We start from the raw sequence: 57,433 nt of genomic DNA on the forward strand, positions 1-57,433 counted from the left end.
GGCCGGTGCGGGCGGCAGTCAGTGCAGCCCGCACCGGTGGTGCGTCAGCCGATCGCCTTGTCGATCGTCTCCGTCGCAGCCTTCCACGCGTCAGCGGGCTTGGTGCCCCGCTGCTCCATGTTGTTGATCTGGTTCGAGATCGAGTCCTTGATCACGCCGTCCTTCGGGCCGAGCACGGCCTCGGGGATGCTCTGGGCCTCCTCGGCGTAGATCTGGCCGACCGGCGCGTTGTTGAAGTACTCGAGCTTCGCGTTCTTCACGTCGGGGAGCTCGTAGGCGCCCTTGTTGGACGGGAAGAGACCGGCAGCCTTGAAGAGCGCGGCCTGCTGCTCCGGGGCGGTCAGCCACTTGACGAGCTCGGTGGCCTCCTTGACGTGCTTGCCGGCCTTGGGGACCGCCAGGAAGGAGCCACCCCAGTTGGCCGCGGTCGAACCGGGCGCGCGGGAGATGTCCCACTTGCCCTTGTACGCGTCACCGGAGTTGTTGGAGATCTGGTTGGCCATCCACGCGGGGCACGCCACGCTGGCGACGGAGCCCTTGCGCAGCGCGGCCGTCCAGGCGTCGGTGAACTGCGGCAGGCCCTGGGACAGCTTCTTCTGCGCCGCCTCGGCGGCCAGGTCCCAGCCCTTCTTCACGGCGGGGCTGTCCTTGTAGACCGCCTTGCCGTCGGCGTCGTAGTACTGCTGGGCGTCCGAGCTGACGACCGCGTTGTACATGGCGCTCGCGGAGTCCATGAAGAAGGTGCCCTTGGGCGCCTTCGCCTTGTACTGCTCACCGAGCTTGAGGTAGTCCTGCCAGCCGCCCGCGACGGCCTTGGCGACGTCCTCGCGATCGCTCGGCAGGCCGGCCTGCTCGAAGAGGTCCTTGCGGTAGCACAGCGACATCGGACCGATGTCCGTGCCGGCGCCGATGACCGCACCGTCCTTCGTGGTGGCCTGCTTCTCCTTCCAGGACACCCAGTCGTTGACGTCGATCGACTTGCTCAGGTCGACGAACTTGTCGGCCTGGGTGTCGACGACCTCCTTGATGCGGCCGACCTCGAGGCCGGTCACGTCCCCCAGCCCGCTGCCCGTGTTCAGCTGCTGCAGAAGCTTCGGGTAGTAGTCCTGCTCGTTGGCAGTGACCTCTTCCTTCACCGTGATGTTCGGGTGGAGCTTGTGGTACTGCTCGAACAGGCCGGCCTCCTTGTAGCCGAACTGCCCGTAGTCCTGCACGGTGAGGGTGATGTTGCCGTCGGAGCCGGAAGCGTCCGAGTCGCCGCCGTCACTGCCGCATCCCGTGAGCAGTACTGCCGAGGCCGCCAGGACCGACGTGGTCAGGGCCGCCACTCTGCGGCCGCGACCGCCGCCGGTGCCAGTTATGCGCATTTCCACTACTCCTTGTTCCATTGGGGGAACGGACCTCAGGACTCGGGCCGCCAGCGGTCGACGGTCCCGACCTGCCCCTCCCGGGTCGAGCAGTGGCCAGCACGACAGCGTGGTGCGCGGTGCGTCAGCGCTGGTCACGCGGGTTCGATGCGCGATCGGAGGGAAAGGCCTTCGGTTCTTCGGGGTCGCGTGAGACGCCCCCGGCGAACCGTGGGACCGCTCCCACGCGGCATGCCGGAAGACTCCTTCGTGGCAGGCCAGATGTCAAGACTTGAAGGCGCGGTCGTTGCGTAAGCGTGTCCCACATGTCACGTCGATGTGTCCGACCTGTAGGTTGTCGGCCTAGGAAACCTGCAGGTCATCGGCAGGATGCCGGATCGGATCGGCCCCTTTGCCCACACCGGGGACAAGCCGCCGGATGCCTGGGGTCACAATGAAGCGGTCCATGCACCACGCCGGAAGGTGAAAGATGAGTCCTGCCTCCCAGCCGCCCGAGACCAGCCGCGCCCGGCGGCCGACCCTCGAGGCGGTGGCCGCTCGCGCCGGTGTGGGCCGTGGCACGGTCTCTCGGGTGATCAACGGTTCTCCCCAGGTGAGCGAACACGCGCGCGCGGCCGTCCAGCAGGCGATCGCGGAGCTCGGCTACATCCCCAACCGCACCGCGCGCTCCCTGGTGACCCGGCGCACCGACTCGGTCGCCCTGGTCGTTCCCGAGACGGAGACGCGGCTCTTTTCCGAGCCGTACTTCTCCGCCATCATCCGCGGCGTGACCTCGGGTCTCGCGGGCAGCGAGATGCAGTTGCTCCTGGTGCTCGTCCGCGACGAGAGCGAGCGGGCCCGGCTCGCGACGTATCTGACCGAACAGCGTGTGGACGGCGTGCTGATGGTGGCCGTCCACCGCGACGACACGCTCCCCGACCTGCTCGCGGAACTGGCCATCCCCACCGTGCTGGCCGGACGCCGCGGCCCCGCGGAGAGCTTGGGGCACGTGCAGGCCGACAACCAGGGCGGAGCCTGCGGGGCGGTCCGGCATCTGCTGGACGGCGGGAGGCGCACGATCGCCACCATCACCGGACCCCTGGACATGGACGTCGCCCAGGCCCGACTCGACGGCTACCGCGAGGCCCTGCGGACCGCCGGCATCGCGGTGGACGAGGAACTGATCGCCACCGGTGACTTCACCGAGGAGGGCGGACGGAAGGCCATGAGCGCGCTCCTGGCCCGACGACCCGGTCTCGACGCCGTCTTCGCTGCCTCCGATGTGACCGCCTCCGGCGCCGTGCTCGAACTGCGGGCCGCGGGACGGCGGATACCCGACGACGTCGCCGTCATCGGGTTCGACGATTCCATCGTGGCCCGGCACACCGATCCGCCTCTGACCAGCGTGCGCCAGCCGATCGAGGAGATGGGCCACACCATGGCGAGGCTGCTGCTGGACGAGATCGCCGAACGTGGCAAGGGCCGGCGGGAAGTCGTCCTGCCGACGCGTCTGGTGGTGCGGCAGTCGACCTGACCGGTGCCGGCTTCCCGCCCACGCGTCGCGCATGAGTGGGCGGTTGGGGCACAATCAGCGTTCGTGGCTCCGCAACGTGACCCAGCCGAGCTCTTTCCGGACATCGCGGAGCGGGGCGGCCTCGCCGCCGCCCTCCGGGCCGAGGCGGAGCAGGCCGGCCCCTCCCTGCCCGTGACGGCCTTGCCCGGTGACCCCGACCCCATGACCGGTGCCGCCGTCGCAAGCAGGCTGCCGCACCGGGCGCCGCTGCGGGTCACCGCGTCCACCTGGGAGCGGGAGTGGTGGATCCGCGGTACGGACACGGCGCAGGGGACGCCCCTCGTCGAAGGCTGTGCACGGGAGTTCGACCAGCTCATGAGGGCCGCACGGGCGTGGCACGAGGGGGCGTCGTTGAGCGACATCCGCCGGGCCGCGCCGTTCGTGCGCCTGACCGACCGGTTCGAGGTGCCGGACGGGGACCCCGTGCTGCTGGCCGAGTCCGAGTGGCGGGGTCTGCGCAACGAGGCGCGGACGGTGGTCGTGCCCGGGTACCGGCCGCTGGTCGAGGAGGCGTACGTCCAACCGGCCCTGCGGGCTCTCTATCCCTTCAGGATGGGCTGGACGCTGTGCTTCTCGACCACCACGCGCCCGGGCCTGAACCCGACCGGGCCACGGCTCTCATCGTATGACGGCGACGAGTACACGGTCAGCGCCGAGCTCGCCGGCGGCGGCGTCCTCGCCGTGACCGCCACCGCGCGGGAGGCGGTGGCGGCCGCCGTCCGTCATCTGCCGAGCGGACTCGGCCCGGTCACCTCCGGGGCGTCCGGCTCGTACTTCTGACGCACCGGCCACGGGCTCGGCCGGGACGGCGCCGACTGCGCCCGGCGGCCCGTCAGACCGCTGAGCTGACGTCGTCGTGGTCGGTGGACAGCGCGAGGGCCCGCCATGCGTCGGCCTCCTTCCGGAGCTGGGCGATCTTGCCGTCCATCGCGGCGGCGCAGTCGCTGCCGAGTTGCGCGCGCATCGGAGGGTGGGCGGAGTCGGCGAGCTCGATCATGGCTCGGGCGCCCTTGACCGGGTCGCCGGGCTGGTCGTGGTTGAGGCCGGGGACGGCGTCGCGCACCGCGCCGGCGGTGGCGGCGTAGTCGTCGATCACCCGGCCCTCGGTGTGCAGGCTGGAGGCGTCGAGGAAGTCGGTGCGGAAGTAGCCGGGTTCGACGATGACGACGTGGATGCCCAGCGGGGCCAGTTCGTCGTGCAGGGCTTCGGAGAGCCCCTCCACCGCGAACTTCGTCGAGCAGTAGACGCCGAAGCCGGGCGCGCCCCGGAAACCCCCGATGGAACTGAGATTGAGGATGCGGCCCGACCTCTGCCGGCGCATGACCGGCAGGACGGCACGGGTGACGTTGACCAGGCCGAAGACGTTCGTCTCGTAGACCGACCGGAACGCCTCGTCGGAAATCTCCTCCACCGCGCCGAGCACACCGCGCCCCGCGTTGTTGACCAGGACGTCGATCCCGCCGAAGGCGTCCACGGCCGCGTCGACCGCCGCACGGGCCCGCGCCTGGTCGGTGACGTCCAGCGCGACGGCGAGCACCCGGTCGCCGTACCCGGCGAGCGCCTTCTCCACGCCACGGGGATCGCGTGCCGTCGCCACGACGCGGTCACCGCGTTCCAGCGCCTGGCGCGCGATCTCCAGACCGAATCCGCGGGCCGTTCCCGTGATGAACCATGTGATCATGACAGCCTCACTCCCGGGAGTCAGTGCGCGATGAGGTTCTGGCCGCCGTCGATGTCGTATGTCGCGCCGGTGAGCGCGTCGTTGACCATGATGTGGGTGGCGAGCGCGGCGACGTCGGCGGGGCCGACGAGCCGCCGGACGGGCAGGGCGGCGCGCAGCTCCTCGCGCCGGGCTTCGATCCGGTCGCCCAGGAGCGACGCCGACAGCGGGGTGTCGACGAAGCCGGCGGCGATGAGGTTGACGCGGATCGGAGCCAGCTCCAGGGCCAGGTTCGCGGTGAGCGCGGGAAGTGCGGCGGTGAGGGCGGACGCCACGGCCATGCCGATGCCGGGGCGCCGGCCGCCCGTGCCGCCGAGGAACAGCACCGTGCCGCCGGGGCGGACCCTGCCGGCACTGTGGAGCGCCACCCCCAGGGTCATGGCCAGGCGTTCGCCGAAGTGACGGCGGGCAGCCGCGAGGTCCATCCCGTCCAGCGGCATGTAGAAGGGGCTGCCGGCGGTGAGGAGCACATGGTCGACCGTGCCGGGCAGGCCCTCGAAGAACGCGCCGAGACGGTCGGTGTCCGTCGCGTCGAACGCCGCCGTGATCGATGGCCGCAGCTCGGCAGCCGCCTGCCGCAGCCGCTCGGGGTCGCGGCCGGCCAGCACGACCTCGCCACCGGCGGCCCGTACGCGGCGCGCTGTCTCGAATCCGATGCCCGCGCTGCCGCCGATCACCACGACGGTCTGGCCGCCGAGGTCATGGAGGTCAGGAGCGCCCTGCGCGTCGCCGCCCGTCATGGAATCTCCCGTCCCGGTCCGCCGCGGCGAGTCAGACCAACGCCTCACCGCCGTGCAACTGCGGGTACAGCGTTTCCAGATCACCGGACAGGGCACCGCGGACCTGCCGGGTGACGTCGTCGGCGAGCACCTCGTGGGCTCCGGCCGCCACCGCGTCGAGCGTGGCGCGCGCCACGGTGGCGGGATCCGACTTCGGGCCGGTCACGGCCGCGGCCATCTCCGTGGCGAGGTAGCTGACGTGCAGCGCCGTGACCTGCGTCCCCTGCTCGGCGAGGGCCACCCGCAGGGCATTGGTGATCGACCACTCGGCGGACTTCGCGGCGGCGTACCCGGCGCTGCGCGGAATGGCCAGCCAGGACAGCACGGAGAGCACATTGACGATCGCGCCGCCCCCGTTGCTCCCAAGGACGGGGGCGAAGGCCCTGCTCATGGCGAGGGTGCCGAGCACATGGGTCTCGAACTCCGTGCGGAACGCGTCCAGTTCGGCTGTCAGGATGTTCGCCCGGGTGGTGGAACCCGCGTTGTTGACGAGGAGGTTCACGTCCCCGGCCTGCTCGGCCGCGGCGAGGACCGACGCGTGGTCGGTGATGTCCACCGGGATCGGGACGGCATCGGGGACGGAGACCTTCGCGGGGTCGCGGGCTCCGGCGTAGACCTTGGCGGCCCCGGCGTCGAAGAGCGCCCGCACGAACTGCTCGCCGAGCCCGCGGTTGGCTCCGGTGACGAGGGCAACGGCCCCTTGGACCTTCATGGAGGCACCCTTCCGGCTGCGGTGTCGGGCCCCGGCACGCGCATCCGTCGCGGCGCCGCCGCAGGCCCGTCGTCGTCCTCCCTTCCCCGAACGTATATCGGCGGTGTGGCCGCCACCACCCGAGCCGACCCAGGGCCGACCCCTCCCCGCCGCTCAGCGGGGAGGGTGCCGTGTGCCGGGGGACCGGAAGGGGCCGGGCGGGTGGCGGGGCACTCATTCGGCGGCGCTCACGATGCCGCGGCCGCCGCGCCGCGGAGACTGGTCATCGGCAACGGAATGTCGTCGAGGAGGTCGGCGTGACGGGCGAGTCTCCCGGCGGGGCGGATCGGCAGGAGTCGACGGGGGCGACGCCCGAGTCGAACGAGGCGGACGGCGCGGGGGAGCCCGTAGCCCTCGCCGGGGGTCGCCGGACGCTGCTGGACGAGCTGACGAATCCTCCTCCGCCCCCGCCACCCCCGCCGCCCGCGGAGACGGCCGAGCGCACCCCCGGCATCCCGGTGTGGAGCTGGTTCCCGGTGCTCGTCCTGCTGCTGCTCGCCTTCTGCGGGGTCCAGGCTGTGCGCCCGCTGCCGGCGCCCACGCTGCGGCTGACGGCGGCGTCCTCCCACACCTTCGCCGGCGAGTGGCCGTCACTGCCGTGGCCCACCGAGGGCCAGGCGGTGCTGGAGGCCGAGGGCCTCGGCCGGATCGGGGCGTCCGGCGCGCAGCGGCCGGTGCCGATCGCGAGCGTCGCGAAGGTGATGACGGCGTACGTCATCCTGCGCGACCATCCGATCGAGGAGGGCGGCACGGGCGAGACGGTGGAGGTCGACCGCAAGGCCGAGGAGCAGTACGGCAGCGGACTCGCCGCGGGGGAGTCGGTCGTCAAGGTGACCGCGGGGCAGGAACTCAGCGAGTACGAGGCGCTGGCGGCCGTCATGCTGCCCTCGGCCAACAACGTCGCCCGCCTGCTGGCGCGCTGGGACGCGGGTTCCGAGGCCGCGTTCGTGGAGAAGATGAACGCCGCCGCCCGCGAACTCGGGATGGACGACACGACGTACACCGACCCGAGCGGTCTGGAGGCGACCACCGTCAGCACCGCGAGCGACCAGGTCAGGCTGGGGCACGCGGCGATGAGGATCCCGGTCTTCGCCGAACTCGCGGCCAAGACCCGCTACACGGATGTCAACGGCGACGTCCAGCGCAACGTCAACGGGCTGCTCGGCTCCGGCGAGGTCGTCGGCATCAAGACCGGCAGCAGCACCAAGGCGGGCGGCAACCTCCTGTTCGCGGCGGTCCGCGAGGTCGGCGGCACGGAGCAGCTCGTCGTCGGCGCGGTGCTCGGACAGCACAAGGCGCCCATCCTCGACACGGTGCTGAACCGCAGCGGCATCCTGCTCGAGTCCGGTCTCGGGGCGCTCCTCTCCCAGCCCGTCGTCAGGAAGGGCGAGGCCGTCGGCTATGTCGACGACGGTCTCGGCGGCCACACCGAGGTCGTGGCGACGCAGGACGTCCGGGCGATCGGCTGGAGCGGGCTGAAGGTCAGCGTCTCCTTGGACGCCCCCCGAGGCGGCCTCCCGCACGCGGCGCCGGCCGGCTCACCGGTCGGTGTCCTCACCGTCGGCGGCGACGGCAGCGCCGTCAGGGTCCCCGTCGCCCTGGGCGGCCACCTGTCGTCGCCGTCGTTCGGCGCGAAGCTGACGCGCCTGGGATGACGTTCCGCGTGGGCCGGTTTGCTCCTCTTCGCGGTGTCGACGCTCAGGGCCCCTGTGCGCTTGTCGCGCACAGGGGCCCCGGTTCATGGTGCGGCGCGGCGCCTACGTGAGGCCGAACGCCCTGACCAGCGTCTGGCTCACGCTGTTGCCCTTGGCGTCCCGCACAGTGGTGCGCAGGCTCACGTAGCGGGCCTTGGACGGCGCCCCGAGCTTCGCACTCCAGGCGCTGCCCTTGTGGCTGAGCGGCGTGCGGTGCCAGGTGGCACCGTCGTCGTAGGAGACGTCGACGGTGGTCGTGCGGATCGCCCCGGCGCCTGTGGCGCTGGGAAGATGTGAGGGAGTGACGGTGAGAGTCGCCTGCCGCGGTGCCTTGCCGGACAGGTCGGTGGGCACCGAGTAGCCGACCTGGATGAGCGGCAGGGTGGCGTAGTCGTCGTTCTCGTAGCCGGAGCGGAAACCCCACTCGGTACGGGTGCGGGTGGAGTAGGCCAGTTGCGGCATGTCCTGACGGCCTTCCACCACGAGCCGGTAAGGCGTCGGCTCCGGCGACACGTCCGGGACGTTGATGATGTGCTCGTTGTCCACTTCGTCCAGGAGCTGGTCACCCTGGTACAGCGAGGTCTTCGACGTACCACCGTCGCTGAAGAGCAGGCCGGCGTGGCCGCCGGCGTCCCCCCAGGGCGTGAGGATGGACGAGCTGAGGATGTTGCCGCTCCGGTAGGGCGCGGGGATTCCGCCGGTGTGGTCCAGCAGCCGCGGGTGGAGGACGGGCGAGAACCAGGTCTCCTTGAAGACGCTGCCCGGCTTGTAGGAGCGCGCGTCACCCCACAGGGCGAGTGAACCGGGATTGCCGAGTTGATTCGTGCTCGCGTTGTTGGTCCATTCGACGTTCGGACCTGCCGTGACCCACGAGGTCAGGGTGCCCTGGGCACGCACCCTGCTGTCGGCGCCGGTCAGAGTCCTGTGATCGAGGGACATGTCCTGCCGCATCTCCAGGGCCTGGACCTGCTGGGTGTGGCGGAACGATTCGTCGATGCGCGCGAGGGCGTTCGCACGCGGGTGGTAGGAGGGGTCCTGGGCGACGGCACCCTTGTGGTACCGGATCAGGTCGTACAGATACCGCGCATACGGGTGCGACACGAACTTGAGCGGTGCCTCGTGGAGGCGGATGCGGCTGAGCAGCCGCACGCTGTCGTCGGTGCCGAGCGACGCGACCGGCAGCGGCGGGGCGTCGCCCCGCTCGGCCCAGGCGTCCAGGGGCCCATAGCCGTCGTTGAGGATGAGCAGCGTACTGGCGCCGGCCTTCTTGGCGGCGGCGGCCTGGTCGGGCGCGGGCACCGAATCGCTGCGGCGGACCACTGCCGCCTTGCCGCGGAGCCGCTGCTTGCCGAAGTCCGCGGCCGAGCCGTCACCGGCGTAGACAGCCGGGTAGGTGAGCGTGCCCTCGGGCAGTATCGGCGACTGGCTCTGGATGACGAGACTGTCGTAGGACTGCGAACCGGACGACAGCGTCAGCGGAGGCTGGACCTGGCGCCAGCGGGTGGCAGCGGTGTAATGGCCCAGTGTCACCTTCGGGGTGGGTGCCAGCCAGAGGCTGTCGTAGAGCCACCACACGGGCTGGTAGGAGTCGGCATACGGCGCCAGGTCACCGTAGGAGCGGTACTGGTCCACGCGCAGGAAGCTGTTGGCGGTCCGCTGGGGGGTGGTGGCCTCCGCCTTGCGCAGGGTGGCGGCGTCGAAGACCACCGTGCGGTCGCGGTCGACGGTGATCTGGGGCGCGCTGAACACGGCCATGCCCCGGCTGTGGGTGCCGTCGACACCGGGCACATCGGCGTAGAGCCACGCCGCGTAGGTGCCGGGCAGAACGCCGTCGCTGACGCCGGCGGCCCCGTCGAGCGTGTGGATCCTGGGCACGACGTTCCGCGTGATGTCCTGGAGGATGAGGGTGCCCGACAGCGGCTTGCCTCGCCGGTCCTTGGCGCTGAAGGACAGCGTGTGCCGCGGGCCTTCCTTGTTCAGGCCGATCGGCGTGTGCGTGTACGCGGTGCCGTCCTGGCCCGTCGCGGTGAGCAGGGAGCTGTAGCCCGTCTCGTTCTCGGCCTTGTCGAGGTGACTGATCACCCCGACGGTGGCGGTGCCGTGCGCCGGGACGGTCAGCCGGGATGCCGTCAGCGTGAACAGGTCCTCCGGGAGCTGCTGGCCTTCCGACGAGGTTCCGCCGGTGATGGTCAGGTCCACGGTCACGGGAGCCGCGCCGGTGTTGGTGTAGGTGACGTCCTTGCGGACCGTCTGGCCCGCCGTGTACGGGTAGCGGGCATCGGCGAACACCGACGCGGGGGTGATGAGGGTGGCCTTCGCGGTGGCGGCGATGTCGAGCCGGCCGCTGCCCGCCTCATACGGGCTGTATCTCGAGGCCCCCTTGGCGGTGCTCACCAGCGCGTCCTTGAGCTGTTGCCCCGTCCAGTCCGGATGCTCGGCCGCGAGCAGAGCGGCGGCGCCCGCGACGTGCGGGGTGGCCATCGACGTACCGCTCATGGAGAGGTACGGGCCCTCGCCGCCTGCCATGTACTGCGAACGGGCGGCGAGCACGGCCACGCCGGGGGCGGACAGATCGGGCTTGAGGCCGTGGTCGCCCTGGCGCGGACCACGGCTGGAGAAGCCGGCCAGTTGGTCGGCCTGCTTGCCGGAACTCGCGACCGCCGCGACCGTCAGCGCCGCGTCCGCCACGCCCGGAGAGCCGAGGGTGTAGGCATCGGGGCCGGAGTTGCCCGCCGCGACGACGAAGAGCGCTCCGGTCTCCGCGCTCAGCCTGTTCACGGCCTGGCTCAGCGGGTCGGTGCCGTCACCGCCGTTGTCCACACCAAGGCTCATGTTGATGATCCTGGCGTGCTGGTCGCGGGCGGCCCACTCCATACCGGCCAGGATCCAGGAGTCCTGCCCCTTGCCGTCATTGCCCAGGACCTTGCCGATGTGCAGCGACGCCCCCGAGGCCACGCCCTTCTCGGTGCCGCCTGACGCGGCGCCGGTACCGGCGATGGTCGAGGCGACGTGGGTCCCGTGCCCGGCATGATCGGAAGTGTCCTCGCCGGGCACGAAGCTCTGCGTCACCGCGATCCGGTCCGCGAAGTCCGGGTGCGCGGCGTCGATTCCGGTGTCGAGTACGGCGACGTCCACGCCGCGCCCGGTGTTGCCGTTCCCCCAGACTTCGGGGGCGCCGATGTACGAGGTGGTGTCGGACAGGGAGACCTCGGCCTTGCCGTCCAGCCACACCTTGGCGATGCCGCCCGCCAGTGCCCCGTCGCGGCCGTCGGCCTGCGTCGACCTCCGGGCTCCCGGCGAGGTGCCGGTGAGGGAGGACCAGAAGCCGGCGGCGTCCGCGTGCCCCGCGGAGATCGCCGCTCCCTGGATGCTGTCGAGCGTCAGGGTCTTCCTCGCGCCGTCCGGGACCGTGGCGGTCCGGAAGCGGGCGGCGTCGTTGTACGTGACGAGCAGCGGAAGGCGGTCGCTGTGCGCGGCGTCGTAGCCGTCCTCGACCAGCTCGGTGACGTTGAACAGCTGCTCGTCCAGCGCCCCGGACGAGATGTAGGGCAACGCCTGGTCGGGGTACACATAGGTGTCGTCGCCGACCGACATGACGTGCACGCCACTGGCCCGGCCCTGCGGATCGACCACTGCCGTCGCCGTGCGGCCGTCCTCGGCCACCGTCACTTTGTCGCCCGTGATCAGCGTGACGGTACGTGAGGCGGCGGAGCGTCCGGAGGCGGACGCAGTGGAAGAGATCGTGGTGCCGGGCGACGAGGCAGGAGCGACGTCCGCCGCCGCCGGGCCGACGGCCGTCATCACCACCACGGCGGCCAGAGCGGCTGTCAGCCCGCGTCCGCGGGGCAAAGGCAACGACAAGGGAATCCTCCGGGTTCGGGGCGCTGAATAGTCGCCAAATTCAGGCACACCCGTGAATGGATGGCAACGAAGTTGCCGTAAAGTTACCGATCTTGGAGATTCCCAGAAAATGCGGGATGTCGTTTCACACAAATACCGGGCTTTTGGTCTTGACTTCGCCGGACGCGACCAGGACTGACGGGCCGTGAGGTCAGCCGCGTGCAGCGGGGCTACTTCCGCTGGGCGACTTCAGCGGTGACGAGGGCTGTGCTGTGCCGCGGCCGCCTCCCGCCCGCCGCTCGAGAACCCGGTGTACGGGAGTCACGTGCCCGCAGCCGAAGCGCGGAGCGCGACGAGGGGATACCTGCGGGTATCGTGCGCCGGCGAACCGCGCAGACTCGGACGTCCACTCCGGCGACGTGAATTGGAGGCGCGTTCGTGGCTGTTGGCGGCAGCGAGCGACCGGGCGGGCCGCACGCCATCTGTCGCCGTCGGCGCGGGAGTCTGCGACAGCGGGCACCGGACGCGGTGCGCGGGGCCGTCAGGCGGATTCCTTGCCGATGCCGCCGCATGCCGTGCCCAGGAGCAGAGCGGCCCCGTCGGCGAGTTCGCGGACCACGTCCAGGGCCGATTCGATCCGGGAGACCGCCCCGACGGCCTCGCCCGCGTACAGGGCCATCGCGTCCAGGTGCCCGGTCGTCGCCCGCAGCGGGCAGACCGGGCTGGATGCCGGAACGGGCACGGGCACGCCGCCCAGCACCGTCTCGCCCGCGACGCCGGTCGCCAGGGCGCGGGCACGCTCCACGCAGGACGACAGGACGCGATGCGGGGCGTCCGGCCATCCGGCCGAGAACTGCGTCGTCAGTTCCGTGTCGCCGGCGCCCGCCCTGACCAGGGCCTGCTTGTACTGCGGGTGTGCGTCGGACTCGTACGTGGCGACGAAGCGCGTGCCGACGCGGGCCGCGTGCGCCCCGGCTGCCAGCACCGCTGCCAGGGACCTCGCGGTGCCGATGCCGCCCGCCGCCACGACGGGCACGTCGACCGCGTCGAGCACGTCGCCGAGGAGGGGGAGCAGCGGCCGCACCCCGCGTACGTGACCGCCCGCCTCCCTTCCCTGGACGACGACGAAGTCGCACCCCGCGTCGGCGGCGGCCCGGGCCTCGTCGTCCGAGCCCACCTGCCACGCCGCCAGTGCCCCACCGCGTCGGGCACGCGCGACCAGGCGGGGGACCGGAGCGGCGTAGGAGAACTCGACGACCGGCATCCGCTCCGCGGCGACGTCGACGCATGCCTCGTCCTCGAGCAGCGGGAGGACGAAGTTGACCCCCACCGGGCGGGAGGTGCGCCGTCGGACGGCGTCGAGCAGACCGGCGAGCACGGGCGGGGAAGCCGTCGGGTAGCCGACCATCCCGAGCGCCCCCGCGGCGGACACCGCGTCGGCGAGGTCGAGCCCGCTGACCCAGCCCATGCCGGCCAGCTGGATCGGGACGTCGCAGCCGACGAGATCGGTGAACCGGGTGCGCAGGGGGATGGGTACGGTTGCCATGGGCTGATGCAAGCGCCCCCCTCGCGGTGCCGCCACCGCGACGCGTCGAGGTGGCGGAGCGTCACCCGGGCGGCCTCATGCGAGCCGTCACGCGGGCCGGTCAGTGGACGTGCGGTCCCTCGCGGTGGACGGGGCCGTGGGCGTCACCGCAGTGCCCCGTCATGCGGCTGCCCCGGCCGTCGCCCACGCTGAGGAGTTCGGCGGGCGCGTGGTCCACCTGCAAGGTGGTGTGCGTCAGGCCGTAGCCGGTGTCGAGGAGTCTTTCCAGGTCGAGGCGGACGGCGTGGCAGTCCCCGCCCTGCCGGACCAGGATGTGCGCGGACAGCGCGGGTTGTCCGGAGGTGATGGTCCAGATGTGCAGGTCGTGGACCTCGGTGACGGCTTCGTGCGCGGCGAGCCGGTCGCCGACCTCGTCCGGGTCGAGGCCGGCGGGCGCGGCCTCCAGGAAGATGCGGCCCGATTCCCGGACGAGTCCGTAGCCCGCCCTGACCATGAGGCCGACCACGACGAGCGTCGCGATGGCGTCGATGCGCGCGAAGCCGGTGAGCAGCACCACCAGGCCGGCGACGGCGGTGCCGATGAAGGCGTACAGGTCGTTCAGGACGTGCTGGAAGGCCCCTTCGACGTTGAGGGACGTGCGGTTGGCCCGTGAAAGGCACCAGGCCGCGGCCACATTGACGACGATTCCGGCCAGGGCGGTGACCAGGACCAGGCCGCCCTCGACGGCCGGGGGCGAGATGAGCCGCCGTACGGCCTCGTAGGCCAGCCACCCGCCCAGCAGCAGGAGGGTGATGCCGTTCGCCTGGGCGGAGAGGATCTCGGCGCGCTTGAGGCCGTAGGTGAAGCCGCCCCGCGCCGGGCGGGCGGCCAGGCGCATGGCGACGAGGGCCAGCACGATGGACGCGGCGTCGGTGAGCATGTGAGCGGCGTCGGAGAGCAGCGCCAGCGACCGGGCGATCACGCCGACGACGACCTCGATGGTCATGAACCCGGCTATCAGGCCCAGCGCGATGCCGAGCCAACGGCGGTCGGCGTCCTCGGACACACCGTGCTCGTGGCCGTCGGCACCGTGCTGATGAGTGTGGTCGTGGCCGTGGGCGCGCATGTGAAATTCCTCCACTTTCGCGGGTGCCGGAACGGAAGGAAAACACATCGGTGCGTTGCTCCGCAAAGGCTGTACCGGTGACCGTTGTCAACACCGATAACGCGCCGGTGAGCTGCGGAAACGCCATCGGCCGCAGTGAAGGGCGGAGCTCGCGGCGCCCGGGGGGCCGTGCCGCGCGGCAGGCATGCGGCTCAAGGCGCCGCACCGAGGGGCAGGGCTCGCCGCGGCCCATCGGGGAGCTGACGAGGCGGGCCCGCGCCACGGAGCGGGCCGTACGAGGCACCCGCGGTGTGCGCCGCGGAGCACACCCTCCAGCCGCTTCGTCCGCCGCGGGCCTCCGTTCGAGTGGCCGCCCGGCCGGCCGCCGACGCGGCACGCGCATCCGTGCCCGGATCCGGGCTTCACTCGAAGGTGCCGAAGCACGTATGTCCATGACCGAAACGGTGTGCCCGTGAGGATGACCGGTATCAGCGCAGGCCGCAGCGGGGCCGCGGCCCCGCTGGAGGGCAGGGTGGCCGTCGTCACCGGCGCGGCCCGCGGAGTGGGCGAGGCACTGGCCCGGCGCCTGTCGGTCCTCGGTATGCGAGTCGCCCTGCTGGGCCGGGAGGAGGCGACCCTGCGGAAGGCGGCGTCCTCGCTGCCCCGCCGGAACATCTGCGTCGAGGCGGACGTCACCGACCGCTCCGCGCTCGATGCCGCCGCCCGCCGGGTGGAGGCCGAACTCGGACCCGCCAGCGTGGTGGTGGCCAACGCGGGCATCGCCGCCGGCGGGCCCTTCGCCCGGACCGACGCCGAGCTGTGGCAACGGGTCGTCGATGTCAACCTGGTGGGAGCCGCGAACACGGCCCGGGCCTTTCTCCCCCAACTGACGTACACGCGAGGTTACTTCCTGCAGATCGCCTCGACCGCCGCCTTCTCCTCCGCTCCGCTGATGAGCGCCTACTGCGCCTCGAAGGCCGGCGCCGAGTCCTTCGCCCAGGCACTGCGCGGCGAGGTCGAGCCCGACGGCGTCACCGTCGGCATCGCCTACCTCCACTGGACCGGCACCGACATGATCAGCGGGCTCGACGACCACCCCGTCCTGCACGCCCTGCGGCGCAACCAGCCGTCGTTCGCCCGCCGTGTCCACCCGCCCGCCCAGGTCGCCGACCGGCTCGCCACCGGCATCGTCCGCCGCGCCCACCACGTCTACGCACCGTCCTGGCTGCGCTGGTGCCAGCCCCTGCGACCGCTGTTCCCCCCGGTGGTCTCCTGGATGGCGCGGCGCGAGCTGCGCGCCCGCTCCGCCGCCGAACTCGGCTCGCACACCGGCGTCATGGGGGCCGGAGGCCGCGCCGATTGGGACGCCTTCACATCCGCCGCCGGACCGGAGCGGCCGGACCGCCCCCCGCCCGGCGACGCCGGCTGATCCGGGGGCGGCTCGACGGCCTCCCTCCAGCCGCTTCCCCGACCTGGCGTCACCGACGGGCAGGAGGAGGGGCGGCAGCGTGGGCCGCGCGGCGTGCGGCCGGCAGCCGCGAGGTCGGGGGTGGGGCGGTGGCGGATGCGCGGCTGGGTACGCGGTGTCGCCCGGCCGCGGCGGCATCGTTCCGGCCCGTCAGCGGGGAGGACGTCGCCCGGTGAGCGCCTGCCACCGGTCGCGGGCGGCTTCGAGGCCCGAGAGCGCCGTGGCGCGTGCCGGGTCGCGGCGCTGCCGGGCCGTCACCGAGTCGAGGTGTTCGCGGGCGTCCCGGGCGGGACCCGTGTCGGCGAGGGCCGCCATCAGGTCGTCCTCCGCCTCCTTGACCGACGTGGCGAGCCGCGTGCGGAACGTCCGCTCCTTGGCCACCGCGTTCTCGACGCGGACGCTGAAGCGGCGCACGCCGTCCTCGCCGGGCCCACCGGGCGGGTAGGTCACCAGGTGCACCCCGTCCGGTCGCCTGAGGTAGAGGTGGTTGCCGGCCGGGCTGTGCTCGAACCGCACCTCCAAGTCGCCCAGCGGCAGCACTGTCGTCTCCGGCCCGGATATGACCAACACGTGCGTGTACAGGCTGACTCTGCCGAGCCTCGCGACGAACGCGCCCCTGCCCGGTCGGCGCAGCCTCGCCAGGTGCCGCTCGGCGTCGCCGACGCGGCGCCGGTGGCGGCGGTCCGCACCGGCCACCCGTGCCCGGGCCGCGGCCAGTTCGCGCCGAGCCCTGCGGCGGTGCGCGCGGACGGCCCGCCGGGCGCGTGCCAGAGCGTGCCGCTCGGGTTCATGACGGACGGAGAGCGCGAATGTCCAGCCGCCGGGGTATCGGTGGAGCCGCCTCCCCACTCCAGCGAGCGCGAGGATCACGACGGTCAGGGTCATCCCCACTATGCCCACGTGCCCACCTCACCCGGAGACAGCCGCCGAGGTGCTGGTCGTGCGCTCGGGGCGGAGGAACCAGTCGAAGGTGTCGAATCTTGTGCATATCGGAAGATATGCCCAGTCAAGTCCCCGTACACGCACGCTCACCGGCAGTGATTCCGGGCCGCCCGTCAGGCTCGATACCGGCTGACGCGCTGTCGGCGGCGGGGGAGTCGCTGTGCGGGCTCAGGCGGCCTGGTGGTGGGCCAGTTCGGCGTGCGGGTCGGCCATGCCCGGGGGTGGCGTGGGGTCGGCGTGCACCAGGGCGGCGGTCAGCCGGGGAACGGCGTGCAGCAGCGCGTGCTCGGCCGCGACGGCGACGTGGTGTGCCTGACGCACGGTGAGGTCACCGTCGACGACCACGGCGACCTCGGCGCGCAGCCGGTGCCCGATCCAGCGCAGGCGCAGTTCGGGCACCGTCCGGACCCCCGGCACCTGGCGCAGGGCGTGCTCCGCCGCGTCGACCAGCGCCGGGTCGACGGCATCCATGACGCGTCGGAAGACCTCCCGCGCGGCGTCCCGGAGCACCAGCAGGATCGCCGCGGTGATGGCGAGGCCGACGATCGGGTCCGCCAGGCGCCATCCCACCGCGGCGCCCCCGGCGCCGAGCAGCACGGCCAGCGAGGTGAAGCCGTCGGTGCGGGCGTGGAGGCCGTCGGCGACGAGCGCCGCCGAGCCGATCCTCCGCCCGACGCGGACGCGGTAGCGGGCCACCCATTCGTTGCCGAGGAAGCCGATCACGGCCGCGGCGGCCACGGCGGGCAGGTAGGCGACGTCCCTGGGGTGCAGAAGCCGGTCCAGGGCGGTCCAGGCGGCGAAGCCTGCCGACGCGGTGATGGTCAGGACGATGGCGAGCCCGGCGAGGTCCTCGGCCCGGCCGTAGCCGTAGGTGAAGCGCCGCGTGGCGGCGCGCCGCCCGATGACGAAGGCGACGCCGAGGGGCAGCGCGGTGAGGGCGTCGGCGGCGTTGTGCGCGGTGTCGCCGAGGAGGGCGACCGAGCCGGACAGGACGACGACCACCGCCTGGGCCACGGCGGTGGCGCCGAGGACGGCGAGCGAGATCCACAGGGCCCGCATGCCCTCGGCGGAGGACTCCAGGGCCCGGTCCACCTTGTCGGCGGAGTCGTGTGAGTGGGGGTGCGGCAGGTGCGCCGGCCGGCGGCGCAGGCTGGGCCGGCCCCGTCGGCCGCCGTGGCCGTGGGCGTGGCCGAGGTTCCGCGCGTGCGCGTGGTCCCGGACGGGTTCGTGGTCGTGTGAGTGCCGGCCGTTCATGGGGAGCCGCCTTCCGGGGGCCGGGGTGGACATGGTTCGAGCCTTCCCCGATTATGTGCGTATGAACGCACGCATGCACCTATCACCTGCGCATGGTGCGCATCCGCGAGAGACGGGCGTCGACCACTACGCCCGCGGTGCGGAGATCCTCGGTCTGCTCGCGGACCGCACCCGCCTCGCCGTGCTGCACACGCTGACCGAGGGGGAGGCCGACGTCTCCTCGCTGACCGCGCGGGTGGGCGCGGCGCGTCCCGCCGTCAGCCAGCACCTGGCCAAGCTCCGGATCGCGGGCCTGGTCTCCGCCCGTAAGGAGGGCCGCCGGGTCGTGTACACACTCTCCGACGGCCATCTGCGTCGGCTCATCGACGAAGTGCTCAACCTGGCGGACCACCGTCTGAGCGGCACACCGCAGCACGCCTGAGACCGGTCCTCGGCACTTGATGGCGTAAGGTGCGCCCTGTGCGAGGCCGCCACCGCGGAACATGTCCACCGTTCCTCGTCGCGCTACTGGCCGCATTCTGCTTCGCCGTGGCCGGCTGGCCCGCGCACGTCCACCACGGGCCCCGCGCACACGTCCATCTGACGGACGTGAAGGAGAAACCCCACCCCGCCGCTCCCCACCACCCCGGCGAGGACTGCACCCCGGGCTCCTTCGAGCTGCCGGGGTCGCGCACCGGGCCACGCGAGAACGGAACGGGGCCCACGCAGATCGGAGCCTGCGCAGCGACGCCCGGGCGGCTGCCCGCCGCGCACAACACGCCGGGGAGCGGCCCGGCCCCCGGCGCCCGCATAGCGACCGCGGCGCCGTCCGTCCTCAGCGTCTGGCGTATCTAGAGCGTGTCCGCCCGGACCGGCTGACGGTCCCTCACCCCGCCCGTCCCGTCGGACGGCGGGTGAGCCGCGCACGGCATCCCTCATGACACCAGAAGGCGGACATTATGTACGAGCCCACCACCGGCCGCGACCTCGCCTCCGCGGTCGGCGACACCCCCCTGCTGTGGATCTCCGACCCCCTGACCCCGCCCGGCCGCGGCTTCTGGGCGAAACTCGAGGGCGCCAACCCCGGCGGCCTCGAGGACCGCGCCGCCGTCCACATGGTCGGCCGCGCGCGCGACCGCGGCGACCTCCTCCCCGGCGCCACCATCGTGGCGTCCACCAGCGGCGCCTTCGGCCTGGGACTCGTACTCGCCGGACGGGTTCACGGCCACCCCGTGACGCTTGTGACCGACCCGGACCTGGAGCCGGACATGAAGCGCCTGCTGCGCTCCCGGGGCGCCCGTCTCCACATCGTCCGCGACGACCACCCCTACGAGGGCTGGCAGGAGGCCTGCCGCCGGCGCGTGAGGGAACTCCTCGAGCAGGATCCGGACGCGTGGTGCCCCGACCCGTACGACAACCCCGACAACGCGGACGCCTACGCACCCCTGGCCGCGGAGCTGAGCGAGCGGCTGGGCCGGGTGGACGTCCTGGTCGCCGCCGTCGGCACGGGCGGGCACTCGGCGGGCGTCAGCCGGGCACTGCGCGCCGCCAACCCCGCTCTGCACGTCATCGGTGTGGACTCCGTCGGCTCGGTCACCTTCGGCCAGCCCGTCAGGCCCCGCCTCGCACGGGGCATCGGCAGCAGCATCCACTCCCGCAACGTGGCGTACGAGGAGTTCGCCGAGGTGCACTGGGTCGCCCCGGCCGAAGCCGTCCACACCTGCCGCGCCCTGGCGCGCTCCCACTACGCGTCGGGCGGCTGGAGCGTCGGCGCCGTCGCCCTCGTCGCCGGCTGGGCCGCCCGCACCCACCCCTCCGGGGCGCGCATCGTGGCCGTCTTCCCCGAGGGCCCGCACCGCTATCTCTCCACGATCTACGACGACGACTACTGCCGGGACCGCGGGCTGCTCGGCGCCGCCCCCGCCACGCATCCCACGGAGATCGCCTCGCCCACCGACGCCGAGGCCACCTCCTGGAGCCGCTGCCGCACCGTGATCAACCCCGTGGCGTCCCTCGTCGCCCCGCCGGCGTACTCCGCGCAGGCGCCCGAGGCCGTGTGACCGGAGAGCTGCCGCGGACGCGGCCGGGTCCGCCGTACCGCCGGCACGGCGGACCCGGCCGTCCACGAGGGCGTGGACCGGGGCGGCCACACGTCCGCCGGGAGTGACCGTCAGGTGAGCCGAGCCCGTATCGCGCGGCGGCGTCGCCGGCATTCCGGTACCCGCGGATTCCGTTCGGCGGCTCGGTGCCGGCGGTCGTCCTGGAAGGCACGACGGGCACGGCGGCGCACGGCCTTTTCCCCTGTGACCGCAATTCCACGGCGGCACCATCGCGACGGACCGCCCCGGCAGGCCGGCGGCGACGGAACGCACGTCAGTGCCTCGGTCCCGGCGGCCGAGGCGCTGCGCCGCGCCGTACCGGGGTGAACACAGCGGACGGGCGCTTGAACGCCAGGAATACGGAAGGTGAATTTCCCCGCGTTTGTGAGGCATAAGTCACCATTGCCCGCCTGAGCGTGCCCTCAGGGCCGTGTGAGAATGCTTGCGTACACGCCCTGAACCAGAGAGCAAGATACTTCTGATGCAACCCTCGGTGTACATGGCCGACGTCGACAGCGACACGCCCCAAGTGGTGGGGCGCGCGGGGGACGTGGAGCGGATCGAGGGACTGCTCGGCTCGGTCGAGTCCGGCGGTGCGGTGCTGCTGTACGGCGATCCCGGTGTGGGCAAGACGGCGCTGCTGGGCCACCTCGCCCACAGGGCGCTGGCGGCCGGCGCCAGGGTGCTGCGGGCGGCGGGCACGGAGTCCGAGAAGGACGTCGAGTACGCGGCGCTCAACCAGCTTCTCTTCCCCCTGTGGGAGGAGACGGACCCGCAGGAGCTGGACGGGGCGCACCGCGAGGCCCTCCGTGTGGCCCTCGGCTTCGGCGAGGGGGCCCCGGCCGAGCGGTACCTCGTCTCCAACGCGGCCCTGGTGCTGCTGCGCCGGGCGGCAGCCGCGGCGCCGGTCCTGCTCGTCGTCGACGACATCCAGGTGGTGGACCGCGCCAGCGCCGCGGTGCTGAAATTCGTCGCCCGCCGGCTCGCGGGCAGCAGCGTCACGTTCCTGGCCGCCTCGCGCAAGGGACGCGGCGGGTGCGTCGGATCCGGTGTGGGAGCCGAGCACGAGGTCCTGCCGCTGGACGAGGAGGCGGCGCGGCTCCTGGTCGGCGCCGCCCACCCCGACCTCGCCGGCCAGGTCACCGAATGCGTCCTCGCCGTGGCACAGGGCAATCCCCTGGCGCTGGTCGAGCTGCCGGCGGCACTGACCGGTCCGCAGCGCGCGGGGCTGGAGCGCCGCCCGACAGCGCTGCCGCTCACCCGGCGTCTGATCCAGGCCTTCGGCTCGTGCGTGGCGAACCTTCCCGAGAGGACACGGCGGGTGCTGCTGGTGCCCGCGCTGGAGGGGACGGGTGACCTCACCGTCGTCCAGCGCGCGGCGCGGAGGCTCGACGACGGGGCCGACCTGGACGATCTGGAGGCCGCCGAGCGCGACGGCCTCGTACGGATCGAGGAGAACGACCACCGCGTCACCTTCCGGCACCCGCTCTTCCGTGCCGCGGTCATCGACGCGTCCACCTCCGCTGAACGCCGGCGCGTGCACAGCGAGCTCGCCGAGGTACTGCGCGACCGGCCCCATCAGCGGGCGTGGCACCTGGGGGAGGCATGCGTCGAACAGGACGAGGACGTGGCCGCGCTGCTGGAGGACACCGCGCACCGGGTCCTGCGCCGCGGCGACGCCCTGGCCGCGATCCGGGGCCTCACCAAGGCCGCGCACCTGAGCCCCGGCGCTGCCGACCGGGGTCGCCGGCTGGCCGCGGCGGCCTACCTCCGCACGGACGCCTCCGGCGAACTGACCATGGCCTCGCGCATCCTGGACGACGCCCGGCCCCTCGGGTCCGACGACCGCGCGTCCCTCTACTCGACGGCGGTCGCGGTGCACCGGATGCTCGACGGCGATGGCGACATCGATACGGCCCACCGTATGCTCCTCGGCGCGATCGAGAAGGCCGACCTCACTCACGCGACCTGCGACCCGGCCCTGGAGGAGGCCCTCTACCTGCTGCTGATGCTGTGCACCCTGGGCGGCCGGGAGGAGCTGTGGTCGCCCTTCCGCACGATCGTGGACCGGCTCGGGCCGGACGTGCCCTGCCTGCTGGCGGTCAACGTCGCCACCCAGGGCGATCCGGCACGCACGGCGCTGCCGGCCCTGGGCGATCTGGAGAAACTCCTCACGGACCTGCCCCAGGAGACCTCCCCGGCCAGGATCACGCGGATCGGCTCCGCGGGCATCGCCGTCGACCGGGTCACCGGAGTGCGCGACGCCATAGCGCGTGTCCCGTCCCGGGGGCGCCGGCAGATCGTCACCCTGCCGCTTCTGTGCACGGAGGCGTTCCTCGCGGGCCGGTGGGACGAGGCGGCCGAGCTCGCCGACCACGGGGTGCGGCTGTGCAAGGAGCACGCCTTCGAGGCCGTCTCCTGGTACTTCCGGTACTACAAGGCCGCCATCGCGGCGGCGCGCGGCGAAGCCCGCAGCGCTGAGGAGACGGCCGACGCCATGGCCCTGTGGGGCGCGTCCCGCGGCGCCCGGCACCTGGTGACCCTCGCGGAGCACGTCCGGGTGCTCGTCGCCCAGGGGGAGGGCGACTTCGAACGCGCCTACCGGCACGCGGTCGCCATCAGCCCGGCCGGCGAGCTGGCCTCCTACACGCCGGTGGCGCTGCTGGTGATCGGGGACACGGTGGAGGCGGCCGTACGCACCCAGCGTCCCGCCGAGGCCGCCGCCCACGTGGCCGCCGCCCGGCACGCCCGGATCGCCGAGATCTCCTCGCGCAGGGCCATGCTCGTCGACGCGTCCGCGGCGATGGCGGCCGAGGCGGACGAGGAGGCGATCGAGCTGTTCGAGCGGGCGCTGTCGCATCCCGGGATCCAGCAGTGGCCCTTCTGCCTGGCACGGGTGACCCTCGCCTACGGGGAACGGCTGCGCAAGGCGAGGTCGACGACCGACGCGAGGGCGTCGCTGAGCGCGGCGCTGGCGACCTTCGAGCTACTCGGCGCGCGCCCGTGGGTGGAGCGGGCCAGACGCAGCCTGCAGGCGACGGGATGGATGGTCAAGCGCGCCGGGGGCCCGGAGTCGGTCAGCCTCACGCCACAGGAGCTCGAGATCGCCCATCTCGCGGCCTCGGGTCTCACCAACAAGCAGATCGCCGAGCGGCTCTACCTCTCCCCCCGCACCGTGGGCGGCCACCTGGGCCGGGTCTTCCCCAAGCTCGGCATCACCTCCCGGGCGGCGCTTCGCGACGCACTGACGGGCCTGGCGGAGCGCTGACCCGGGAGGTGCGGCCCGCCGGGCGTGCTGTGTGGCCTGCCGCACGGGGTAGGACGGTGCGGCAGGCGCCTGGCGTGGCCGTGCGCTGATGCGGGGGCCGCGCCGAGCGGCGCGCTGACGCTGATCCCGCTGTCGTGGGCCTCACCGGCGGGGAGGTCTCCGAGCAGGTCTGTCCCTGCCCCCGCACCGAGTACCGGCTGGACCTGACCACCGCCCGTACCTCGGACGACTGGCGTCTCGCCACCGGCCCCCGCGCCTCGTGGAGGTTCCGCTCGGGCACGCGGCGCAGCCGGCCGCGCTGCCGCTGCTGCAGGTCGACCACGCCGTGCCGGTCGACACCCGCGACGCGGTGGCCCCCGCCCGCCGCCACGACCTGGTCCCGTCGGCGGCCACGCCTTCGCGGCTTCTGCACGGGCGGGCAAAGGCGCGTGCACGGCGGGGCAAGGCGCCCGGCGTGAGCCCTCCTACGGTCGAGATGTCCCCCACACATGGGGTGCCACGGCACGGGGCCGGGAGCGCTCGTGGGATCCGCCGTTACCGGTCCCGCGCACGGAGTTGAGGAAGTGATGCCTATGCCCGACATCGAACAGTTCGAGGAGGAGCCGGGTGGCGACCGGCCCAGGCGGCCCATGGCGGTCGCAGGGAGTGTGGCGTGGATCCTTGCGTTGATCGCGGTATGCGTGACCCTGCCGTTCTACGAGCACCCGAGTCTCGTGTGCGGGCTGGCACCCCTGGTCACCGCGGGAGTGGTGGCGGTGGTGATGGGGCGCGTGAAGGACCGGTACCGACACGGCGCGGCGCGAGCGCGTGCCGTGTCGGACACGGTGCGGCGGACCCTGCTGCGGCCGCTCCCCGAGCGCATCGGCGCTCTGGAGCTGGCCTCCGTCTACCGGCCCTGCGGGGGGCGGGGACAGGTCGGCGGGGACCTCTACGCCGTTGCGCGGAGAGGCCGGACGACCCGACTGATCATCGGTGACGTGTGCGGCAAGGGACTGCACACCTTCGAGGACGTCGCCGCCGTGCTCGGGGCGTTCCGGGAGTGGGCCCCGCGCGCCGCGACCCTGGGCGAGCTGTCGGCACGCCTGGAGGAGAGCTTCCTGCGGCACCTCGCCGAGACCGACGGCGCTGTCCGCGACACGGACGAGCGCTTCGTGACCGCACTGCTCTTGGAGGTGTGCGAGGGCGAGCAGTGCGCACGGATGATCAACCACGGTCATCCGCCGCCGGTGCGGGCGAGTCGGGGTGACGTCGCCCTGGTGGCGGGCTGTCCCTCGCCCCCCTTGGGACTGCACGCCCTGCGCGGGTGCGGCGCCATCGAGGAGTGCTTCGAACTGGCTCCCGGTGACACGCTGCTGCTCTACACCGACGGGCTCGTCGAGGCGCGCGACGCCGCCGGCGACTGCTACCCGCTGCTGGACCGCGCGACGGCGTGGCGGTGGGTGCGGCAGGACCCCGCGCACCACGAGTGTCCCTGCCTGACGGACGCGTTGGGGGAGATCCTCCGGGACCTCGTCCGACACGCCGGTGCGCTCCCGGAGGACGATCTCGCGATGGTCGCGCTGACCCGGACGAAGGAGCCGGCCGCTGCGCTCTCCGGGACCCCTGGCACGGTCTTCCGTGAGGGAACGGGGCAGCTGCGGCAGGACTGATCAGCTGTCGGATTGCTGATGGAGGAAGCCGGTGGCCTGCAGGGGTGCAGCCTGCAGGCCGCCGGCCTGTCGCCATTCGGCGGGGGAGTGACCGTAGACCGCCCGGAAGCTGCGGCTGAAGTGGGCGTGGCCGGCGAAGCCCCACCGGTGCGCGACGGCCGTCACGGTCTGCTGCTCCGGTTCCGGCCGGACGCTCAGGCGCCGACGCGAGGGGGCCAGGTCGTTCCGTGGACCTGCCGGGCGTAGGAAGCGTACCGGCGGCGGGCCACAACGGGGACGATCATCTGGACCGGCAGCGGGAACGTCGCCAGGACCGACTTGACGACCTCCGGGTCGCCCTCGTACATGGCCATGCCGAAGATGAGCGGCATGTCGTTCCTCGGCGTGTTCCGCATGCCGAGCTGAGACACGAGGCGCCACTCGGCCGCAGTGATGTACTGCGCGGCCAGCGGCAGGACCTCCTTCTCCTTGAGCGTCAGATGCCGGAGGAGCGCGGTCAGAAGCCGCTCGAGCGCATGGGCGAGGTCCTCGCCGCCCTGTCCGGTCGAGCGCCATTGGGCGAGCAGTCCGACCACCTCGGTGTACCTGACGTCGACGGCGTGCTGCTGCTCCATCATCGGCATGATGAACTCCGCGTCGACGCCGGCCCGCTCGACCAGCTTGGGCCAGAGCACCCTGTCCTCGCCCTTGTGATGCGTCCGCAGGATCCGGCACATCAGTTCGGCGTGGGCTCCGACGACCCGCGTGCGCCGGCTGTCGCCCGGAGCGACGGACCGGACGAGGTCGGGAAGCAGTCGGAACTCCCGGCGCAGCGCGCTGTGGGCCATGAGCATGTCGCGCGTGTCGGCCATGGGTTCGTCGACGAGTGGAGCCATTCTCTCTTCCTTGTGCGGCTGCCCGGCATCCGGACGCCGCCTCGGCTGCCTGCGCCGGGCGCGACCTCGCGCGCCCGCCGTGCCGCGGAGTGTGCTGGGTGATCAGGGCAGGGGGAGGCGCGGAAAGGGCGCGCACCAAGGGCCCCGCCCGCAGCCCGGACCACTGTGCCTGCGGCCACCCGGCCTCCGCATGCGTCAAATGTCCCGTCGCTCCCGCGGTCGCACGGGTCGTCTGTCGCGTCCGTCCGCCGCGGGAGCGTCCAGGTCACCGGCAACGTCCCCTGCCGCCGGCCTTGGTGACGGTGCCGGGGCCGTGGGCCGGTCCGGGATACGAACCGTCACCGGTGTCCGAACCGGGCGGCGCCGATCGCCAGCCGGGCTGAACGGGCCTGTCGAAGAAGGAATTTCGAGCCGGGCCACCGGGCCGGCGTCCACCGCGACGTGCTCTGCGCCGATGGCGCGATCCATTGGGGCGCACGATGCGGGACCTTCGCCCGTGACCGCACGGGCGGCAGCCGGGGATGCCGGCCTCGGCGCGGGCCGGGCGCCGGCCTCGACGTCCCGCCCGGGCGAGAAGACGTGATCGCGTACGGGCCCCTGCTCTCCGACGGCGGCAGCGCATGGCTCGGTACGGCGGCCCTCCTCCGGGCCGCGGGCCAGGACACCGCACGCGCCGTCCAGGCGGCCCGTGTGTACGACGGGATCGGGGTGCACCCTGGCAGTTCGGTGGCCGGAGGTGATCCGAGCCGGCGGCGCCCGCTGAGCGGAGCGCTCGAGCCCGGCGGGGCGGCTGACACCGGATCGCCGGGCCTGCCCCCGCCGTGAGGGCAGCCGGAAGGGGCGCCTGGTGGTCGGCATCCGCCGCAGTGTTCCGTCGGTCACTCCGGCATCGCCGCGTTGCCGCCGGCCGGCCTGACGCCGTACGCGTCCCCTTGATCGCCAAGGTGACCCTGCCATGCGGGACTGGAGCATCGCCGCAGGTCACCGGCGTGTGAAGGACGCCTCGTCGGGGTGCGGCCGACAAGGCGACCGCCGGCGATCCCTTCTGTCCGGGGCATGGGATCGCCCATCGGGTCGCTGCTTGACGCCGGCCACCCCCGGGAGGATGCTTGACGTGTCAATCACTTTGGTGCTGCGGGCACCGACGCCTACCCGAGGAGTGCCCCATGGCCCCCACCGCTTCGGCCGCCACAGGGCGCGCCACGGCGACCGCGTGGTCCGGTGCCGCGGCCTCCCCGCCGACCGGACCGGCCCGCCCCCACCCGGCGGCGTCCACTCCGGTACGAGCAGACGCCGCCACGGCCGGCCCCGGCGCGGTGCTCTTACCGAGGCGAGGCGACGGAACCGGGCGCACCGCGCGCCCGAGCACCGCCCGCCTCTGGACGCCGGCACAGCCGAACGCACGCACCCCGTTCATCCCCTGGCAGGAGAAGATCCCATGGCAACACTTCTTGACAGCAAAGTCGTACTGATCACTGGCACCGGCGGCGGCATGGGCCGCGTCGCGGCCCAGGTGTTCGTGAGGGAAGGCGCGAAGGTCGTCGGAGCCGACATCAACGCCGAGGCCAACGAGGAGACCGTCGAACTCGTACGACGAGCGGGAGGCGAGATGACGAGCATCGCGCCCGTCGACCTCACCGACCCCGAGCAGGTGCGCCGCCTCGTCGACGACGCCGCGGCCGCCTACGGCGGGCTCGACGTCATCTACAACAACGCGGCAGCCCTGCGCTTCGGCCCACTTCCCGACTTCTCCGTCGAAGACTGGCACACCACCATCACCGGCGAACTCGACATCCCCTTCTTCGTCTCCGAGTCCGCCTGGCCGCACCTCGTGCGCCGTGGCGGCGGCGTGATCATCAACATCGCCTCCATGGCCGGCATGATCGCCGGCGCCAACCCGCCGATGGTCGGGCACACCGCCGCCAACGCGGGCGTCATCGGTATGACCCGGCAACTCGCCCTCGAGGGCGCGCCCCACGGCATCCGCGCGGTCGCGATCAGCCCCGGCCCCGTCCTGACCCCCGCCAGCGACCGGGACCTCGGCGACAACCAGGCCGCCCGCGACGCGATCACCGGCAAGACCCTCCTCAAGCGCTTCGCCCGGCCCGAGGAGATCGTCGAACTGGCCGCCTTCCTCGCCTCCGACCGGGCCTCCTACATCACCGGAGCGAACTACGCCGTGGACGGCGGAGCCAGTGCGTGGTGACGCATCGCGCCGGGCCCCGCTCCGGCCTGCCTCCGCTCCCGGTCCCGCTCTCGCGGTTCCCGGGGGCGGGGGCTGTGGGGCGGCCCCCGCCGAGCCTGCGGATCAGGACCCGGACGCGAGTCCATCGGCCAGCTGCTCGGCGCGGGCCGCGGCCCTGCCCGCCCGGCGGCGGGCGTCGCGGGCGGCCTTGCCGGCGTCGCGGTGCCGGCGCCGTACCTGGTCCAGGTCGTCGCGGGCGGCGCGTAGCGTGCTCTTGGCGTCCTTGACCTGTTCCAGCAGGGCGTCGAGGTGCTGCTGGGCCTCGTCATGGTGACGGACCGCGGTCTCGAAACCCTTTTGGGCGGCTGCGGCGTCGTTCTCCAGGTCCTCGGCCTCCCGCTCGGCCTGGCGTGCCTGCTCCTCGGCTCGCCCGGCCTCTTCGCGTAGGCGCCGTAGCTCCGCCTTCCGGCGGCCCGGCTGCCCGCCCCCCGCCGTCTTCGCCGGTTTCCGCCGAGGCTTCGGTCTCTGCTTCTGCTTCTGGTCTCGCTTCTCCTGCTGCTGTGGCTGCTTCGGTGGCGGGCGGCGCGGAAGGTCGCCCCCGTCGGCGGTGGTGGCCAGGCCCGTGAAGTCGACGGTGGCCGCGAGGGGCCTGGTGAGGCGGCCTCGCGTGAGGTCCGTCCCGGCCTCTGGGTCGGCGAGTGCGGCGTGCAGGGTCTCCTCGACCCCCTGTACGGCTCGGCCGGTGAGGCGGTGTCCGGAATCGGCGGCGAGCTGTGCGGCCTGCCGGGACAGGGCCCGCACGAGTTCCCCCTGCCGGCGGCCCAGTTGGCGCAGCTGATCGCCGTCGAGTTCCCGGTGGGCCTGGCGCAGTGCTTCGCCGAGCCGGAGCAGCGGGCCGACCTCGTCGTGGCGCTCGCGAGCCAGCAGATTGGCGGCCCACGCCGAGATGGTGGGCTTGCGCAGTGCCGTGATCCGGTCGGCGAGGGCCCGGTCGCCGGCCTTCCGGGCGGCCCGGGCGTGTGCGTCTCGGGCGCCGGTGAACCGCGCGGGCGGCAGCCGGTACAGCTCGTCGGCGACCGCGTCGAGGTCCGGGGGAGCGTCCTTGTCTGCCACGGTGTACCACCTGCCCGGCCGTCGGCCCCGTACCCGCTGCCCGCCGGGAGCCCGCGGTCGCGCCGGGGCCCGGCGCCGGGCCGGGGACTGCTGCGGCCCATCGAACAGCCGCCCCTGCCGCCCCGCACCCGCACCGCGGCCGATCGAGTGGGCGCGGATCGGACGGCGGCCGCCGCGGGCGCGGTCCGCCCTGCGGGAGCGTGCCCGTTCCGGCGGATGACGGAAAACGAAAAGGCAAGGAGAACGCTCTCCTTGCCGCTCTCAAGGTATAGCGCACTGGGGGGCTTGCGGCAAGGCCCGGGTCAAGGCGCACAATCGTCGCTCGCTGCCGCGACTCGTGACAACGGGCTCGGCAGCGGCGAGGAGCCGGGCGGTCGTGGACGCGCGGGCTCGCCGCGCCCAGGCGCGGGGGCGCGACCGCCACCGCATCCGGGACGTTGCCTGACGATCGATCAGGAGCGGGGAATCAAGGACAAGGACGTGCTCGCGATGAGGTTCGACGACATGGGAACGCCGGTGGTGCGGTCGGCCACCGCGCCGCGACGGAGCGCGGCAGGGCGGGAGGCGAAGCGATGACCGGGCGATATGTGCTGGATCTGCGCGAGGTCGACGCGACGCATGTCGCGCTCGTCGGCGGCAAGGGCGCGCACTTGGGCGGGCTCTCGCGGATCGAAGGGATCCGCGTGCCGGGCGGCTTCTGCGTGACGACGGAGGCCTTCCGGCGGATCACGGCCGAAGTGCCGTCGCTCGGTGACCTCCTGGATCGGCTTTCGCGCCTGGACCCGGGGGACCGGGAGGCGATCCGCGCGCTCAGCGCCCACATGCGCCGGTCCGTCGAGGCAGTCGGGATCCCGGGCGATCTCACGGCGGCGATCACCGGGGCGCTCGCCCCGTTCGGCGAGCGGGTGGCCTTCGCCGTCCGGTCCAGCGCGACGGCCGAGGATCTGCCGACGGCGTCCTTCGCGGGCCAGCAGGACTCCTATCTGAACGTCATGGGCGCCACGGAGATCCTCCGACACGTCAGCCGCTGCTGGGCCTCGCTGTTCACCGAGCGGGCCGTGACCTACCGTCTGCGCAACGGCATCGATCACCGTGCGGTCCACATGGCCGTGGTCGTCCAGCGGATGGTCCTCCCGCAGGCCTCCGGCATCCTGTTCACGGCCGACCCCGTCACGGGAAACCGGAAGGTCGCCACCGTCGACGCCGGCTTCGGCCTCGGCGAGGCCCTGGTCTCCGGGCTGGTGAGCCCGGACGTCTTCACGGTGCGCGACGGCGAGGTCGTCGCAAGGACGATCGGCGAGAAGCGGCGTGCCGTGGACGCCCTGCCGGACGGCGGTACGCGGGAGGTGGCGATCGACGCGCGGCGGCAGGGGCAGCCGGCGCTGACGGATGCGCAGGTCGTGGAGCTCGTGCGACTCGGACGGCGGATCGAGGGGCACTTCGGACGACCGCAGGACATCGAGTGGTGCCTGGCCGAGGACGGCTTCCGATTCGTCCAGAGCCGGCCGATCACCACGCTGTACCCCGTCCCCGTCCCCGTCCCCGGGACCGGCGACCGGGGACAGCGCGTCTACGTCTCCGTGGGCCACGGCCAGATGATGACCGACCCCATGAAGGCGCTGGGGCTCTCCATGTGGCGGCTGACGGCCATGGTGCCGATGCACGAGGCCGGCGGGAGGCTGTTCGTCGACGTCACCCCGCGCCTGGCTTCGCCCGCGAGCCGCACCGCGCTGCTGGACGCCATGGGCCGAGGCGATCCGCTGGTCAGGGACGCTTTGGAGACCGTCCTCGAGCGCGGCGACATCGCCCCCACGCCGCCGGCCGCGGGCTCCGGCGGGCCGCCGGCCGGCACCGCTCCCGAGCCGGTCGCGACCGATCCGGCCGTCGTCACCGCACTGATCGAGCGCAGTCGGGCGTCGATCGCCGCTCTGCGGCGCGACATCCGGACGAAGACCGGACCGGCGCTGTTCGACTTCCTCCTGGAGGCGTTCGAGGAGCACAAGCGGATCCTCGGGGATCCCCTGAACCTGCAGGTCGTCACCGCTGGGATGGAGGCCACATGGTGGCTGAACGACAATCTGCGGGAGTGGCTGGGCGAGAAGAACGCGGCTGACACGCTCACGCTGTCCGCGCCCGGCAATGTCACCTCCCAGATGGGGCTGGCGCTGCTGGACGTCGCGGACGCGATCCGTCCGCATACGGAGGTCGTCGCGTACCTGCGGGGCGTCGAGGACGAGGACTTCCTGGACGAGCTGGTGAAGCTGCCGGGCGGGGGAGAGGCGCGTGATGCGGTGGAGGCGTACCTCGACCGGTACGGCATGCGCTGCGTCGGCGAGATCGACGTCACGAGGCCGCGCTGGAGCGAGCGTCCCACCGCTCTCGTGCCCCTGATCCTCGACAACGTCAGGAACTTCGAACCGGGCGAGGCCGCGCGGCGCTTCGCGGAAGGCCGGGAGAAGGCGCGGCAGAAGGAACACGACGTGCTGTCCCGGCTGCGGGCCCTCCCGGACGGGGACCGGAAGGCCGACGAGGCCAAGCGGATGATCGACCGGGTCAGAACCTTCGTCGGGTACCGGGAATACCCGAAGTACGACATCGTCAGTCGCTACTTCGTCTACAAGCAGGCGCTGCTGAAGGAGGCGACGCGCCTCGTGCGGGCCGGTGTGCTCGACGAGGAGGAGGACGTCTTCCACCTCACCTTCCACGAGTTCCGCGACGCCGTGCGCGAGAACCGGGTGGACGGCCGGCTCATCCAGGAGCGCAAGGAAGCGTTCCGGTGGTACCACTCGCTCACGCCGCCCAGGGTGCTCACATCGGACGGCGAGGCTCTGACCGGGGCGTACCGGCGCGACGACGTCCCGGCCGGTGCGCTGAGCGGCCTGCCGGTCTCCGCCGGGACCGTCGAGGGCAGGGCCCGCGTCATCCTCGACCTGGCGGACGCCGACCTCGAAGCGGGCGACATCCTGGTCACGACCTTCACGGACCCCAGCTGGTCGCCGTTGTTCGTCGCGGTCGCGGGCCTGGTGACGGAGGTGGGGGGTCTGATGACCCACGGGGCGGTGATCGCCCGGGAGTACGGTCTGCCGGCCGTCGTGGGGGTGGAGCGGGCCACCCGGCTGATCGAGGACGGGCAGCTGATCCGCGTGCACGGGACCGACGGGTACGTCGAGATCCTGTCCTGAGCGGTGGCACCGTGAGTCCCCGCCGCCGTGGAGCCGCTGCGGAGACTCACGGTCGAGTTTCATCCCGGCCACGGCGCCGGTCCCGTGTGGCCCCGCCGGCCCGTCGACGGCTTCACTCCGTGCCCACCTCGGGCTGGCGCCCGAGGTGGTACCCCAGGCGCGTCTCGTAGTCGCCCGGCTGATTGCGTCCCGCGGCGATCGCGGCGGGAAGCCTGCTCTGCGACCCCGGCCAGTCGAAGGAGTGCAGGTACAGCTCGTAGGAGGACCGCAGATCCTCCGCGGAGGGCAGCGTGCAGCGATTGATCTGCTGCTTGACCGCGGCGATCGATTCCTTGTCGAAGGAGGCGATCCGGCGGGCGAGCGTGTCGACGAAGGCGTCGAGATCGCTGTCGGGAACCATGCGGTTGATCCACCCGTACCGCTCGGCCACGTCACTCGGGTAGTCGTCGCTGGACAGGGCCACCTCCAACGCCCGCGCCCGGCCGAGCAACCGGGGCAGATGCTCCAGACCGCCACCGCCCGGGAGGTTGCCGTTGGCCGTCTCCGGCTGGCAGAACAGCGCCCGCTCGCTGGCGAAACGCATGTCTATCGCCTGGATCAGCTCGCAGCCCACGCCCCTGGCCCGTCCGCGCACCTTCGCGATGGAGACGACGGGCAGACGTGACAGCCGTGCGGTGGCGTCGATCAGCAGCGGGTAGCTGCCGGCCCCTGCTTCTTTGGGGGTCTCGCTGATCCGGGAGGTGTCGTAGTGGTTCAGGAAGTACTCGGGGTTCGCCGACTCGAAGACGGCCACCCGCAGCTCCGAAGCGGCCTGCAGGAGATCGACCAGTTGCGGGAGATCGGTGAGCATCTCCGGTGACACCAGATTGATCGGCGGACTGTCGAGCGTGATCCGCCACAGGCGTGCGGTCTCGGCGGTCACGGAGAAATGGGCCCATTGCTGCACGCGTTCGTCTCCTCTGTTCACCGCTTCCGGGAGCGCAGTGGGCGTGTGGGTCACGGAGGTGCGCACGGCAACACTGCGGCCACCGCTGCTTCGCTGTGTGAAGGCGCGGTCGGAGCGGCGGTGACCTCCACCCTGATGGCGGGCGCGAGCGTGCGGAGCAGGCCGCCCGACGACCCTGGCGGCAAGGGTGCTTGCCCGACGGGGTACGGGCGTACGGATCGCGAACCGAGCTTGCTGGAGCGGGCGTTCCGGCACATGGGGCCCAACCCGGCGCCCTGGGACGGAGATACGGCGCGGGAAACCCATGTACAGGCCAGGGGTTTCCCGCTGCGCGTCAGTCGGCGATCTCGATCCTGCCGTTGGACTTCTCTGCGGGAGCCGGAGCCGCGGTTCCGCGCTTGGCGAGGCTCTTGAGAAGGTCGGCGAGGTCGACTCCCGTGGTGGAGCTCAGCAGCTCCATGCCCTGGGCCACGTTGTCCGCGACCGTACGGGACAGCTGGCCGGCACCGTCCGTCGAGATCACCGTCATCTTGTCCACGGCGGCGAGCGGCTCGGACGCCTTCTCGACGACCTGAGGCAGCACCTCGACCAGCATCTGCAGCACCGCGGCGTCGCCGTACCGGGCGAAGGCGTCGGCCTTCTTCTGCATGGCCCCGGCCTCCGCCGAGCCCTTCGCGGCGATGGCCGCGGCCTGCGCCTCGCCCTCGATGCGCACGGCCTCGGCGAGTGCCGCGCGGCGCGCCTTCTCACCCTCACCGGTCAGCCGGGAACGCTGGGCGTCCGCCTCGGCCTGCTTGACCAGCGCGATGCGCCGGGCCTCGGCCTCCTGCTCGGCCTGGTAGCGAGCGGCGTCGGCCGGCTTGCGCACCTTGGTGTCGAGTTCGCGGTCGGTCAGCGCTGCCTGCCGGGCGGCGACCTTCTCCTGCTCGGTGAGGACCTCCTGCCTGCGGGCCGCCTCGGCGAGCGGGCCGGCGGCCGCGGCCCGGGCGGCGGCCTCGTCCGTCTCGGCCTTGATCTCGGCCTGCTTGAGCGCGAACGTCCGCTGGGCGATCGCGATCTCCTCCTCCGCCTTCAGCCGGGCCTGCTCCGACGCCTGCCGCGCGAGGGCCTCGGCGATGTCCGCCTCCTGCTTGGCCCGCGCGGCCTCGGGCCGTCCCAGGTCCTCGAGGTAGGAGCCCTCGGTGGTGATGTCCTGGATCTGGAAGGCGTCCAGCACCAGCCCCTGCCCGGACAGGCTGGCCTCCGCCTCCTCGGCCACCTGGCCGGCGAAGGCCGCGCGGTCACGGATGACGTCCTCCACCGACATCCGCCCGACGATCGAGCGCAGCGCACCCGACAGGACTTCCTGGGTGAAGCCGACGATGCCGTTCTGCTGCATCAGGAACCGCTGCGCCGCCGCGCGGATGGAGTCCTCGGTGCCGCCGACCTTGACGATCGCGACGCCCTCCAGGTGGGCCTTCACCCCGCGCAGCGTGACCGCGCCCCGGACCGCGACGGGGATGTGCCGGCTGGACAGGTCCAGGGTGAACCTCTGCTGGACGAAGGGCACGACGAACACGCCCCCGCCGACCACGACCTTCTGACCGCTGTTGTCGGTGAAGACCCGTCCGGTCTCGGGGTCGGTCGACTTCTTGCCCCGCCGGCCGGTGACGATGAACGCCTGACTGGGGCCGGCGACCTTGTAGCGGGTGATGACGACGAGGGCGAGCAGAACGACGAGTACGACGACGCCCACCACGGAGGTGAGTACTGGGCTCATGCCGGATTCCCTTGGTCGGAGAAGGAAGGACGAGGACGACGTGGCGCCGCGGCGGGGCCGCGCGCGGGGCGAAGCGAGGAGTGTCGGCGGACGGGGATGCGGGGTGCGGGGGCGCGGTCAGTCCTCGACGGGGCGCACGGCCACCGATGTGGCCGACAGCGCGGCCTCCACCCACACCCGGGATCCGCGCGGGAGCGCGACGGAGCTCTTGGCCGCGAGCTTCACGGGCTGGCCGGCCAGGTACGCCAGCACCTCGCCGTAGCCGTCCGCCGGAATAGCGGTGACCACCGTGCCCGCACCGCCGATGAGATCGTCGCCTCGTGGTGTGACCGAGGTCCCCCCGTGCAGCAGAGACTGGCTGAACTTCCAGGTCAGCCAGCCCGCCACGACCCCGGCGGCCACCCCCGCCGCGGTGGCGGGCACCGTCCCGAGATCCGTGGTGCCCGAGACGATCGCCCCGGTGAAGCCGAGCATCGACACGAAACCGGCGACCACCGGCAGGGAGAGCAGACCGTCCAGGCCCCCCAGCCCGTCGAAGAGTCCCTCGAGCACACCGTCGAAGAGGAGCCCCAGCGCCAGCACCACCAGACCGGCGATGCCGATACCGAGAAACCACCCCATCCCGCCCCCCGCGGCTCGCTGGTCTGATCTTCTGTGAAGACACCGCGATGGTGACACGGTGCCTGGCACCGGGTCATTGCCTGGTCCCGGCAAACTTACGCGTTCTTTACGGCCTGCTCCGACCGCTCCGACGGCCTCCGGGGGCGGCGCGGTACGGCGGGCGGACGGTCGGGCGGCTTCGGCAGCGCCAGGGGCGGGAACGCGAGCGGCCCCGCCGGAGCTCGGGCAAGGAACGTCGGCGGGACCGCGCTATGAGCCCGTCCGGCCTCGTGCGCCGTCACCACTCGGGGCCGGGCGGGCGTCCGGGGGAGCGTCAAGGACTGCGCTCCGTGTGGACGGGGGTCAGCAGCCGCCAAGAGACGCCGGGGCAGCCTGCCGGTACCGGCGGGAAGGTGTGGCCCCGCACGTCCGTGGTGGTGAAGCGGTGGCTCTTGCCGCAGGTGCACTCGTAGACGCCGCTGACCGGCACCTTCTCCCCGGGACGATGGGTACGGATCTTCGGGATCACGGGGTCCTCCTCGCCGACCGGGGGCCTGGGCGGGCCGCCGCGCCGATCGCCGGGGCGGGGCACGCCCTTGGGAGGCCGCCTCGGGGTGGGTCACGGGCGGGCCGTTCCCATGTGGTCCCCTTGCCTCACGCCCCGGGGTGCAAACCCCTCCGGGCGGCGGCTTCGTACCCCGCCGGGTGGCGGAGGCCGGTGCGCGGGCGCACTCCGGTCGCCGGGATTCGCCGCGAACGGCCGGGGAAGCGTTCGGGGCGGTCCGGATCCCGCTATGTTGAAGCTGTTCGGAGCTGCGAGCTGCTGTGCCGGATGGAGGAGCGGTGGGGATGGAAGGCGGCGAGGGCGCGGAGCGCCTGCCCCGTTTGCGCCTCGACGATCTCCTGGACGAGCTGCAGGTGCGCATCGACGCGGTGCGGGGGACACGTGACCGGGTGCACAGCCTGTTGGAGGCGGTGCTGTCGGTCGGCGGGGAGCTGGATCTGCCGCATGTGCTGCGGCGGATCGTGGAGGCCGCGGTCGCTCTCGTGGACGCCGAGTACGGGGCTCTCGGGGTGATCGGGGACGACGCGAAGCTCGCCCAGTTTCTGACGGTGGGCGTGTCGGACGAGCAGATCCGGGCGATCGGCCACCTGCCCTCCGGGCACGGCATCCTGGGCGAGCTGATCCGCCACCCCGAGCCGCTGCGCCTGGAGGAGCTCTCCGAGCACCCGGCGTCGTACGGGTTCCCCGCCGGGCATCCCCCGATGCACTCCTTCGTCGGGGTGCCGATCCGGGTACGCGACGAGATCTTCGGCAACCTGTACCTGACGGAGAAGCGCGGCGGCAAGCGCTTCGACGAGGAGGACGAGACCGTGCTGTCCACCCTGGCGGTGGCCGCGGGCGTCGCCATCGACAACGCCCGTCTGTATCAGGAGGCCCGGTCGAGGCAGCGGTGGCTGGAGGCGAACTCGGAGATCACCGCGAGCCTGCTGTCGGGGGTCGATGAGTCGCGCGTCCTGGAGCTGATCGTCGAGCATGCCCGTGATATCACCGGGGCGGACCTCGGCGTGGTGGCCCGCCCGATCGGGGGCGGGACGGAGGTCGAGGTGGCGATCGCCACCGGCACCGACGCGGATCTGCATCGCGGCCTGACCCTGCCCCGCGAGGGATCGTTCGCGGGCGCCGCGATGGCGGCCAGTGAACCGATCACCAGTCCCGATGTCGCGCATGACTCGCGTATCACCGCCGGCCCGGCCCGGTTCGCGGGGCTCGGTCCCGCCGTGGCTGTTCCGATGAGCACGCCCCAGGGGGTGCGCGGGGCGCTCCTGCTGGCCCGCGCCGAAGGCCAGGCCCCGTTCACCGACACCGAGACGGCGCCGCTGCTGGCGTTCGCCGGTTCGGCCGCGCTCGCCATGGAACTGGCCGAGCGACGCCGCTCCGCGGAGCAGCTGGCGCGGCTCGAGGACCGCGACCGCATCGCCCGGGACCTGCACGACCTGGCCATCCAGCGGCTGTTCGCCACCGGCATGACCTTGCAGAGCGCCGCGCGTTTCGTCGACCATCCACAGGCCAGCGAACGCCTGCTGCGCGCGGTGGACGACCTCGACGAGACCATCAAGATCATCCGTTCGACGATCTTCGGGCTGCGGGTCCGCGACTCGGGCCCTGGACGTCAGGGGCTTCGGGTGCGCACCGCCCGTGCGGTCGAACAGGCCGTGCCTTCCCTCGGGTTCACCCCGTCGCTGCGGATGGAGGGACTCGTCGACACCGACGTCCCCGCCGCCGTGGCCGACGACGTCATCGCGGTGCTGGGCGAGGCGCTGTCCAACATCGCCCGGCACGCGCACGCCGGTTCCGCCGAGGTCGCCCTGGTCGTCGGCTCCGGGACCGTCTCCCTGACCGTGACCGACGACGGCGTGGGACTGCCTGAGGGTGGCCGCCGCAGCGGCCTGACGAACCTCGCCCGACGCGCGGAGAAGCTCGGCGGAACGTTCACCGCTGCGGCACGCGACTGCGGCGGCACGCAGCTGGAATGGCGCGTACCCGTGCGCTCCTAGCGCCCGGCCGTTCCTCCGGGCGCCTCGCCCCTGCCTGGCCACCCCGGCGGCGGCAGGGGCCCGCCGCCGGGCGTGGCGCCCGTAGCAGGGTCTCAGCGGTGGGAACGCGGTTCTCCGCCGGCCGACTGGTGCTGGGTGGCCAGCACGGCCGCCTGGATGCGGCGCTCGACGCCGAGCTTGGCCAGCATCCGGGAGATGTGGTTCTTCACCGTCTTCTCCGACAGGAACAGCCGCTTGCCGATCTCCCGGTTCGTCAGCCCCTCCCCGATGAGCTCCAGGATCTCCCGCTCCCGCGGGGTGAGTGCGGCCAGCGTCTCGTCCTGCGGCTCCGGCGGCTCGTCCTGATGCCGCAGGCTGGACATCAACCGTGCGGTGGTCGCCGGGTCCAGCATGGACTGGCCGGAGGCCACCGTGCGGACCGCGGAGATCAGGTCGGAGCCCTTGATCTGCTTCAGCACATAGCCCGCCGCGCCGGCCATGATCGCGTCCAGCAGCGCGTCGTCGTCGTCGAAGGAGGTCACCATCAGGCATGCCAGCCCCGGCATGCGGGAACGCAGCTCCCGGCAGACGCCGATGCCGTCGCCGTCGGGCAGGCGCACGTCCAGGATCGCCACGTGCGGCCGCAGGGCCGGCCCACGGGCCAACGCGTGGTCGACGGTGCCTGCCTCCCCGACCACCTCGATGTCCGGCTCGGCGTCCAGCAGGTCGCGCAGGCCCCGTCGCACGACCTCGTGGTCGTCGACGAGGAAGACGCGGATCGGGGTCTGCGGCGAGAACTGTCCTGCACCGGTCATTCTGGCCCCCTGTTCCTGTACGCACCGGCTGCTGATGTCCCGTGACACCGTGATCGTCGCCCATGAGCCCCGCGCCCGCCAGGGCCGGACGGGCCCTCGGGCTTCGTCCGCCGCCGCCCTTCCCTCAGAATGCGTCAGGGTCGGCGGGCTGCCGAGGGCACGTCGATGTCCCGCCCGCTGATCCCCGCCACGTCGATCCGCACCCACAGATCGCGGTCGTCGTCCCCCGGCCAGGGGCCGCTGTACACCCGCTCGGCCAGGTACCGCACGGCATCCGGGTCCCGGACCCGCGAGGCCCGGCCCCGGACCAGGACGCTCCAGCCCTGGCTGAGCGCATCGTCGACATGGTCCACCTCGAAGACGACGTCCGTTCCGGTGACCTCGGCCGGTCCCGAGCCGGGCGCCGTCCGGAACACGACGGACCCGTCGATCACGCTGTAGTTCACGGGCAGGATGGCCTCACGGCCCGTCGTGGTCACCGCGACGCGGCCCACGCCGTGGCTGCCCAGGCGCGACCAGCACTGCTCGGGGGTGAGTTCCCGCAGCTGTGCGTGCGGCGACGCGCGGCCGAGACGACCGGGCGGCAGGTCGGCCTCCCCGCCGTTGAGCGCCACGACCGTCGTGTCCAGCACGGCTGCGAGCGTCCCCAGCGTTCCAGGACCCGGAGCCGCGGTGGACTGCTCCTCGATGAAGCGCAGATAGCTGGTGGCCATGCCGGCCCGGGACGCGACCTCCTCGCGGGTCAGGCCCAATTCGCGACGCCGGTTGGCCACGCGCCGCCCCAGGTCGCCAGGGGCGGCGGGAAACGGGTTCTGTGCCATGCTGCTCACGTCCTCGTCACGGTTGCGCGGGGCGGTGCGCCGGGAGGACGTGCTCCCCTCGGGCCCTTGGGCGCTTCTGGAGCCCTGCCTGCTCACTGCGCCGTTCTCCGCATCTGCCCGCTCTTCGGGCCGCTCTCGGCCTCCGGCCCGCTCTTCGCCGTTCTCGGCCGCTGTCTGTCGATCGTGTCCCACCCCCTCGGCCCGCGCCAGGGCCACCCGGCCCACCCGGATGGTCGATCCGGCCCTGCTGCGCGGCCTGACCGGGTGCCACGATGTGTGCCCCGCCCACCCACGCGGCCCCTCAGTCCCAGACGGCGTCGACGACGCCCTGCACCGCGCGGGCGACCCTGCACGCCAGCGGAACCAGCGAGGGGTCCGCCGGGTCCCCGGAGAAGTGGACGACGCCCTCCTCGACGCGTGTGCCCGCACCGGCGGCGGCTCACCGGGGAACACATGGGCGACGATGTCGCGGTTCACCTCCGCGACGATCTCCTCGTCAGGACGGAGGAAGACCTCCAGCAGGTCGCCCCGGCTGACGATCCCGCGCAGGACCCCCTGGCGATCGACGACCGGCAGCCGTTTCACCCCCCGCACTGCCATGGCCCGTGCCGCCTGTGCCGGCGTGGCCTCGAGGCGCACGCACACGGCGGGGGCGCTCATCAGCTCGTCGGCGGTGGTGGCGCCCGCCTTGCCCGGATCCGGCAGCCGCCGCGCCCGCTCGAAGCGGGTGGGCGCTCCGTCGCGGTACTCCTCCTTGGGCAGCAGATCGGCCTCGGACACCACCCCGACGACCCGGCCCTCGCCCTCCAGGACCGGCAGTGCACTGACCTTCCACCGCTCCATCGTGCTGACGATCTCCTTGAACGTGGCGTCCCGCCCGACGGCGACGACGGCCTCGGTCATCACGTCGGACACGGTGCGCGGGCTGCCGTTCATGACGGCCTCCTCGAGGGAGCGAGCTCCTTGTCGTGGACGGTCGCCCTCGGCGGGCGGACGCACTCGGGACGGAGGGCGCGGGGTCCCGGGGCGTCGGGCGGATCGGGTGGCGCCGTCCGCCGTGCCGGACACGGCCTCGGCGCCCGGACCGCACCAGGCTCAGTCGATGGGCACCAGGACGACGGGGCAGTGCGCGTGATGCAGCACGGCGTGGGTGACGGGGCCCAGCCGCATCCCCAGCGGACGCCCTTCCCGGCGGTGGGCGCCGATCACGACGATGTCCGCCGCGCGGCTGGCCTCCACCAGCGCCGCGGCCGCGTGTCCGGAGGCGGAGTCCACCCGGACGGCGACGTCGGGAAAGCGCTCGGAGAGCTTGGACACCGCGAAGCGGGCGAGCTCCTTGTGCTGCCGGGCCTGGACCGCCAGGTCCTGCTGGTGGGACACCGGCCATTCGCCCATCGGCACATGCGGGTGGGTCCAGGTGTGCAGCACCCGCAGCCGCGCGCCGCGGCGCTCCGCCTCCTCGAAGGCGAACAGGGCCGCCTCGGCGTCGCCCTCGTCCTTCAGACCGAGCAGCACCCTGTCGTGCAGGAGGCCCCGGCGCGCGGCCGCGTCCTCGCCGCGGACGACCATCAGAGGGCTGACGCTGTGGGCCGCCACCCGCAGGCTGACGGAGCCCAGGAGCAGCCCGGCGAAGCCGCCGCGACCCCGGGTGCCCACGACCGTCAGGGCGGCGGTCCTGCCCGCCCGCACCAGGGCCGAGGCCGCCGGCTCGGCCGACAGGTCCAGCGTGACGGTCAGGCCCGGGTGCCGGTCCGCCACACGCCGGGCGGCCAGATCCAGGATCGTCCGCGCCGCCTCGCTCGCCGGACGCTCGCGGTCGGCGTCCAGCCCGAACCCGACCTCGCCCGGGTCGGGCCACGGCAGCCCGTGCACGACCCGCAAGGCGGTGTCCCGCCGGTGCGCCTCGTCGGCCGCCCGGTCCAGGGCGCGCACGGCCGGATCCGATCCGTCGACCCCCACGACGACCTCGCCGCGCGGCGTGTGGAGCCCCGCGGGGGGAGGGAACGCGCTGTCGGTCATGCCGGGTCTCCCGTCGGTGTCGATGTCCTGCCCATGTCCTGCCGGCTCCTGCCGTCTCCTGTCAGCCGACCACGATGCGGCGGCCTGTCACGGTCGCCGGGGTGACCCGCAGCCACAGGTCGCGGTCGCCTCCGGCCCACGGCCCGGTGTAGGCCTGTTCGTCCAGCCGCCGCACACCAGCGGGGTCGGTGACGGTGTGCGCCATGCCGCGGACGAGCACGCTCCAGCCCTGGCTCAGCGCGTCGTCCACCTCGTCGACCTCGAAGGCGCAGGTGGCGTCGGAGGCCTGCGCGGGGGTGGCGGCCGCGGAGGTGCGGAAGGCGATCGTGCCGTCTGCGACGCAGTAGTTGACCGGCAGCACGGTCAGTCCGTCCGGCGTCGACAGGGCGACTCTGCCCACCCCGTGCGTGGACAGCAGACTCCAGCACTCCTCGCGGTCGAGATCCACCAGTTCCGCGTGCCCGGCCGCCATTCCGCGTCCCGGCGGCAGATCGGCGTCGCCGCCGCAGAGCGTGGACACACTCGTGTCCAGAGCCCTCGCCAGACCGCGCAGCGTCGCGACACCGGGGGCGGCGGTGGAGTCCTGCTCGATATACCGCAGATAGCCCGGGGCGATGCCCGTGCGAGCGGCCACGTCCTCGTGCGACAGACCGAGTTCGCGACGGCGCGCCGCGATACGCCGTCCGATGTCCCCCGGTGCTGTGGGCGCGGAGTGCTTCGTCATGACCGGTCACGTCCTTCCCCGTTGCCGGCCGCCGGGCAACGGCTCCGTGTGCTCCGCCTGCTGCCAGGGTCGCGCGCGACCCTCGGCCGCCGCTTGGGCCGGTCGGACCCGCCGGAGGGTCCGACCGGGCCGCCCGTCTCCGCGGGCCCTCGCGGCCGCCTCCCGCCGGACGTCACACCCGGCTCGAGGTGAGATCGAAGCGCACATCGACCACCCCTTCGACGGAACGCGCCATCCGGGCCACGGACGGCACAAGGGAGCGGTCGGCGAGCAGTCCGCTCACCGTCACGACTCCTTCGGCCACGTCGATGTCCAGGGATCGCCACGCCTCCCGGAGCAGCTCCGCCATGACGAGTTCCCGCACCTCGCGGGCGATGTCCTCGTCGCTGCGGAGGAACACCTTGAGCAGGTCGCCCCGGCTCACCACGCCCCGCAGCACGCCCTGTGCGTCGACGACCGGCAGCCGCTTCACGCGGTGCAGTGCCATGGCCCGCGCCGCCTGTGCCAACGGTGCGTCCTCGTGCACGGTGACCGCCGGGGCGGTCATCAACTGCTCGGCGGTGACGGCGGCCGCCTTGTCGGGGGCCGCCGCGGCGGGATCCGCGACGACCGGTGGGGCGACATCCTCGCGGTGTTCCTCCTTGCGCAGCAGATCCGCCTCGGAGACCACGCCGACGACCCGGGTGCCGCCGCCCACCACCGGCAGTGCGCTGACCTTCCACTGCTCCATGGTCCGCACGATCTCCTTGAACGACGTGCCCGGGGTGACCGCGACGACCTTCCGCGTCATCACGTCGCCGACCGTCGCCGGGCGCCTGCCGGGGTTCATGGCCTCCTCCTTCCCGAGCGGGCCGGACAGGCCCGCCCCACCGGTCCCGGGTCGACGGGCAGCCGTCGCCGCCGGGCCGCCCGTCCCCTTTTCGCTGACGTCGTGCCGGGACGGGGAACCGCGGCGCGGCGGCGTCCCCCGGTCACGGCGAGCGGCTCGCGCGGACTCCGGTCACACCGCCCGGCAGCGCCGCACCGTCGGCGGCGTTGCCGCGCCGGTGCCGCCACGGCCGGTCCGACCAGGGCCGCGAACACCGGCCGCCCGATCGGTACCGAAGCCGGACCGCGGCCGTTCACGCGGTCATGGACGGACATGGCCCGCTCGTCCTTCCCATCCTCCTCGTCCTCCTCACGCGGTGTGCGGCCGGTCGTCGGGGACGCGGTGGACCGCGGGCCGGGCGGGCTGCTGGTGCGTGTCATCAAGCCGGTAGGCGAGCCGGTTCACCACGGCGACGACGCCGTCGACCTGGCGGGCCATGGCCTCGGCCAGCGGGACCTGGCTGCGGCGCTCCAGACGGCCCTCGAGGGTGACCACGCCGTGGTGGACGTCCACCACGATCTCACGAGGGGGCTGCAACAGCGCGCGCACGACCACCTCGTCGACGACCTCGTCGCGGATGTCGGGGTCCGGGCGGAGGAAGACCTGGAGGAGGTCGCCGCGGGTGACGATGCCGACGAGGCGGTCCTCGTCGTCGACCACGGGCAGCCGGTTGACGCGGTGCCCGGTCAGGGTGCGGGCCGCGACGGCGATCGAGTCCCGTGCGCGTACGGTGACCGCCGGAGCGGTCATCAGCTGTCCGGCGGTCCGTGCTCCGGCCCGGGCGGCGTCACGCCGCGCGGTGGGGGACAGCGGTGGCAGGCGCCGTCGGGGGCCGCCTCTTCCCGCCGCCTGGCGTGCCATCAGGTCGGTCTCGGAGACGACGCCGAGGACCTTGTCGTCGTCGTCGACCACGGGCACGCCGCTGATCCGGTGCCGTGCCAGCAGTGCCACGAGGTCCTTGTAGGGGATGCCCTCGCGGACGCTGACGACCTCCGCCGTCATCACATGCCCCGTCGTGCGGTGCCTCATCGTTCGTCTCCTCCTCGCCGCGGCGCGTGTTCGGCCGTGATGCCGACGGGCCGAGGCGCGCCGGCCTCGGATCCCACTGTCGGCCGATTCCGCCGGGCCCCACATGGGCCGGTGGGGGCCACCGGTACGCCCGAGGGTCCCCCGAACGGGCCGAACGGCCCATGCCCGCTGATGACCGGCGCGGGCCCGGCCCCGCCCGAAAGGGCGGAGCAGGGGCGCGGGCCGCGGGCCGGTCGGGGCGGTGTGGACGAACGCCGGCCGGTTCGGGCCCGTCGTGCGGCCCGCAGCGGTGCAGGCGGCCCGGCCTGCTCGCAGGGGGGAACGGCGGCTTTCAGCCCACGCGGCGGGCCCTCACGCCTTCTGCCTCGAGGCCGTGGACGAACCGGGTGATGCGCAGACCGTCGACGGCTCCGCCCCAGTTGTCGTCGCGGCCCTTGCCGACGGCGAAGGAGCAGAGGGTCGCCTGCTGCGACGCGGTCCTGAGCGTCGTGAAGGAGCACGGAGTCGCCTGCGCGCCCACTGGCGCGAGTTCCTTGCCGCTGAGGACCCGGGGACCGCTCGTGGTGGCGTCGAGGAAACCGCTCCGGGATGGGGTGGAGCAGCGCCACAGCACGCGGATCGGGCCGGTACCCGTGGGCCTGCGCCATGAGCAGGGTCTCGATGACGTCGACGGGGGCGCCGACTTCGGCGGCGGGGCCTTCGGGTGCATGTCCCTCCTGCGAGGAACGGGCGAGACTTAAGATTAGAGGTCGCGCGGGCGAGGCCCCACCGCGCAGCCCACAGGCGGCAGGGCCTCTCATTTCTCAGGTGGCCGTGCGCCGCGTGGAGGAACGGCGATGCGCCACAATCCCAGGGTGCGCCTCGGACCGGGCCGGTGCACGCGGAACAACGTGTGGCTGTTCGACGCCCGTGTCGTTCGGGGCGGGGTGCGTCGGCTGGGCGGTTCCGCGGCGTCAGCGATGGTCCTCCTCGGTGCACAGCCGCCGGTAGAGCCGGTTGCGGCGGTGCAGCAGCAGTGCGGCGAGGCATGCCGCTGCCAGGGAGGCGACAAGGACGGCGGCCTTGACGTGCTCCGCCTCGGCCGGGGGGAAGGCGAGCTCGCCGATCAGGAGGGCGACGGTGAAGCCGATCCCGCCCAGGACGGCCAGGCCGAACACGTCGCCCCAGGCCAGGTCGGGGTTGAGGCGCGCGCGGGTGAAGCGGGCGGCCAGGTAGGTGCCCGCGAAAATGCCGACGATCTTGCCGAGGAGCAGGCCCACCACGACCCCGAGCGGCTCCGGACGGGTGAACACGTCACCCAGGGCGCCGGCGGAGACGGTGACCCCGGCCGCGAAGAGCGCGAACAAGGGAACGGCGACCCCGGCGGACAGCGGGTGCAGCAGGAAACCGGTGCGCTCCGCGGGGGAGGCGGTCTCGTCGTCGTCCCGGGTGGTGCGCAGGATCAGCCCCATGGCGACGCCGGCGACGGTGGCGTGGACGCCCCCGTGGTACATCAGGGCCCAGATCGCCACACCGAGCGGTACATACCACCACCATCCGGTCACCCGCAGCCGCTGCAGCGCGTAGAAGACCGCCAGGCCGGCCGCCGCCCCGAGCAGAGCCCAGAGGTCGAGGTCGGAGGTGAAGAACACGGCGATGACGAGGATCGCGCCGAGGTCGTCCACCACCGCGAGGGTGAGGAGGAAGGCGCGCAGAGCCGTGGGCAGGTGGGTGGAGATGACGGCCAGCACCGCCAGCGCGAAGGCGATGTCGGTGGCCATGGGGACGGCCCAGCCCTCCAGGCTCCCGCCCCCGAGCGCGGCGACCGCGACGTACAGTCCGGCCGGCACCACCATCCCGCACACCGCCGCGATGACCGGCAGTGCCGCGGTCTCGGGCGTGCGCAGCTCGCCGACGACGAGCTCGCGCTTCAACTCGATGCCGGCGACCAGGAAGAACACCGTCAGCAGCCCGTCCGCCGCCCAGTGCCCCACCGACAGGTCCAGCCCGAGGGCGGATATGCCGAAGTGGAACTCACGGACCGACTCGTACGTCCCGTGCCACGGCCCGTTCGCCCACACCAGCGCCACCACGGCGGCGGTGAGCATCACCAGGCCACCGACCGTCTCCGTCCGCAGCGCGCGGGCGATGGCACGGCGCTCGGGCAAGGGGAGCACGCCGAGGAACAAGGGGCGGGAACGCGGGGCGGCAGCCATCGAGGCGGACCCTTCCGGGACGTCGGCAACGGGCACTCACGCCCCTGACAAACGCCGACCAGACTTCCCGGCACACCCTGCGCCCCCATCTTGACGCATTGTTGACACCCTAAGGGCACGCGCACGGCAAACCAAGTCCTGGCCCGTGCACAGCGGTGAAGCGGGGGCTCTCGGCCCGGCGCCGCTGCCGCCCCCTTCGCGCCCCGTGGCCGCACCCCTCATGGCGCGGACAGGACCCGGCATGGTGACGCCGCCGACGGAATGACGGGGCTCGGCCAAGTCCGTCAGCGCACCCGACGCGTCACGCGCCGCTCTGCCGCCGCCGTGCGGCGGCGTTTGCCCCCGCCCCGCTCGGGCAGGCGCGCACACGAGACAGAAGACGCCGCATCCCGAAGCGGATGCCGACCAGAAAGGTGGGCACATGTCGACGGTCGAGGAGTCGGTCGAGGTCGCGGTGCCGGTCACGACGGCATACAACCAGTGGACCCAGTTCGAGGAGTTCCCCCGCTTCATGGAGGGGGTCGAGCGGATCGAGCAGCGCACGCCGACCCTGACGCACTGGGTCGCCAAGGTCGGCGGCGTCAAGCGCGAGTTCGACGCCCAGATCAGCGAGCAGATCCCCGACGAGCGGGTCGCCTGGACCACGGTGGGCGGGGACGTCCACCAGGCGGGAGTGGTCACCTTCCACCGCCTGGACGACAGGCACACCAAGGTCATGCTGCAGCTCGACCACGAGCCTCAGGGCATGGCCGACACGGTGGCCGACAAGCTCGGTGTCGTCAGGCGTCAGGCCAAGGGCGACCTCAAGCGCTTCAAGGAGTACATCGAGGCCCGCGGCAGGGAGACCGGCTCCTGGCGCGGCGAGGTGTAGGTCAGCGTCCGGTCGGGCGGCGGCAAATGGTCCCGGGCGCCGAGGGCGTCCCCAGACCCGCTCCTACCCGGTACACCCGGCGCGCGGAGCCGGCCGCGCGCCGTGCGTCGGGGAGGACCACCTGAACGACACGGTCGGACACGCGCCTATTCGGTGGCGCGCGGGGTGGATCATCGGGTAAGCAAGGCCGGGGCCCAGTAACGGGGTCGCCGGCGCACCACGGGGTGCGCCGTAGCAGCAGCACGTGAGGGACGAACACAGTGGCATCTGGCGTTGTGAAGTGGTTCAACTCCGAAAAGGGCTTCGGCTTCATCGCACAGGACGGGGGCGGACCGGACGTGTTCGCCCACTACTCCAACATCGCGGGCAACGGCTACCGCGAGCTGGTGGAGGGTGAGCACGTCACGTTCGACGTGACGCAGGGGCAGAAGGGCCCCCAGGCGGAGAACATCGTCCGCGGCTGATCCCCGCGACCCGGGTGACCCGGTGTCGCAGCCGGCGACGGCGGGTCGGTGCGGTCGTGGCAGGGGCGGTACGGGATCCATCCCGTACCGCCCCCGGCCGTGTCCGGGCACAGGTCGGACGCGGCTACGGCGTGTGCGGCGGCGGTGGCCGACGGCCGTTCGCACCACCGCGGTTCGCGCCACCGACGTACGCGATCGGCGGCCCCGCCCACGTGTGCGGACGGCGGATCAGAACCCGGTGAGGGTGATCTTGCCGATCGCGGTGCCCGACTCCAGGATGCGGTGGCCCTCCCGGAGGTTGGCCGCGTTGACCGGGCCGAGGTCCCGGTGGGCGGTGGTGGTGAGGACTCCCGCGTCCACCAGGCGCGCCACCTTGCTCAGGATCTGGTGCTGCCGCACCTGGTCCGGCGTCCGGAACAGGGACCTGGTGAACATGAACTCCCAGTGGTAGGAGATGCTCTTGGGCTTCAGCACGCCGAGGGGCAGGGAGTCGAAGTCGTCGATGGCGACGATCTCCCCGAACGGTTGCAGCGCCTCGGCGTAGTCGGCGAGATTGCGGTCGGTGTTCGCCGTGCTGAACACATGCGTGAGCCCCTCCGGCGCCACCTCGGCGAGCTGGGGGACGAGCGGCTCACGATGGTTCACGATGTGCTGGACGCCCATCCGGCTGGCGAACTCGACGGTCTCGGGACGGGAAGCGGTGCCGATGACCGTCAGACTGGTCAGGGCACGCGCCATCTGCGCCGCGATCGCCCCGACGCCGCCGGCCGCGGCCGTGATCAGCAGTGAACCGCTGCGCTCCAGGCCGCCGTTCTGCAGGCCGAGCCTTTCGAAGAGGCCCTCCCAGGCCGTCAGGGAGGTCAGCGGGAGCGCGGCCGCCTCGGTGAAGTCCAGCGTGGCGGGCTTCAGGGCGACGATGCGCTCGTCGACTGCGTGGAACTGCGCGTTCGCCCCCGGCCGGTCGATGGCGCCGGCGTAATACACCTCGTCACCGACGGCGAACATCTCGACCCGGTCGCCGACCGCCACGACCGTGCCCGCCGCGTCCCAGCCCAGCACCTTCGGCTCGCCGCCCGGGTCGTTCCCCTGGCGCACCTTGTAGTCCACGGGGTTGAGCGCCACGGCCTCGACCCGTACCAGCAGGTCGTGCGGGCCGGTCTGGGGCATGGGAAGCTCGAGGTCGGTCAGACTCGCCTCGTCGGTGACCGGCAGGCTCTTGCGGTATCCGACGGCACGCATCGTGGCATTCTTCATGGGTGACTCCGATCGCGGTGGGATGCTGGGCACTGCAGTGAAAACGGCGACACAGCGTGACGGCTACGCCGGGTCGGGCCGCAGTGCCGTCCGGAAGCGGCGCTGATAAGCGGCCGGGCTGATGGCCATTTTCTTCACGAATACTCTGCGCATGCTCTCGTAACTCGGAAATCCCGCGAGAGACGCCACCTGGGTCGCGGTGTGGCCCTGGTCGAGCAGGGCCTTCGCCATGTCGAACCGGATGCTTTCCACGTAGCGGGCCGGCGTGGTGGACATCTCGTCGCGGAAGAGCCGGGTGAGATGCCGGCTGCTCAGGTTCAGGTGCTTGGCGAGTTCACCGACCGAGTGGTCGCCCGCGGGATCGGCCGCCACGAGGTCGGCGATCCGCCGGATGGCCGGAGAGTGCGGAGCAGGTCTCTGCAGCGGGGCCGAGAACTGCGACTGACCGCCCGCACGCTGCAGATAGACGACGAGGGAACGCGCGACGTCGCGGGTCAGATCGGGGCCGTGGTCCTCCTCGACGAGGGCCAGGGCGAGGTCGATCCCGGCGGTCACCCCGGCCGAGGTGTAGGTGGCGCCGTCCTGGACGTAGATCGCATCGGGGACGACGCTGCTGCTCCGGCATCGGGCGGCGAGCTCGTGGGCGACCCTCCAATGTGTGGTCGCGCGCTTGCCGTCCAGGAGACCGGCGGCGCCGAGGACGAACGCCCCGGTGCAGATGGACGCGATCCGTGTGGCCTCGCCGGCCAGGGTCCGCGCGGCCTGGACCTGGTCGCGGGCGACGGCCTCGCGCGGGTAGCGGTCCGTCCCGACGACCATGAAGGTGTCCGGGGCGGCTTCCCCGGCGGCGCCGGCGACGGCGATCCGGATCCCGGCGGAGGAGGTGACGTCGGCGCCGGTCGGCGAGACCAGCACCACCTCGTACGCGGCCCCGAACCGGTTCGCCTCCGCGAACACCTCCGCGGGGCCGGCCACGTCGAGCAGCGTCACCCCGTCGTAGACGAGGATCACGACGCGATGCGCCGCGGAGTCCGCCTCCCGCCGCTCCGCCTGTCCGGATCCGTGGGCCTCACGGCCAAAGTGGGGTGGCGCGGAGGGCCCGGTGGTCGGCAGGGTGGAAGACGGAAACACCGTCCATTCATAACACGCGCATGTCGGGAAGTGCAGAGCCGATGTCCGAGATCATCGCCGGGGTCGAAATTCCGGAAACAGCCGCGGCCGCCGAGGCGACCCGAATCGTTCGGGAGATGACCGGCCCCCTCGTCTACCATCATTCGCGGCGCGTATTCGTCTTCGGCGCCATTCACGCTCGCCGGCTGAAGAGGGAGCCCGACCCCGAACTGCTCTACCTGTCCGCGATGTTCCATGACACCGGCCTCATGACGCCGTTCTCGGGTGCCGAGCAGCGATTCGAGGTCGACGGAGCCGACCACGCCCGCGCCTTCATGCTCGACCACGGCTTTTCGGCCGCCGCCGCCGACGTGGTCTGGACCGCCATCGCGTTGCACACGACGCCGGAGATCCCCGGACGGATGGGCGCGGAGATCGCCCTGACGAATCTCGGCGTTCTGACCGACGTGCTCGGCCTGGCCCTTGACGAGCTGGCCCCCGCCCAGGTGGAGGAAGTCACCGCGGTCCATCCGCGGGGGGACTTCAAGAACCAGTTCCTCAAGGCCTTCGTCGACGGCCTCGGGTACCGCCCGGAGACCACGAACGGGACCGTGAACGCGGACATACTGGAGCACTTCGTCCCCGGCTTCCGGCGCACGACCACGGTCGAGCGCATCCTCGGCGCCCCCTGGCCGAGCTGATGACTGCGCCGTCCGTCCACCGGCACGGCGCCGGGCGGGGGCGGACCCCTCCTGCGCGCGCCCTGCCGCCGGGACCCCGACGACGGCCACGGCGAGCGCACGTCCACCGATCCACCGCGGCTGTCCGCCCCTTCGGCAGCCCTGCCCCAGAAAGGTCCACCCATGCAAGCCATCACCGTTCGCGACCGTGACGCCGGAGTCGGCGGGCTCGCCCTCACGGAGTTGCCGTACCCGCACACCTCCGAGAACGACGTCATCGTGCGGGTGCATGCCGCGGGCTACACGCCGGGGGAGCTGGAGTGGCCCGCGACCTGGACCGACCGGGCGGGGCGCGACCGGACACCGAGCGTGCCCGGGCACGAGCTGTCGGGCGTCGTGGCCGAACTGGGCTACGGGACGACGGGCCTGACCGTCGGCCAGCGGGTGTTCGGCCTGGCCGACTGGACCCGCAACGGCTCGCTGGCCCAGTACGTCGCGGTGGAGGCCCGCAATCTGGCCCCGCTTCCCGCGGACGTCGACCACACGGTGGCCGCGGCCCTGCCGATCTCTGGGCTGACCGCGTGGCAGGGCCTCTTCGAGCACGGCGGGCTCGTGACCGGCCAGACCGTCCTGGTCCACGGTGCGGCCGGCGGGGTCGGCTCGATCGCCGTGCAGCTCGCCCACGAGGCGGGCGCCCGGGTGATCGGCACTGGCCGCGCGGCCGACAGGGACACCGTGCTCGGCCTCGGCGCGCACGCCTTCGTGGACCTGCAGAACGACCGGCTCGAAGACGTCGGTGCGGTGGACCTCGTCCTCGACGTGTTCGGCGGCGACATCCTCGAACGCTCGACCGCCCTGGTCCGCACCGGCGGAACGGTGGTCACCATCGCGGCGCCGCCCTCTGTGCAACCTGACAAGGGCCGGGCCGTGTTCTTCGTCGTCGAAGTCGACCGGGCACGCCTCGAGGACCTCGTCCGCCGCGTCAGGGAGGGCCGGCTCAAGCCGGTTGTCGGGGACGTGCGGCCGCTGGACGAGGCGCCCGACGCCTTCGCCCGTGTCGGGCGTCGGCTTCCCGGCAAGACGATCATCCGGATCACGGAGGACTGAACGAGGCCGGGGCACTGCCGCGGGACTGCGCTTCGGGCCCGGCCGCCGGCCGGGCCCCAGGCGCACGTCGGCGCCTGCCTAGAGGGACGCCATGACCCGGGCCGCGGCCTTGTCGCTGGCGTGGCCCTCGAGCGCCGCCCACTCGGCGACGTCGAAGGGCCAGCGCGGGCTCGCGTAGGCGATGACCACATGGCGCCCGTCCTGGCGGACGGTGTGCTGAGGATCGCCAGGCTCGGATCCGGCCGCCACGACAGCGGCGGCCGAGGAGTCATTGCGGCACTTGAGGCGGGTTTCGGGCATGTCAGCGCTCCGCGTTCGCTGGTCGACATCCTGGGAAATGCTCGTGGGGAGCCTAACCCGAGAGGAGATCGACTTCCTCCCGTAAGCCGCATTCGGCGCAGAAAAGCAGCGGACGGTGACGGTCACCCCTCAGCAGCCGGCACGAAGGCGCTGTCGCCCAGGGCAGCGGGCGGAGCGCCCGGGAGGATGCGGAAGAGGTGGCGGGTCCCGGTCAGTGCCAGGACGCGTTCCGCCTGGTGCCGCAGGCCGGTGAGCTCGAGCGAGCCCATCTCGGCTTCGGCGCGCAGGCGGAGGCTGAGCAGCATGTTCAGACTGGTGGAGCCGATGAAGGTGACGTCGGAGAGGTCGACGCGCAGCGTCCTGCCGCCGAGCGGCAGGGTGTCGGTGACCGCGGTGACACGGGGGCACGTGTCGAGGTCCAACTCGCCGGTCAGGATGATCGTCGTCAGCTTGCGTTCTTCGCTGACGGTGATGCCGAGGTTTTGCATACAGGTCGCCGATTCGGGTCGAAGCCCATCACGGTCGACTCCCGCTGGGAAAGCGGCCGTAGTGCAGGCGACGCATTGCCGCCCGAAGTCGAGCGAGACCACCCGCACCGGCCGTCGGCCACGGAATGTGACCGTTCGGTGGCGCGGGGTCCCTCACCAGGCCAGGCTGGTTACCTCGAGCCTGGCACACCGCTGCCGGAAGCACCAGTCCCCGCCCCTGACCGACGGGCGCGACGACACGGCCCCGGCGGTCGTTCCGTACCGCTCTTCGAAACAGCCAGGCAGGGCGGCTGTCTGCTGGGGTTAAAGTCATCAGCGGCGTGACGGGACGACAGAGGGAGCGGCGGTGGTGGGGCGGGATACCGATGCCGGCGAGGTCCAGGCGCTGTCCGCGCCGCGGTTCGTCGGGCGGGAACGCGAACTCGCCGCCCTGGGCGAGGCGCTCGGGCCGTCCCCCTCGGTCGTCCTCCTCGACGGTGAGGCGGGCATCGGCAAGACGCGGCTGCTGCGCGAGTTCCTGGCGCGGCAGGCCGAGAGAGGGCGGCGGGCCCTCGTCGGCGCCTGCCCGGAGCTTCGGGTGCCGTACACGCTCGGGGCGGTCGTGGACGCGGTGCGCGACGGCGTCGACACCATCGCCGGACTGGGGCTGAGCGGGCTGGGCGGGGCGCTGCGGCCCCTGTTCCCCGAGTGGGCCGACGATCTGCCGCCGGCGCCGGAGCCGCTGGAGGACCCGACCGCCGCCCGGCACCGGTTGTTCCGCGCGTTCGTCGAGCTCCTCGGCCGGCTCGGCGTCGCGGTCCTCGCGCTCGAGGACGTGCACTGGGCTGACGAGGCGACCCTGGAGTTCCTGCTGTTCCTGGTATCCCGCAGGCCGCAGACGGTCAGCGTGGTGTTGACCTACCGGCGGGACGAGGTGCCGCCCGACTCGCTGCTGCTGCGGCTGACCTCGCGGCCGCCTGCGGACGCGCACCTGATCAGGCTGACGTTGAAGCCGCTGGACGTCGACGGGACGGCGTCCCTGGTCTCGTCGATGCTGTCCGGGGAACACGTCTCGAAGGAGTTCGCGGCCTTTCTGCACGCGCGCACCGAGGGCGTTCCTCTGGCGCTGGAGGAGTCGGTGCGGCTGATGCACGACCGGGCCGACCTGATCCGCCGGGACGGCGGGTGGGCGCGGCGCCGCCTGGACCGCATCGACGTCCCGCCGACGATCCGCGACGCCGTGCTCGACCGCATCGGCCGGGTCGGACCCGACACCCGGGCCGTTCTGTACGCGGTGTCGGTGCTGTCCTGCCCGGCCGACTACGAGACCCTGCGCGCCGTCACCGGCCTGCCGGACGACCGGTTCGCCGCACAGGCGGCCGAAGCCCTCGGCGGCGGCCTGCTGCGCGAGGTCCGGCCCGGGCAGTGGTCCTTCCGTCATTCGCTGGCCTGCCACGCCGTGTACGACGCGATACCCGCCGAGGAACGGCGTGCCATGCATCTGCGGGCGGCCCGGGCCCTTGAGCGGTGCCCGCTGCCGCCCGTGGCGCAGCTGGCCCGGCACTTCCGGCTCGCCGGCGAGGTCGAGGCGGCGTGCCGGTACACGGAGCAGGCGGCCGACCAGTGCGTCCAGTCCGGGGACGTGGCCACCTCGGCCCTGCTGCTGCACAGCCTCGCCACCACCGTGGCCCTGCCGGCGGAGTCACTGGTGCGGCTGGTCACGAAGATCCAGTTCCAGGCGCTGTCCGGTTCCGACCCGTACTCGCAGATCATCGAAGCGCTCCGAACGGCCCTCGACCACCAGGTCCTGACGCCGCGTGAGCAGGCGTCTGTGCGCTTCCAGGTGGGCCGGGTGCTCATGGCGGCGGGCGAGATCGAGGCGGGCCGCGGTGAGATCCTCGAGGCGGTGCCCGACCTCTCCCCGCACTCCGCCGAGGCGGCGCGCGCCCGCATCCTGCTCGCCCTGCCCCTCGGCCACGCACTCCCCGTGACGGAGCACCTGCGGTGGCTGCGGGAAGCGCCGCCGGCCCGCTCGCTGTCGGCCGTCGACCGTGTGCACCTGTCTGTGGAACGCGCCTTCGCGCTGCTGATGCTGGGCGAGGAGGCCGGGTGGGAAGCGGCCCGGCTCATCCCGGAGGAGGTCCGCGACCTGCGGGAGGCGTCCGTCGTCGCGATCGGCCACACGAACGTCGGCGAGGAGGCGATGCGGTGGGGACGGTACGACGAGGCCAGGGCGCGGCTGGCCACGGCCCAGGCACTCGCCGAGCGCCATCAACTGCTGGACTACCTCGACAGCATCGCCTCCTGCCGGGCTCACCTCGACTGGTTCACCGGTGCCTGGACGGGACTCGCCGAACGGATGGGGCGGCTGGCCGACGACGACCGGGTGCGGTGGAAGGACCGGTGCGAGGCCGCTCTGGTGGCGGGCCTGCTCCTGGGGGCCGCGGGGGACCGTGCCGCGGCGGAGGAGCGCCTGCGCTTCGCCGGACGCGACGATCAGCAACGCATCGAGGCCGCGGCCGCGTTGGCGCGGATGCGGCTGCGCGAGGGCAAGGCCGGTGAGGCGCTCCGGCTCACCGACGAGGTGGCCGAGACCGCCGTCGGCAGCGGAATCTGGACCAGGGCGGTCGAGCTCGCCCCGGTGCGGGTCGCGGCCATGGCGGCCGCCGGTCGGATCGGGTGCGCCACCGAGCTGGTGGACTCCTTCGAGAAGGCGCTGGGTGACCGGGACGCCCCGGCGGCGCAGGCGTCCCTGGTCCTGTGCCGTGCGATCCTGGCGGAGGCCGACGGCCGCTTCACGGACGCCGCGGCGCTGTTCGGCGCGGCGGCCGCCGCGTGGGAGGCGCTGCCGCGCCCGTACGACGCCCTGCTCGCCCGGGAGCGGGCCGCGCACTGCCTGCTCGCCGACGGCGGGGACGAGGCCGGGTTGCCGCAGCTGTCCGACGTCGCGCGGGCACTGTCGGAACTCGGCGCCCGCCATGACGCCGACCGCATCGGCCGGTTCCTCACCGCGCAGGGGGGCGAGGCCCCCGCGGCGGTGCGCGGCCGGGGGCGTCCGGGCTACGGCGACCGGCTCTCGCCGCGAGAGGTGGAGGTGGCCCGGCTGCTGGTCACTGGTTTGACGAATCGTCAGATCGCCGAGACCTTGGTGGTGTCGACGCAGACCGTCGCCAGCCAGGTGAAGTCGGCGATGCGCAAACTGCGCGTGACCTCGCGGACGGCACTCGCGCTCAAGGTCGTCGAGTCCGGCATCGCGGGGGAGGTGCGGCGGCCGTCGTCCCCCGGCGACGAGTAAATTCCGGGTGCCGTCGCCACGAACGAAGAATTTCGCGGGCCGGGCGGCGGGATTAAATCCCGCATCTGGCCAATCGAGGCCCGGCCGCGTCCGGTTGCACACTCGTGCCATGGTGCCCGCACAACAGCCGTCCCCCGAACCGGTCGATGACCCAGCCGGTTCGCCACGCCGCGCAGAGGACGGACCGGTGCCCGCACGACCGCGGGCCGAGCCGGACGACGCCCCGACCCCCGAGGGCGCGGGCCGTGACGTCGTCGGCGGCGAGTACGAACCGCTGTAGCGCGGAGGCCGTCGCCGAACCGTGAGCGCCGTCGGCGCCGGGTGCCCCCGAGTCTGCTGTCCGGACGCGGAGTCCTCGCCCGGACCTGGAGCCCGATCGATGGCGTCCTGCGTGGTTTTTCTCTAATGCTCCGTCAACCTTATTCAGGAGAGCCATAGATGAGGCCAAGTGCAAGAAAGCGCCCAGGCAGACGTCTCGGCGCGTTGACCGTCGGTCTGACCGTCCTCGGCATGGTCGTGTCGACGACGGCGACCTTCGCCGCCGAGCCCGCCGAGCCTGCCGCCGCGCAGACGCCGAAGGCCGGCGTCGCGCGGACGGGCAGCCCGACGGCGGGCGCGGACGGCGACCTGGCGCGGATCGTCGCCGCGTCCGGCGGGTCCGTCCCGGTCACGCTGATCACCGGTGACAAGGTGCACCTCGGCGTCGGCGACGACGGCAAGCCCGTCGTGCGGGACATCGACCGTGCGGCGCGGCCCGACGGACCTCCGGTCGTGTTCCACACCCTCACCCGCCAAGGCAAGGTCTACGTCGTACCGGACGACGCCCTCGCCCTGGTCGGCCAGGGACTGCTCGACTGGTCGCTGTTCGACGTGAGCGAACTGGCGACGCTCACGGCGGCGGGCAAGGGCGCCACGGTGCCGGTGCTCGTGACCTACACCGGCACCTCGGGCGCCGAAGCGGCGCGCAAGGTCGCCGGGGCGTCCGGCGGGAGGGCGCTGCCGAGCATCAACGGCCGCTCGATGAACGTCGACGACGACGGACGGTGGTGGAAGGACGTACGGGGCAAGACGGCCGCCACGTCCGCCGCCGCCCGGTCCGCCGGATCCCTGGCGGGCGTCAAGAAGGTCTGGCTCAACGGCATGTCCCATGTCGACCTCGAGCAGTCGGTTCCGCAGATCAGCGCGCCCGTCGCGTGGGAACGCGGCTACGACGGCACCGGGGTG

General features: G+C 72.8%; 46 protein-coding genes and 2 pseudogenes (1 of these 48 cut by a window edge). 19 read left to right on the forward strand and 29 right to left on the reverse strand.

The window, feature by feature from the left end; genetic code table 11:
* Positions 1–44: 44 nt before the first annotated feature.
* A complete protein-coding gene (locus ACRWND_RS06050) occupies positions 45–1,367 on the reverse strand; it encodes an ABC transporter substrate-binding protein (protein WP_431946695.1) in 1,323 nt (440 codons plus the stop codon).
* 469 nt (positions 1,368–1,836) lie between these two features.
* Here ACRWND_RS06050 and ACRWND_RS06055 point away from each other — a divergent pair, with 469 nt between their 5' ends.
* Positions 1,837–2,880, forward strand: coding sequence for a LacI family DNA-binding transcriptional regulator (locus ACRWND_RS06055; RefSeq protein ID WP_431946697.1), 1,044 nt, complete (start codon positions 1,837–1,839; stop codon positions 2,878–2,880).
* Positions 2,881–2,943: 63 nt separating this feature from the next.
* Positions 2,944–3,699, forward strand: coding sequence for a DUF6193 family natural product biosynthesis protein (locus ACRWND_RS06060; protein WP_431946699.1), 756 nt, complete (start codon positions 2,944–2,946; stop codon positions 3,697–3,699).
* 52 nt (positions 3,700–3,751) lie between these two features.
* Here the strand turns inward: ACRWND_RS06060 and ACRWND_RS06065 are convergent, their stop codons facing one another.
* The 3 genes from ACRWND_RS06065 to ACRWND_RS06075 are packed head-to-tail and all read right to left on the reverse strand — an operon-like array spanning position 3,752 to position 6,130.
* A complete protein-coding gene (locus tag ACRWND_RS06065; RefSeq protein ID WP_431946701.1) occupies positions 3,752–4,600 on the reverse strand; it encodes an oxidoreductase in 849 nt (282 codons plus the stop codon).
* 20 nt (positions 4,601–4,620) lie between these two features.
* A complete protein-coding gene (locus ACRWND_RS06070; protein WP_431946703.1) occupies positions 4,621–5,379 on the reverse strand; it encodes an SDR family oxidoreductase in 759 nt (252 codons plus the stop codon).
* Positions 5,380–5,410: 31 nt separating this feature from the next.
* Positions 5,411–6,130, reverse strand: a complete 720-nt coding sequence (locus ACRWND_RS06075) for an SDR family oxidoreductase (protein ID WP_431946705.1) — start codon at positions 6,128–6,130, stop codon at positions 5,411–5,413.
* A 296-nt stretch (positions 6,131–6,426) separates the two neighbouring features.
* Here ACRWND_RS06075 and ACRWND_RS06080 point away from each other — a divergent pair, with 296 nt between their 5' ends.
* Positions 6,427–7,824 (forward strand): D-alanyl-D-alanine carboxypeptidase family protein, encoded by a 1,398-nt coding sequence (locus ACRWND_RS06080; protein ID WP_431946707.1) that lies wholly within the window; start codon positions 6,427–6,429, stop codon positions 7,822–7,824.
* Between the two features lie 102 nt (positions 7,825–7,926).
* On the opposite strand, the gene ACRWND_RS06085 is transcribed toward ACRWND_RS06080, so the two are convergent.
* From ACRWND_RS06085 to ACRWND_RS06095, 3 genes are all read right to left on the reverse strand, one after another.
* A complete protein-coding gene (locus ACRWND_RS06085; RefSeq protein ID WP_431946709.1) occupies positions 7,927–11,718 on the reverse strand; it encodes a S8 family serine peptidase in 3,792 nt (1,263 codons plus the stop codon).
* Positions 11,719–12,244: 526 nt separating this feature from the next.
* Positions 12,245–13,249: an NAD(P)H-dependent flavin oxidoreductase gene (locus ACRWND_RS06090; protein ID WP_431946711.1), complete on the reverse strand. Its 1,005-nt coding sequence runs from the start codon at positions 13,247–13,249 to the stop codon at positions 12,245–12,247.
* A 100-nt stretch (positions 13,250–13,349) separates the two neighbouring features.
* Positions 13,350–14,354, reverse strand: a complete 1,005-nt coding sequence (locus ACRWND_RS06095) for a cation diffusion facilitator family transporter (RefSeq protein WP_431946713.1) — start codon at positions 14,352–14,354, stop codon at positions 13,350–13,352.
* 457 nt (positions 14,355–14,811) lie between these two features.
* On the opposite strand from ACRWND_RS06095, the gene ACRWND_RS06100 reads away from it, so the two are divergent.
* Positions 14,812–15,762 carry an SDR family oxidoreductase gene (locus ACRWND_RS06100; protein WP_431946715.1) on the forward strand — a complete coding sequence of 317 codons (951 nt, stop codon included), beginning with the start codon at positions 14,812–14,814 and terminating at the stop codon, positions 15,760–15,762.
* Positions 15,763–15,951: 189 nt separating this feature from the next.
* On the opposite strand, the gene ACRWND_RS06105 is transcribed toward ACRWND_RS06100, so the two are convergent.
* Both ACRWND_RS06105 and ACRWND_RS06110 read right to left on the reverse strand, forming a co-directional pair.
* Complete coding sequence (locus ACRWND_RS06105) at positions 15,952–16,701, reverse strand: hypothetical protein (protein ID WP_431946717.1); 750 nt, start codon at positions 16,699–16,701, stop codon at positions 15,952–15,954.
* A gap of 210 nt (positions 16,702–16,911) precedes the next feature.
* Positions 16,912–17,997 (reverse strand): cation diffusion facilitator family transporter, encoded by a 1,086-nt coding sequence (locus tag ACRWND_RS06110; protein WP_431946719.1) that lies wholly within the window; start codon positions 17,995–17,997, stop codon positions 16,912–16,914.
* Between the two features lie 73 nt (positions 17,998–18,070).
* On the opposite strand from ACRWND_RS06110, the gene ACRWND_RS06115 reads away from it, so the two are divergent.
* The 5 genes from ACRWND_RS06115 (at position 18,071) to ACRWND_RS06135 (ending at position 24,992) form a co-directional block, all read left to right on the forward strand.
* Positions 18,071–18,418, forward strand: coding sequence for an ArsR/SmtB family transcription factor (locus ACRWND_RS06115; protein WP_431946721.1), 348 nt, complete (start codon positions 18,071–18,073; stop codon positions 18,416–18,418).
* Between the two features lie 107 nt (positions 18,419–18,525).
* On the forward strand, positions 18,526–18,831 hold the full coding sequence (locus ACRWND_RS06120) for a hypothetical protein (RefSeq protein ID WP_431946723.1): 306 nt from the start codon (positions 18,526–18,528) through the stop codon (positions 18,829–18,831).
* A 104-nt stretch (positions 18,832–18,935) separates the two neighbouring features.
* Positions 18,936–20,036, forward strand: a complete 1,101-nt coding sequence (locus ACRWND_RS06125) for a PLP-dependent cysteine synthase family protein (RefSeq protein ID WP_431946725.1) — start codon at positions 18,936–18,938, stop codon at positions 20,034–20,036.
* A 520-nt stretch (positions 20,037–20,556) separates the two neighbouring features.
* Positions 20,557–23,343 (forward strand): AAA family ATPase, encoded by a 2,787-nt coding sequence (locus ACRWND_RS06130; protein ID WP_431946727.1) that lies wholly within the window; start codon positions 20,557–20,559, stop codon positions 23,341–23,343.
* A 572-nt stretch (positions 23,344–23,915) separates the two neighbouring features.
* A complete protein-coding gene (locus ACRWND_RS06135) occupies positions 23,916–24,992 on the forward strand; it encodes a PP2C family protein-serine/threonine phosphatase (protein ID WP_431946729.1) in 1,077 nt (358 codons plus the stop codon).
* Here the strand turns inward: ACRWND_RS06135 and ACRWND_RS06140 are convergent.
* Positions 24,993–25,196, reverse strand: a pseudogene (locus ACRWND_RS06140) (helix-turn-helix domain-containing protein); the annotation flags it as partial. It abuts the gene before it with no gap.
* Entirely contained in the window at positions 25,187–25,867 is a 681-nt protein-coding gene (locus ACRWND_RS06145; RefSeq protein ID WP_431946731.1) for a hemerythrin domain-containing protein, read from the reverse strand. The gene ACRWND_RS06145 and the pseudogene ACRWND_RS06140, both read right to left, overlap by 10 nt.
* A 579-nt stretch (positions 25,868–26,446) precedes the next feature.
* On the opposite strand from ACRWND_RS06145, the gene ACRWND_RS06150 reads away from it, so the two are divergent.
* Positions 26,447–26,692 carry a hypothetical protein gene (locus ACRWND_RS06150; RefSeq protein ID WP_431946733.1) on the forward strand — a complete coding sequence of 82 codons (246 nt, stop codon included), beginning with the start codon at positions 26,447–26,449 and terminating at the stop codon, positions 26,690–26,692.
* A gap of 613 nt (positions 26,693–27,305) precedes the next feature.
* Positions 27,306–28,073, forward strand: a complete 768-nt coding sequence (locus tag ACRWND_RS06155; protein WP_431946735.1) for an SDR family NAD(P)-dependent oxidoreductase — start codon at positions 27,306–27,308, stop codon at positions 28,071–28,073.
* Positions 28,074–28,175: 102 nt separating this feature from the next.
* Here the strand turns inward: ACRWND_RS06155 and ACRWND_RS06160 are convergent, their stop codons facing one another.
* Positions 28,176–29,165 carry a hypothetical protein gene (locus ACRWND_RS06160; RefSeq protein ID WP_431946737.1) on the reverse strand — a complete coding sequence of 330 codons (990 nt, stop codon included), beginning with the start codon at positions 29,163–29,165 and terminating at the stop codon, positions 28,176–28,178.
* A 572-nt stretch (positions 29,166–29,737) separates the two neighbouring features.
* Here ACRWND_RS06160 and rph point away from each other — a divergent pair.
* Positions 29,738–32,347 carry a rifamycin-inactivating phosphotransferase gene (gene rph, locus ACRWND_RS06165; protein ID WP_431946739.1) on the forward strand — a complete coding sequence of 870 codons (2,610 nt, stop codon included), beginning with the start codon at positions 29,738–29,740 and terminating at the stop codon, positions 32,345–32,347.
* 112 nt (positions 32,348–32,459) lie between these two features.
* Here the strand turns inward: rph and ACRWND_RS06170 are convergent, their stop codons facing one another.
* The 4 genes from ACRWND_RS06170 to ACRWND_RS06185 form a co-directional block, all read right to left on the reverse strand.
* Positions 32,460–33,293, reverse strand: coding sequence for an enoyl-CoA hydratase/isomerase family protein (locus ACRWND_RS06170; protein WP_431946741.1), 834 nt, complete (start codon positions 33,291–33,293; stop codon positions 32,460–32,462).
* A gap of 334 nt (positions 33,294–33,627) precedes the next feature.
* Entirely contained in the window at positions 33,628–35,052 is a 1,425-nt protein-coding gene (locus tag ACRWND_RS06175; protein ID WP_431946743.1) for a flotillin family protein, read from the reverse strand.
* A 117-nt stretch (positions 35,053–35,169) separates the two neighbouring features.
* Positions 35,170–35,673, reverse strand: a complete 504-nt coding sequence (locus tag ACRWND_RS06180) for a hypothetical protein (protein WP_431946745.1) — start codon at positions 35,671–35,673, stop codon at positions 35,170–35,172.
* A gap of 313 nt (positions 35,674–35,986) precedes the next feature.
* Positions 35,987–36,181, reverse strand: coding sequence for a hypothetical protein (locus tag ACRWND_RS06185; RefSeq protein WP_431946747.1), 195 nt, complete (start codon positions 36,179–36,181; stop codon positions 35,987–35,989).
* Positions 36,182–36,501: 320 nt separating this feature from the next.
* Here ACRWND_RS06185 and ACRWND_RS06190 point away from each other — a divergent pair, with 320 nt between their 5' ends.
* Positions 36,502–38,211: a sensor histidine kinase gene (locus tag ACRWND_RS06190; protein ID WP_431946748.1), complete on the forward strand. Its 1,710-nt coding sequence runs from the start codon at positions 36,502–36,504 to the stop codon at positions 38,209–38,211.
* Between the two features lie 92 nt (positions 38,212–38,303).
* Here ACRWND_RS06190 and ACRWND_RS06195 read toward each other — a convergent pair whose 3' ends face one another.
* The 9 genes and pseudogenes from ACRWND_RS06195 to nhaA form a co-directional block, all read right to left on the reverse strand.
* On the reverse strand, positions 38,304–39,005 hold the full coding sequence (locus ACRWND_RS06195) for a response regulator (RefSeq protein WP_431946750.1): 702 nt from the start codon (positions 39,003–39,005) through the stop codon (positions 38,304–38,306).
* Between the two features lie 134 nt (positions 39,006–39,139).
* Positions 39,140–39,826, reverse strand: a complete 687-nt coding sequence (locus ACRWND_RS06200) for a helix-turn-helix domain-containing protein (RefSeq protein ID WP_431946752.1) — start codon at positions 39,824–39,826, stop codon at positions 39,140–39,142.
* A gap of 301 nt (positions 39,827–40,127) precedes the next feature.
* Positions 40,128–40,762: pseudogene (locus tag ACRWND_RS06205) on the reverse strand (CBS domain-containing protein).
* A gap of 159 nt (positions 40,763–40,921) precedes the next feature.
* A complete protein-coding gene (locus ACRWND_RS06210; protein ID WP_431946754.1) occupies positions 40,922–41,845 on the reverse strand; it encodes a universal stress protein in 924 nt (307 codons plus the stop codon).
* 61 nt (positions 41,846–41,906) lie between these two features.
* Positions 41,907–42,569, reverse strand: a complete 663-nt coding sequence (locus tag ACRWND_RS06215; protein ID WP_431946756.1) for a pyridoxamine 5'-phosphate oxidase family protein — start codon at positions 42,567–42,569, stop codon at positions 41,907–41,909.
* A 172-nt stretch (positions 42,570–42,741) separates the two neighbouring features.
* Positions 42,742–43,398: a CBS domain-containing protein gene (locus ACRWND_RS06220; RefSeq protein WP_431946758.1), complete on the reverse strand. Its 657-nt coding sequence runs from the start codon at positions 43,396–43,398 to the stop codon at positions 42,742–42,744.
* A 348-nt stretch (positions 43,399–43,746) separates the two neighbouring features.
* Complete coding sequence (locus tag ACRWND_RS06225; RefSeq protein ID WP_431946759.1) at positions 43,747–44,466, reverse strand: CBS domain-containing protein; 720 nt, start codon at positions 44,464–44,466, stop codon at positions 43,747–43,749.
* Between the two features lie 331 nt (positions 44,467–44,797).
* The gene (locus ACRWND_RS06230) at positions 44,798–45,079 is read right to left on the reverse strand and encodes a hypothetical protein (protein WP_431946761.1); all 282 of its coding nucleotides are present in this window, start codon (positions 45,077–45,079) and stop codon (positions 44,798–44,800) included.
* Between the two features lie 340 nt (positions 45,080–45,419).
* Positions 45,420–46,661, reverse strand: coding sequence for a Na+/H+ antiporter NhaA (gene nhaA, locus ACRWND_RS06235; RefSeq protein WP_431946763.1), 1,242 nt, complete (start codon positions 46,659–46,661; stop codon positions 45,420–45,422).
* A 421-nt stretch (positions 46,662–47,082) separates the two neighbouring features.
* Here nhaA and ACRWND_RS06240 point away from each other — a divergent pair, with 421 nt between their 5' ends.
* Together ACRWND_RS06240 and ACRWND_RS06245 are read left to right on the forward strand one after the other, a co-directional pair.
* Positions 47,083–47,532 (forward strand): SRPBCC family protein, encoded by a 450-nt coding sequence (locus ACRWND_RS06240; RefSeq protein ID WP_431946765.1) that lies wholly within the window; start codon positions 47,083–47,085, stop codon positions 47,530–47,532.
* A gap of 260 nt (positions 47,533–47,792) precedes the next feature.
* Positions 47,793–47,996: a cold-shock protein gene (locus ACRWND_RS06245; protein ID WP_431946767.1), complete on the forward strand. Its 204-nt coding sequence runs from the start codon at positions 47,793–47,795 to the stop codon at positions 47,994–47,996.
* A 228-nt stretch (positions 47,997–48,224) separates the two neighbouring features.
* Here the strand turns inward: ACRWND_RS06245 and ACRWND_RS06250 are convergent, their stop codons facing one another.
* Together ACRWND_RS06250 and ACRWND_RS06255 are read right to left on the reverse strand one after the other, a co-directional pair.
* The gene (locus ACRWND_RS06250) at positions 48,225–49,250 is read right to left on the reverse strand and encodes a zinc-binding alcohol dehydrogenase family protein (RefSeq protein WP_431946769.1); all 1,026 of its coding nucleotides are present in this window, start codon (positions 49,248–49,250) and stop codon (positions 48,225–48,227) included.
* A gap of 63 nt (positions 49,251–49,313) precedes the next feature.
* Positions 49,314–50,261: a GlxA family transcriptional regulator gene (locus ACRWND_RS06255; protein WP_431946771.1), complete on the reverse strand. Its 948-nt coding sequence runs from the start codon at positions 50,259–50,261 to the stop codon at positions 49,314–49,316.
* Between the two features lie 161 nt (positions 50,262–50,422).
* Here ACRWND_RS06255 and ACRWND_RS06260 point away from each other — a divergent pair, with 161 nt between their 5' ends.
* Positions 50,423–51,061, forward strand: a complete 639-nt coding sequence (locus ACRWND_RS06260; RefSeq protein WP_431946876.1) for an HD domain-containing protein — start codon at positions 50,423–50,425, stop codon at positions 51,059–51,061.
* Positions 51,062–51,223: 162 nt separating this feature from the next.
* On the forward strand, positions 51,224–52,147 hold the full coding sequence (locus ACRWND_RS06265) for an NADP-dependent oxidoreductase (protein ID WP_431946773.1): 924 nt from the start codon (positions 51,224–51,226) through the stop codon (positions 52,145–52,147).
* A 78-nt stretch (positions 52,148–52,225) separates the two neighbouring features.
* On the opposite strand, the gene ACRWND_RS06270 is transcribed toward ACRWND_RS06265, so the two are convergent.
* Both ACRWND_RS06270 and ACRWND_RS06275 read right to left on the reverse strand, forming a co-directional pair.
* Positions 52,226–52,447 carry a hypothetical protein gene (locus tag ACRWND_RS06270; RefSeq protein WP_431946775.1) on the reverse strand — a complete coding sequence of 74 codons (222 nt, stop codon included), beginning with the start codon at positions 52,445–52,447 and terminating at the stop codon, positions 52,226–52,228.
* A gap of 122 nt (positions 52,448–52,569) precedes the next feature.
* Entirely contained in the window at positions 52,570–52,935 is a 366-nt protein-coding gene (locus tag ACRWND_RS06275; protein ID WP_431946777.1) for an STAS domain-containing protein, read from the reverse strand.
* Positions 52,936–53,281: 346 nt separating this feature from the next.
* Here ACRWND_RS06275 and ACRWND_RS06280 point away from each other — a divergent pair, with 346 nt between their 5' ends.
* Positions 53,282–56,209 (forward strand): helix-turn-helix transcriptional regulator, encoded by a 2,928-nt coding sequence (locus tag ACRWND_RS06280; protein WP_431946779.1) that lies wholly within the window; start codon positions 53,282–53,284, stop codon positions 56,207–56,209.
* 483 nt (positions 56,210–56,692) lie between these two features.
* On the forward strand, positions 56,693–57,433 hold the beginning of the coding sequence (locus ACRWND_RS06285) for a S8 family peptidase (protein WP_431946780.1). Its footprint extends 2,895 nt past the window's final position; the window shows 741 of its 3,636 coding nt (coding positions 1–741); its start codon is at positions 56,693–56,695; the stop codon falls past the right edge of the window.

This window comes from Actinacidiphila sp. bgisy167 (genome assembly GCF_965342175.1).
Taxonomy (GTDB): Bacteria; Actinomycetota; Actinomycetes; order Streptomycetales; family Streptomycetaceae; genus Actinacidiphila.

What these genes read in the sequence shown, in the direction of transcription:
- ACRWND_RS06200 (WP_431946752.1), bottom strand. Translation starts at nt 39,826, where the DNA reads ATGGCACAGAACCCGTTTCCCGCCGCCCCTGGCGACCTGGGGCGGCGC.
- ACRWND_RS06110 (WP_431946719.1), bottom strand. Translation starts at nt 17,997, where the DNA reads ATGAACGGCCGGCACTCACACGACCACGAACCCGTCCGGGACCACGCG.
- ACRWND_RS06115 (WP_431946721.1), top strand. Translation starts at nt 18,071, where the DNA reads ATGCACCTATCACCTGCGCATGGTGCGCATCCGCGAGAGACGGGCGTC.
- ACRWND_RS06145 (WP_431946731.1), bottom strand. Translation starts at nt 25,867, where the DNA reads ATGGCTCCACTCGTCGACGAACCCATGGCCGACACGCGCGACATGCTC.
- ACRWND_RS06195 (WP_431946750.1), bottom strand. Translation starts at nt 39,005, where the DNA reads ATGACCGGTGCAGGACAGTTCTCGCCGCAGACCCCGATCCGCGTCTTC.
- ACRWND_RS06155 (WP_431946735.1), top strand. Translation starts at nt 27,306, where the DNA reads ATGGCAACACTTCTTGACAGCAAAGTCGTACTGATCACTGGCACCGGC.
- ACRWND_RS06090 (WP_431946711.1), bottom strand. Translation starts at nt 13,249, where the DNA reads ATGGCAACCGTACCCATCCCCCTGCGCACCCGGTTCACCGATCTCGTC.
- ACRWND_RS06175 (WP_431946743.1), bottom strand. Translation starts at nt 35,052, where the DNA reads ATGAGCCCAGTACTCACCTCCGTGGTGGGCGTCGTCGTACTCGTCGTT.
- ACRWND_RS06055 (WP_431946697.1), top strand. Translation starts at nt 1,837, where the DNA reads ATGAGTCCTGCCTCCCAGCCGCCCGAGACCAGCCGCGCCCGGCGGCCG.
- ACRWND_RS06135 (WP_431946729.1), top strand. Translation starts at nt 23,916, where the DNA reads ATGCCCGACATCGAACAGTTCGAGGAGGAGCCGGGTGGCGACCGGCCC.
- ACRWND_RS06050 (WP_431946695.1), bottom strand. Translation starts at nt 1,367, where the DNA reads ATGCGCATAACTGGCACCGGCGGCGGTCGCGGCCGCAGAGTGGCGGCC.
- ACRWND_RS06180 (WP_431946745.1), bottom strand. Translation starts at nt 35,673, where the DNA reads ATGGGGTGGTTTCTCGGTATCGGCATCGCCGGTCTGGTGGTGCTGGCG.
- ACRWND_RS06095 (WP_431946713.1), bottom strand. Translation starts at nt 14,354, where the DNA reads ATGCGCGCCCACGGCCACGACCACACTCATCAGCACGGTGCCGACGGC.
- ACRWND_RS06265 (WP_431946773.1), top strand. Translation starts at nt 51,224, where the DNA reads ATGCAAGCCATCACCGTTCGCGACCGTGACGCCGGAGTCGGCGGGCTC.
- ACRWND_RS06125 (WP_431946725.1), top strand. Translation starts at nt 18,936, where the DNA reads ATGTACGAGCCCACCACCGGCCGCGACCTCGCCTCCGCGGTCGGCGAC.
- ACRWND_RS06275 (WP_431946777.1), bottom strand. Translation starts at nt 52,935, where the DNA reads ATGCAAAACCTCGGCATCACCGTCAGCGAAGAACGCAAGCTGACGACG.
- ACRWND_RS06070 (WP_431946703.1), bottom strand. Translation starts at nt 5,379, where the DNA reads ATGACGGGCGGCGACGCGCAGGGCGCTCCTGACCTCCATGACCTCGGC.
- ACRWND_RS06100 (WP_431946715.1), top strand. Translation starts at nt 14,812, where the DNA reads ATGACCGGTATCAGCGCAGGCCGCAGCGGGGCCGCGGCCCCGCTGGAG.
- rph (WP_431946739.1), top strand. Translation starts at nt 29,738, where the DNA reads ATGACCGGGCGATATGTGCTGGATCTGCGCGAGGTCGACGCGACGCAT.
- ACRWND_RS06220 (WP_431946758.1), bottom strand. Translation starts at nt 43,398, where the DNA reads ATGAACCCCGGCAGGCGCCCGGCGACGGTCGGCGACGTGATGACGCGG.
- ACRWND_RS06210 (WP_431946754.1), bottom strand. Translation starts at nt 41,845, where the DNA reads ATGACCGACAGCGCGTTCCCTCCCCCCGCGGGGCTCCACACGCCGCGC.
- nhaA (WP_431946763.1), bottom strand. Translation starts at nt 46,661, where the DNA reads ATGGCTGCCGCCCCGCGTTCCCGCCCCTTGTTCCTCGGCGTGCTCCCC.
- ACRWND_RS06065 (WP_431946701.1), bottom strand. Translation starts at nt 4,600, where the DNA reads ATGATCACATGGTTCATCACGGGAACGGCCCGCGGATTCGGTCTGGAG.
- ACRWND_RS06225 (WP_431946759.1), bottom strand. Translation starts at nt 44,466, where the DNA reads ATGAGGCACCGCACGACGGGGCATGTGATGACGGCGGAGGTCGTCAGC.
- ACRWND_RS06130 (WP_431946727.1), top strand. Translation starts at nt 20,557, where the DNA reads ATGCAACCCTCGGTGTACATGGCCGACGTCGACAGCGACACGCCCCAA.
- ACRWND_RS06240 (WP_431946765.1), top strand. Translation starts at nt 47,083, where the DNA reads ATGTCGACGGTCGAGGAGTCGGTCGAGGTCGCGGTGCCGGTCACGACG.
- ACRWND_RS06260 (WP_431946876.1), top strand. Translation starts at nt 50,423, where the DNA reads ATGTCCGAGATCATCGCCGGGGTCGAAATTCCGGAAACAGCCGCGGCC.
- ACRWND_RS06075 (WP_431946705.1), bottom strand. Translation starts at nt 6,130, where the DNA reads ATGAAGGTCCAAGGGGCCGTTGCCCTCGTCACCGGAGCCAACCGCGGG.
- ACRWND_RS06190 (WP_431946748.1), top strand. Translation starts at nt 36,502, where the DNA reads ATGGAAGGCGGCGAGGGCGCGGAGCGCCTGCCCCGTTTGCGCCTCGAC.
- ACRWND_RS06270 (WP_431946775.1), bottom strand. Translation starts at nt 52,447, where the DNA reads ATGCCCGAAACCCGCCTCAAGTGCCGCAATGACTCCTCGGCCGCCGCT.
- ACRWND_RS06250 (WP_431946769.1), bottom strand. Translation starts at nt 49,250, where the DNA reads ATGAAGAATGCCACGATGCGTGCCGTCGGATACCGCAAGAGCCTGCCG.
- ACRWND_RS06215 (WP_431946756.1), bottom strand. Translation starts at nt 42,569, where the DNA reads ATGACGAAGCACTCCGCGCCCACAGCACCGGGGGACATCGGACGGCGT.